The 56,212-nt window shown below is 72.3% G+C and carries 49 protein-coding genes (2 of these 49 running past the window's edge); 28 read left to right on the forward strand and 21 right to left on the reverse strand.

The genetic code is table 11. From position 1 onward, the window contains the following. A protein-coding gene (locus ACBI99_RS08215) for an effector binding domain-containing protein (protein ID WP_364181031.1) crosses the window boundary here: on the forward strand, window positions 1–172 show its final stretch. The gene continues 281 nt to the left of window position 1, outside the view; the window shows 172 of its 453 coding nt (coding positions 282–453); its start codon lies beyond the left edge, outside the window; it ends in the stop codon at window positions 170–172. Here the strand turns inward: ACBI99_RS08215 and ACBI99_RS08220 are convergent. Further along, window positions 169–696, reverse strand: coding sequence for a TetR/AcrR family transcriptional regulator (locus ACBI99_RS08220; RefSeq protein ID WP_375072010.1), 528 nt, complete (start codon window positions 694–696; stop codon window positions 169–171). The genes ACBI99_RS08215 and ACBI99_RS08220 overlap by 4 nt on opposite strands. A gap of 91 nt (window positions 697–787) precedes the next feature. Here ACBI99_RS08220 and ACBI99_RS08225 point away from each other — a divergent pair, with 91 nt between their 5' ends. Further along, window positions 788–2,014 carry an FAD-dependent monooxygenase gene (locus ACBI99_RS08225; RefSeq protein WP_357588591.1) on the forward strand — a complete coding sequence of 409 codons (1,227 nt, stop codon included), beginning with the start codon at window positions 788–790 and terminating at the stop codon, window positions 2,012–2,014. Between the two features lie 6 nt (window positions 2,015–2,020). On the opposite strand, the gene ACBI99_RS08230 is transcribed toward ACBI99_RS08225, so the two are convergent. Further along, window positions 2,021–3,142 carry a CaiB/BaiF CoA-transferase family protein gene (locus ACBI99_RS08230; protein ID WP_357588589.1) on the reverse strand — a complete coding sequence of 374 codons (1,122 nt, stop codon included), beginning with the start codon at window positions 3,140–3,142 and terminating at the stop codon, window positions 2,021–2,023. 123 nt (window positions 3,143–3,265) lie between these two features. On the opposite strand from ACBI99_RS08230, the gene ACBI99_RS08235 reads away from it, so the two are divergent. The 4 genes from ACBI99_RS08235 to ACBI99_RS08250 all read left to right on the forward strand — a co-directional run bounded on the left by ACBI99_RS08235 (window position 3,266) and on the right by ACBI99_RS08250 (window position 8,527). After that, window positions 3,266–4,798 carry a serine/threonine-protein kinase gene (locus ACBI99_RS08235; RefSeq protein WP_219508312.1) on the forward strand — a complete coding sequence of 511 codons (1,533 nt, stop codon included), beginning with the start codon at window positions 3,266–3,268 and terminating at the stop codon, window positions 4,796–4,798. Continuing rightward, a complete protein-coding gene (locus tag ACBI99_RS08240; RefSeq protein ID WP_357588585.1) occupies window positions 4,795–5,778 on the forward strand; it encodes an NAD(P)-dependent oxidoreductase in 984 nt (327 codons plus the stop codon). The genes ACBI99_RS08235 and ACBI99_RS08240 overlap by 4 nt, the downstream gene beginning before the upstream one ends. A gap of 124 nt (window positions 5,779–5,902) precedes the next feature. Then, window positions 5,903–7,261, forward strand: a complete 1,359-nt coding sequence (locus ACBI99_RS08245) for an FAD-binding oxidoreductase (RefSeq protein ID WP_219508314.1) — start codon at window positions 5,903–5,905, stop codon at window positions 7,259–7,261. Between the two features lie 6 nt (window positions 7,262–7,267). After that, window positions 7,268–8,527, forward strand: a complete 1,260-nt coding sequence (locus tag ACBI99_RS08250) for a cyclopropane-fatty-acyl-phospholipid synthase family protein (RefSeq protein ID WP_219508315.1) — start codon at window positions 7,268–7,270, stop codon at window positions 8,525–8,527. On the opposite strand, the gene ACBI99_RS08255 is transcribed toward ACBI99_RS08250, so the two are convergent. Then, on the reverse strand, window positions 8,528–9,337 hold the full coding sequence (locus ACBI99_RS08255) for an alpha/beta fold hydrolase (RefSeq protein WP_375072011.1): 810 nt from the start codon (window positions 9,335–9,337) through the stop codon (window positions 8,528–8,530). Window positions 9,338–9,494: 157 nt separating this feature from the next. Here ACBI99_RS08255 and ACBI99_RS08260 point away from each other — a divergent pair, with 157 nt between their 5' ends. After that, window positions 9,495–10,625, forward strand: a complete 1,131-nt coding sequence (locus ACBI99_RS08260) for an NAD(P)/FAD-dependent oxidoreductase (protein ID WP_219508317.1) — start codon at window positions 9,495–9,497, stop codon at window positions 10,623–10,625. A gap of 6 nt (window positions 10,626–10,631) precedes the next feature. Here the strand turns inward: ACBI99_RS08260 and ACBI99_RS08265 are convergent, their stop codons facing one another. Beyond that, on the reverse strand, window positions 10,632–11,495 hold the full coding sequence (locus ACBI99_RS08265) for an NAD(P)-dependent oxidoreductase (RefSeq protein ID WP_219508318.1): 864 nt from the start codon (window positions 11,493–11,495) through the stop codon (window positions 10,632–10,634). Between the two features lie 108 nt (window positions 11,496–11,603). Between ACBI99_RS08265 and ACBI99_RS08270 the strand changes: the two genes are divergently transcribed. Further along, window positions 11,604–11,930: a helix-turn-helix domain-containing protein gene (locus ACBI99_RS08270; RefSeq protein ID WP_219508319.1), complete on the forward strand. Its 327-nt coding sequence runs from the start codon at window positions 11,604–11,606 to the stop codon at window positions 11,928–11,930. On the opposite strand, the gene ACBI99_RS08275 is transcribed toward ACBI99_RS08270, so the two are convergent. Beyond that, complete coding sequence (locus ACBI99_RS08275; protein ID WP_357588583.1) at window positions 11,927–12,457, reverse strand: AAA family ATPase; 531 nt, start codon at window positions 12,455–12,457, stop codon at window positions 11,927–11,929. The two genes, ACBI99_RS08270 and ACBI99_RS08275, sit on opposite strands and share 4 nt — an antisense overlap. Before the next feature lie 26 nt (window positions 12,458–12,483). Beyond that, a complete protein-coding gene (locus ACBI99_RS08280) occupies window positions 12,484–13,785 on the reverse strand; it encodes a PHB depolymerase family esterase (protein ID WP_375072012.1) in 1,302 nt (433 codons plus the stop codon). On the opposite strand from ACBI99_RS08280, the gene ACBI99_RS08285 reads away from it, so the two are divergent. Continuing rightward, window positions 13,778–13,900, forward strand: coding sequence for a hypothetical protein (locus ACBI99_RS08285; protein ID WP_357588579.1), 123 nt, complete (start codon window positions 13,778–13,780; stop codon window positions 13,898–13,900). The genes ACBI99_RS08280 and ACBI99_RS08285 overlap by 8 nt on opposite strands. Window positions 13,901–13,911: 11 nt before the next feature. Here ACBI99_RS08285 and ACBI99_RS08290 read toward each other — a convergent pair whose 3' ends face one another. Continuing rightward, on the reverse strand, window positions 13,912–15,447 hold the full coding sequence (locus tag ACBI99_RS08290) for a long-chain fatty acid--CoA ligase (RefSeq protein WP_219508322.1): 1,536 nt from the start codon (window positions 15,445–15,447) through the stop codon (window positions 13,912–13,914). Window positions 15,448–15,587: 140 nt separating this feature from the next. Here ACBI99_RS08290 and ACBI99_RS08295 point away from each other — a divergent pair, with 140 nt between their 5' ends. After that, window positions 15,588–17,129, forward strand: coding sequence for a GMC family oxidoreductase (locus tag ACBI99_RS08295; RefSeq protein WP_375072013.1), 1,542 nt, complete (start codon window positions 15,588–15,590; stop codon window positions 17,127–17,129). 3 nt (window positions 17,130–17,132) lie between these two features. Then, the gene (locus ACBI99_RS08300; RefSeq protein ID WP_219508324.1) at window positions 17,133–17,975 is read left to right on the forward strand and encodes an alpha/beta fold hydrolase; all 843 of its coding nucleotides are present in this window, start codon (window positions 17,133–17,135) and stop codon (window positions 17,973–17,975) included. Here ACBI99_RS08300 and ACBI99_RS08305 read toward each other — a convergent pair. Continuing rightward, complete coding sequence (locus ACBI99_RS08305) at window positions 17,932–19,143, reverse strand: methyltransferase domain-containing protein (protein WP_375072014.1); 1,212 nt, start codon at window positions 19,141–19,143, stop codon at window positions 17,932–17,934. The genes ACBI99_RS08300 and ACBI99_RS08305 overlap by 44 nt on opposite strands. 229 nt (window positions 19,144–19,372) lie before the next feature. Between ACBI99_RS08305 and ACBI99_RS08310 the strand changes: the two genes are divergently transcribed. After that, on the forward strand, window positions 19,373–20,614 hold the full coding sequence (locus ACBI99_RS08310) for a cytochrome P450 (RefSeq protein ID WP_375072015.1): 1,242 nt from the start codon (window positions 19,373–19,375) through the stop codon (window positions 20,612–20,614). Window positions 20,615–20,623: 9 nt separating this feature from the next. On the opposite strand, the gene ACBI99_RS08315 is transcribed toward ACBI99_RS08310, so the two are convergent. After that, entirely contained in the window at window positions 20,624–22,198 is a 1,575-nt protein-coding gene (locus tag ACBI99_RS08315) for a hypothetical protein (RefSeq protein WP_375072016.1), read from the reverse strand. A 447-nt stretch (window positions 22,199–22,645) separates the two neighbouring features. Between ACBI99_RS08315 and leuS the strand changes: the two genes are divergently transcribed. Continuing rightward, a complete protein-coding gene (leuS, locus tag ACBI99_RS08320; RefSeq protein ID WP_219508328.1) occupies window positions 22,646–25,099 on the forward strand; it encodes a leucine--tRNA ligase in 2,454 nt (817 codons plus the stop codon). Between the two features lie 3 nt (window positions 25,100–25,102). Here the strand turns inward: leuS and ACBI99_RS08325 are convergent, their stop codons facing one another. Next, window positions 25,103–26,071 (reverse strand): TIGR03557 family F420-dependent LLM class oxidoreductase, encoded by a 969-nt coding sequence (locus tag ACBI99_RS08325; RefSeq protein WP_357588571.1) that lies wholly within the window; start codon window positions 26,069–26,071, stop codon window positions 25,103–25,105. Between the two features lie 50 nt (window positions 26,072–26,121). After that, on the reverse strand, window positions 26,122–26,544 hold the full coding sequence (locus ACBI99_RS08330; protein ID WP_357588569.1) for a hypothetical protein: 423 nt from the start codon (window positions 26,542–26,544) through the stop codon (window positions 26,122–26,124). Window positions 26,545–26,634: 90 nt separating this feature from the next. On the opposite strand from ACBI99_RS08330, the gene ACBI99_RS08335 reads away from it, so the two are divergent. Beyond that, entirely contained in the window at window positions 26,635–29,790 is a 3,156-nt protein-coding gene (locus ACBI99_RS08335; protein ID WP_375072017.1) for a PDZ domain-containing protein, read from the forward strand. A gap of 57 nt (window positions 29,791–29,847) precedes the next feature. Here the strand turns inward: ACBI99_RS08335 and ACBI99_RS08340 are convergent, their stop codons facing one another. From ACBI99_RS08340 to lexA, 4 genes are all read right to left on the reverse strand, one after another. Further along, window positions 29,848–30,525, reverse strand: coding sequence for an NPCBM/NEW2 domain-containing protein (locus ACBI99_RS08340; protein ID WP_219508332.1), 678 nt, complete (start codon window positions 30,523–30,525; stop codon window positions 29,848–29,850). A gap of 40 nt (window positions 30,526–30,565) precedes the next feature. Continuing rightward, the gene (locus ACBI99_RS08345) at window positions 30,566–31,678 is read right to left on the reverse strand and encodes a MalY/PatB family protein (RefSeq protein WP_375072018.1); all 1,113 of its coding nucleotides are present in this window, start codon (window positions 31,676–31,678) and stop codon (window positions 30,566–30,568) included. Window positions 31,679–31,931: 253 nt separating this feature from the next. After that, window positions 31,932–32,399 carry a DoxX family protein gene (locus ACBI99_RS08350; RefSeq protein ID WP_375072019.1) on the reverse strand — a complete coding sequence of 156 codons (468 nt, stop codon included), beginning with the start codon at window positions 32,397–32,399 and terminating at the stop codon, window positions 31,932–31,934. Between the two features lie 727 nt (window positions 32,400–33,126). Continuing rightward, window positions 33,127–33,834 (reverse strand): transcriptional repressor LexA, encoded by a 708-nt coding sequence (gene lexA / locus ACBI99_RS08355; RefSeq protein WP_357588561.1) that lies wholly within the window; start codon window positions 33,832–33,834, stop codon window positions 33,127–33,129. Between the two features lie 656 nt (window positions 33,835–34,490). Between lexA and ACBI99_RS08360 the strand changes: the two genes are divergently transcribed. The 4 genes from ACBI99_RS08360 to ACBI99_RS08375 all read left to right on the forward strand — a co-directional run bounded on the left by ACBI99_RS08360 (window position 34,491) and on the right by ACBI99_RS08375 (window position 38,950). Next, on the forward strand, window positions 34,491–34,733 hold the full coding sequence (locus ACBI99_RS08360) for a hypothetical protein (protein WP_375072020.1): 243 nt from the start codon (window positions 34,491–34,493) through the stop codon (window positions 34,731–34,733). Window positions 34,734–35,023: 290 nt separating this feature from the next. Then, on the forward strand, window positions 35,024–35,320 hold the full coding sequence (locus ACBI99_RS08365) for a LysM peptidoglycan-binding domain-containing protein (protein WP_246645630.1): 297 nt from the start codon (window positions 35,024–35,026) through the stop codon (window positions 35,318–35,320). A gap of 364 nt (window positions 35,321–35,684) precedes the next feature. Beyond that, a complete protein-coding gene (nrdR, locus tag ACBI99_RS08370) occupies window positions 35,685–36,140 on the forward strand; it encodes a transcriptional regulator NrdR (RefSeq protein WP_219508337.1) in 456 nt (151 codons plus the stop codon). Continuing rightward, entirely contained in the window at window positions 36,137–38,950 is a 2,814-nt protein-coding gene (locus tag ACBI99_RS08375) for a vitamin B12-dependent ribonucleotide reductase (protein ID WP_375072021.1), read from the forward strand. Before nrdR ends, ACBI99_RS08375 begins: the two co-directional genes overlap by 4 nt. A gap of 55 nt (window positions 38,951–39,005) precedes the next feature. Here ACBI99_RS08375 and ACBI99_RS08380 read toward each other — a convergent pair whose 3' ends face one another. The 3 genes from ACBI99_RS08380 to ACBI99_RS08390 form a co-directional block, all read right to left on the reverse strand. Then, complete coding sequence (locus ACBI99_RS08380) at window positions 39,006–39,788, reverse strand: maleylpyruvate isomerase family mycothiol-dependent enzyme (RefSeq protein ID WP_375072022.1); 783 nt, start codon at window positions 39,786–39,788, stop codon at window positions 39,006–39,008. A 69-nt stretch (window positions 39,789–39,857) separates the two neighbouring features. Beyond that, on the reverse strand, window positions 39,858–42,428 hold the full coding sequence (locus tag ACBI99_RS08385) for a glycosyl hydrolase family 18 protein (RefSeq protein WP_375072023.1): 2,571 nt from the start codon (window positions 42,426–42,428) through the stop codon (window positions 39,858–39,860). A gap of 77 nt (window positions 42,429–42,505) precedes the next feature. Further along, window positions 42,506–42,901: an ester cyclase gene (locus ACBI99_RS08390; RefSeq protein ID WP_219508341.1), complete on the reverse strand. Its 396-nt coding sequence runs from the start codon at window positions 42,899–42,901 to the stop codon at window positions 42,506–42,508. A 53-nt stretch (window positions 42,902–42,954) separates the two neighbouring features. On the opposite strand from ACBI99_RS08390, the gene ACBI99_RS08395 reads away from it, so the two are divergent. Beyond that, complete coding sequence (locus ACBI99_RS08395; protein ID WP_375072024.1) at window positions 42,955–44,052, forward strand: PrsW family intramembrane metalloprotease; 1,098 nt, start codon at window positions 42,955–42,957, stop codon at window positions 44,050–44,052. Between the two features lie 48 nt (window positions 44,053–44,100). Further along, on the forward strand, window positions 44,101–44,724 hold the full coding sequence (locus ACBI99_RS08400; RefSeq protein ID WP_375072025.1) for a pyridoxamine 5'-phosphate oxidase family protein: 624 nt from the start codon (window positions 44,101–44,103) through the stop codon (window positions 44,722–44,724). Here the strand turns inward: ACBI99_RS08400 and ACBI99_RS08405 are convergent. Next, the gene (locus ACBI99_RS08405; protein ID WP_219508351.1) at window positions 44,721–44,891 is read right to left on the reverse strand and encodes a hypothetical protein; all 171 of its coding nucleotides are present in this window, start codon (window positions 44,889–44,891) and stop codon (window positions 44,721–44,723) included. The two genes, ACBI99_RS08400 and ACBI99_RS08405, sit on opposite strands and share 4 nt — an antisense overlap. A 442-nt stretch (window positions 44,892–45,333) precedes the next feature. Between ACBI99_RS08405 and ACBI99_RS08410 the strand changes: the two genes are divergently transcribed. From ACBI99_RS08410 to ACBI99_RS08420, 3 genes are all read left to right on the forward strand, one after another. Then, the gene (locus tag ACBI99_RS08410) at window positions 45,334–46,446 is read left to right on the forward strand and encodes an MFS transporter (RefSeq protein WP_375072026.1); all 1,113 of its coding nucleotides are present in this window, start codon (window positions 45,334–45,336) and stop codon (window positions 46,444–46,446) included. Between the two features lie 72 nt (window positions 46,447–46,518). Next, a complete protein-coding gene (locus tag ACBI99_RS08415) occupies window positions 46,519–46,770 on the forward strand; it encodes a hypothetical protein (protein WP_219508345.1) in 252 nt (83 codons plus the stop codon). 100 nt (window positions 46,771–46,870) lie between these two features. Beyond that, window positions 46,871–47,794 (forward strand): DMT family transporter, encoded by a 924-nt coding sequence (locus ACBI99_RS08420; protein ID WP_375072027.1) that lies wholly within the window; start codon window positions 46,871–46,873, stop codon window positions 47,792–47,794. On the opposite strand, the gene ACBI99_RS08425 is transcribed toward ACBI99_RS08420, so the two are convergent. Then, a complete protein-coding gene (locus tag ACBI99_RS08425; protein ID WP_375072028.1) occupies window positions 47,791–48,567 on the reverse strand; it encodes a DoxX family membrane protein in 777 nt (258 codons plus the stop codon). The genes ACBI99_RS08420 and ACBI99_RS08425 overlap by 4 nt on opposite strands. A gap of 35 nt (window positions 48,568–48,602) precedes the next feature. Next, entirely contained in the window at window positions 48,603–50,132 is a 1,530-nt protein-coding gene (locus ACBI99_RS08430; protein ID WP_219510300.1) for an MFS transporter, read from the reverse strand. Window positions 50,133–50,295: 163 nt separating this feature from the next. On the opposite strand from ACBI99_RS08430, the gene ACBI99_RS08435 reads away from it, so the two are divergent. From ACBI99_RS08435 to ACBI99_RS08455, 5 genes are all read left to right on the forward strand, one after another. After that, window positions 50,296–51,192, forward strand: coding sequence for a haloalkane dehalogenase (locus ACBI99_RS08435; protein ID WP_375072029.1), 897 nt, complete (start codon window positions 50,296–50,298; stop codon window positions 51,190–51,192). Window positions 51,193–51,256: 64 nt separating this feature from the next. Next, complete coding sequence (locus tag ACBI99_RS08440) at window positions 51,257–53,596, forward strand: AAA family ATPase (protein ID WP_375072030.1); 2,340 nt, start codon at window positions 51,257–51,259, stop codon at window positions 53,594–53,596. 126 nt (window positions 53,597–53,722) lie between these two features. Then, window positions 53,723–54,709 carry an ABC transporter permease gene (locus ACBI99_RS08445; protein WP_219510296.1) on the forward strand — a complete coding sequence of 329 codons (987 nt, stop codon included), beginning with the start codon at window positions 53,723–53,725 and terminating at the stop codon, window positions 54,707–54,709. Then, the gene (locus ACBI99_RS08450; protein ID WP_219510295.1) at window positions 54,706–55,611 is read left to right on the forward strand and encodes an ABC transporter permease; all 906 of its coding nucleotides are present in this window, start codon (window positions 54,706–54,708) and stop codon (window positions 55,609–55,611) included. The genes ACBI99_RS08445 and ACBI99_RS08450 overlap by 4 nt, the downstream gene beginning before the upstream one ends. Beyond that, window positions 55,608–56,212, forward strand: the beginning of a protein-coding gene (locus tag ACBI99_RS08455) for an ABC transporter ATP-binding protein (RefSeq protein WP_219510294.1). 1,423 nt of this gene lie beyond the right edge of the window; the window shows 605 of its 2,028 coding nt (coding positions 1–605); it begins with the start codon at window positions 55,608–55,610; the stop codon falls past the right edge of the window. The genes ACBI99_RS08450 and ACBI99_RS08455 overlap by 4 nt, the downstream gene beginning before the upstream one ends.

Here is a 56,212-nt window from a genome sequence, read left to right on the forward strand (position 1 = left end):
GGCGGCGCAGTCGCTGCTGGTGGAGGCGCGCGGCCCGATGCCGCAGGCGATCGTGGAGGCGTGGCAGCGGGTGTGGAAGCACACCGAGTCGGGCGGCACGCCGGCCCGTTCGTTCGGCACGGACCTGGAGGTGCACCACCCCGGCGGCGCCGACCTCTACGTGGCCGTCTAGGGCAGCCCGAGCGCGGCGGCGGCGGCCTCGACGGCGACGGGCTTGACCTCGTCGAGGGCCAGGTGGGCGTACTCCACGGCGCAGTCGGACATCCCGCCGAGCCCGACGGTGGCGCGGACCTGCTGGGCCACGGTGAGCTCGTCGCCCAGCAGCAGGAAGACCAGCCGCCGCCGCCAGGCCATGAAGCGCTCGCCCACGTCGAGGTAGGAGAGCGTGTTGAGGTCGCGCAGCATCATGGAGATGACCTCGCGGTGCCGCCAGACGAGGTCGAAGTAGTCCTCCAGCAGCCGCCTGGGGTCGCCCCGCTCCCGGCCCGTGACGAACCGGTCGATGTCGTCGATCATCGGCTCGATGATGCTGCGGACCAGGTCGTCGCGTGAGGCGAAGTGGTAGTAGAGGGCCGGCTTGGTGATGCCGAGCCGGTCGGAGATCTGGCGCAGGCTCGTCTGCTGGATGCCCTGGAGCGCGAACAGTTCGCGCGCCACTGCCTGGATGCGGGTCTTGGTGTCGCTGGGCCTGGCCATGCTCCAAGCGTAATCCTTACCTCCCGTTAAGTAAGCCCTTGCGCCTTCGTCGCGCACGCACTTACCATCCGTTAAGTAAGGAGGTGCTGCCATGCGCGTACTCATCTCCGGCGCCAGCGTCGCCGGACCCGCACTGGCCTACTGGCTCACCCGATACGGATTCGAGGTCACGGTCGTCGAGCGCGCCCCCGCGCTGCGCAAGACGGGCGGCCACGCGGTCGACCTGTTCAGGCCCGCCCTGGACATCGCCGGGCGGATGGGCGTCCTGGACCGGATCCAGGAGATGAAGACCGGCACGGAGCGGCTGACCATGTACACCGAGGGCCACGAGCGCCCGGTGGTGGTCGAGCTGCGCAGGATGATGGCCGGGGTCTCCGACCGGCACGCCGAGATCATGCGCGACGACCTGAGCGAGATCTTCTTCGACGCCACCCGGGACGACGCCGAGTACGTCTTCGGCGACTCCATCACCGCGATCTCGGGCGACGGCGAGGTGACGTTCGAGCGCGGCCCGGCGCGGCGGTTCGACCTGGTGGTGGGCGCCGACGGGCTGCACTCCAACGTGCGCCGCCTGGTCTTCGGCCCCGAATCGGACTTCTCCACCTGGATCGGCGCCTACCTGGCCGTCGTCTCCGTCCCCAACTTCCTCGGCCTGGACGCCACGGTGGAGGGGCTGAGCGGCGTCGGCAGGATGGCGGCGCTGTACGGCGCGGCCCGCCTGCCCGACGCGCGGGCGCTGTTCATGTTCCGCCCCGCCGAGCCGATCGACTACCACTACCGCGACGTGGAGCGGCAGAAGGACCTGCTGCGCGAGCACTTCGCCGGTTTCGGCTGGCACGTGCCCCGGCTGCTGGCGGAGCTCGACACCACCCCGGCGTTCTACTTCGACTCGATCACCCAGCTCCGTCTGGACTCGTGGTCGCGCGGGCGCGTCACGCTGGTCGGCGACGCCGGCTACTGTCCGGGCCCGGCCGTCGGCGGCAGCACCAGCCTGGCCGTGGTGGGCGCGTACGTGCTGGCGGGCGAGCTCGCCGCGGCCGGCGGGGACCCCGCGCGGGCCCTCCCGGCCTACGAGGCCGAGATCGGCGAGTACGTGCGCCGCAGCCGCTCGTTCGCCGTGTCGGCGGCCAGGAAGCTGGTGCCGGGCAGCCCGGGGGGCCTGTGGGCGCTGCGCGCCGCCGCCGGGCTGATCGGCCTGATGCCCGCCGGGGTGACCCGGGCGGTGTCGAAGCTGGGCGCCCGGGGGGTCAGGCTGCACGACGAGATCGCGCTCAAGGACTACACCGCCCACGAGGTCCGTACGGCGGCGCGTCCCTGAGCGCGGTCAGGCCAGCACGCCCTGGGCGCGCAGCTTGGCCGCGGCCTCGGCGTTGATCCCCCACGCGGACAGGTCGGCGAGCCGCATCGCGGGCGACAGGTCGGGGGCGGGCGCGCCCACCAGGCGCGGCGCGGGCGCGGGCTGGCTGAGACCGCCGGACTCGACGAAGGCGCCCCTGGCCACGTTGTGCGGGTGATCGGGCGCCTCGGCCATCGACAGCACCGGCGAGACGCACGCGTCGGAGCCGTCGAACACGGCCTCCCACTCGGCCCTGGTCCGGGTCCGGAACTCGGCGGCCAGCCGCTCGCGCAGGGCAGGCCACTGGGCCCGGTCGTCGCGGTCGGGCAGGCCGGTCAGGCCCATCAGCCGCACCATCGTGTCCCAGAACTGCGGCTCCAGCGCCCCCACCGCCATGTACTGGCCGTCGGCGGTCTCGTACGTGTCGTACATGGGGGCGCCGGTGTCGAGCAAGTTGGTGCCGCGCGGCCCCCAGAAGCCGCCGCGCACGCCCTGGTAGAACATCGCGAACAGGATCGCGGCGCCGTCGACCATGGCGGCGTCGATGACCTTGCCCTGGCCGGTGCGCTCGCGTTCGAACAGGGCCAGCAGCACGCCGTAGGCGAGCATGAGTCCGCCGCCGGCGAAGTCGCCCAGGATGTTGATCGGCGGGGTGGGCTTGTCGCCCTCGCGGCCCAGCATGGACAGCACGCCGGAGATCGCGATGTAGTCGATGTCGTGCCCGGCGGTGGGCGCCAGCGGGCCGTCCTGGCCCCAGCCGGTCATCCGGCCGTAGATCAGGCGCTCGTTGACCGCGTGGAGGTCGTCCGGGCCGATGCCGAGCCGTTCGGCCACGCCGGGCCGGAACACCTCGATGACCACGTCGGCGGCGCGGGCCAGGTCCTTGAACGCGGCCACGCCGTCGGGCGACTTGAGGTCGAGCCCGATCGTGCGCTTGCCGCGGTCCATCACGTCGGTCCTGGGCCGGTCGGAGACCGCGCCGACCCGGTCGACGCGCAGCACCTCGGCGCCGTGGTCGGCGAGCATCATCCCGGCGAACGGCCCCGGCGCGAGCCCGGCCAGCTCCAGCACCCGGACTCCGGCCAGCGGGCCCTGGCGTCCCTCGGTCATCGGCATCCCCCTAGTAGAACAACATTCGGTGAGTCGTGGCAAGACGCTCGCCGGACAGGCCATCAGAGACGTGTGAGGTATGGGAAACTTGCCCACTATTCGGGTGGTCTACAGGGGTAGGACATGGATTCGGAGAGCAGCGAGCTGATCGCCAAGCGCTACCGGTTACTGCGCGAGCTCGGCCGCGGGGGCATGGGCGTGGTCTGGGAAGGCCGGGACACGCTGCTCAACCGGCCCTGCGCGATCAAGGAGGTCGTGCTGCCCGACGGCCTGCCCAAGGCCGAGCGGGACCGCATGCTGGTGCGCACCGCGCGGGAGGCGCGCACGGCGGCCAAGCTCAACCATCCGTCCGTCGTGGCGATCTACGACGTGGTGGAGGAGGACGGCCGGCCCTGGATCATCATGGAGCTGGTGCCCGCCCCCTCGGTCGAGCAGGTCGTGGCCGCCTCCGGCGCGCTGCCCGTGCGCGAGGCCGCCGACGTGGGACGGCAGGTGCTGTCCGCGCTGCGCGCCGCGCACGAGCTGGGCGTCCTGCACCGCGACGTCAAGCCCGCCAACATCCTGCTGACCGGCGAGGGCCGGGCGGTGCTCACCGACTTCGGCATCGCCACCGCCGAGGGCGACTCCTCGCTGACCAGCACCGGCATGGTGACCGGCTCGCCCAGCTTCCTGGCCCCGGAACGGGTCCGCGCCGCCGAGGCCGGCCCCGCCTCCGACCTGTGGTCGCTGGGCGCCACCCTGTACGCCACGATGCTCGGCCGCTCGCCGTTCGAGCGGGGCGAGCCCATGGCCACGCTCAACGCGCTGCTCAACGAGGAGCCGGACTACCGCAGGATCCCGCCCGCCATGCACCCCGTGCTCAAGGGGCTGCTGCGCAAGGAGCCGGAGGAGCGGCTGACCGCCGAGCAGGCCGACGAACTGCTGGCCGCCATCGGCGCGACCCGGCCCGCCCACGCCGACCAGCACGTCCCGGACAAGAAGCCGGGCCGGTCCGGCCGTACGCTCATCGCGGCCGTCACGGCGGCGGTCGTGGTCGTGGCGGCGGGCACGATCACCTACCTGCGCGCCTCCGCGCCGCCCGAGGTCGCGCGCAAGCAGGTGGCGCACGCGGCCGCGACGAGCCCGATGCCGAGCCCGCCGGCCACCACGCAGGCGCCCACGCCCACCGTCACCGCCACCCCGACGCCCACGCCCACCCGGACGCGGCCGCCGGTGCGCGCCTACGTCTCGCGCGACGGCTGGACGATCAGGCGGCCCATCGGCTGGCGGGGCGCGCTCAACGAGTCGTTCACCGAGTGGACCCGCCGCGACCGGGCCGGCCACCTAGGCGTCGAGGCCGTCTACGCCAAGCTCGACCCGCACCAGCTCCTGCGCGACGCCGAGGAGGTCTTCCGGCAGAACGGCGCCGAGGTACGGAACCTGGGCCGCCGGACCGTCATGCACCACGGGACCAAGGCCGTGGAGTGGGAGTTCACCTGGACCGCGGGGGAGGGCGCGCCGTGGGCGGCGCCGGGCACCCGCTACAGGGAGGTGCGCCGCGCGCTGGCCGTGGGCGACACCGCCTACATCCTGTCGTGGACGTTCGACGAGACCCAGTGGCGGCGCAACACCCGCCTGATGCGCCAGGTGATCGGGAGCTTTACCGTAGGCGCATGACGCCGTGGAACCTGCTGGCACTCCCGCCCCTGCCCGAGGAACTCCTGCGCAAGATGCTCGCCCCGCTGGGCGAGCGGGTGTCGGTGCGCGCGCCCGCCGCCCGCGACCGTGACGCGCTGCTGACCGCGCTCGAAGGCGCGGAGATCGTGCTCGGCGACTGGACGGGCGAGCTGACGCTCGACGCGCGGGCGGTGGCGGCGGCGCCCCGGCTGGCGTTCCTGCAGCAGCCGTCCGTGGGCGTGGACGGCCACGACCTCGCCGCGCTGGCGGCGGCCGGCGTGCCGGTGGCCAACACGGCGGGCGTCAGCGCGACCGCCGTGGCCGAGTGGTGCCTGGCCGCCGCCCTCGCGCTGTCGCGCAAGCTGGCCGAGGCCGACGCCGCCGTCCGCGCCGGCGAGTGGCCGCAGCAGGCGCTGCGCCCGGCCGAGCTGCGCGGGCGCGAGGTCGGCGTCGTCGGCTACGGCCCGATCGGCGTGGCCTGCGCCGGGCTGTTCCGGGCGCTCGGCTGCGAGGTGTCCTACTGGACGCGCACGCCCCGCGACGAGCCCGGCTACCGCGACCTGGACGCGCTGCTCGGCTCCAGCGACGTGGTGGTCGTGGTGATCGCGCTGTCGGAGGAGACGCGCGGCCTGGTCGACCCCCGGCGGCTGCGGCCGGGCGCGCTGCTGGTCAACGCGGCCAGGGGCGGGGTGGTCGACCAGGAAGGACTCGTCGCCGCGCTGCGCGAGGGCCGGCTCGGCGGCGCGGCGCTCGACGTCTTCGACACCGAGCCGCTGCCCGCGGGCGACCCGCTGCGCGAGCTGCCGGGCGTGCTGCTGTCGCCGCACGTCGCCGGGGTCACCTCCGAGGCCACCGGAAGGCTGCTCACGGCCACCCTGGACAACCTCGCCGCGGCGCTCGACGGGCGGCCGGTGGCCCACGTGGTGAACGGCGTTTCTCCGATCATCCGGAGGAAATTCGCGGATTCGCCTGTCTTGTAGGGTTTCGAGCTGACACGATGAAGAGTTTTCGTGCGTTTAACGACCCCGGTCTGTTCCGGGGATGTGCCGGAGAGATACGGTCTTGTCGACGATCTCTGCCGGGCTCAAGGGGGGTGCTTGCGTGATGACGACGATGTCCACACACCGGCGGGCAGTAGAGGACATCCGGCGGTCCTATGCCGAGATTCCGGGCGACGCCGCGCCGCGCCTGGCCAAGGCCACGTCCAACCTGTTCAGGTTCCGCGACGCGGGCAAGACGGCCAAGCTGTCGGCACGCGACCTCGACGAGGTCATCAGCGTCGACCCTGAGACGATGACCGCCGAGGTCCAGGGCATGACCACCTACGAGCACCTGGTCGACGCCACGCTCCCGCACGGCCTGATGCCGTACGTGGTGCCGCAGCTGAAGACCATCACGCTCGGCGGCGCCGTGACCGGGCTCGGCATCGAGTCCACCAGTTTCCGCGACGGCCTGCCGCACGAGTCGGTCGAGGAGCTGGAGATCCTCACCGGCGACGGCCGGGTGATCGTCGCGCGTGACGACAACGAGCACCGCGACCTGTTCCGCGCGTTCCCCAACTCCTACGGCACGCTGGGCTACGCGCTGCGCATCCGGATCAAGCTCCGCAAGGTCGAGCCGTACGTGCACCTGACGCACATCAGGTTCACCGACGCCGCCAAGTGCATGCTCGCCATGCAGGAGATCAGCGAGAGCATGGTCCACGACGGCGAGCGGGTCGACTTCGTCGACGGCGTCTTCTTCGACCCGCAGGAGCTGTACATCACGGTCGGCCGCTTCGCCGACCGCGCCCCGTACGTCTCCGACTACACCGGCATGCGGATCTACTACCAGTCGATCCGCAAGCGCAACCGCGACTGGCTGACCGTGCGCGACTACCTGTGGCGCTGGGACACCGACTGGTTCTGGTGCTCGCGCGCGTTCGGCGTGCAGCAGCCCGTGGTGCGCTCGCTGATGCCGCGCCGGTGGATGCGCTCCGACGTCTACCGCAAGCTCGTCGCCCTCGACCGCCAGTACGGGGTGACGGCCAGGATCGACCGGTGGCGCGGGCAGCCGGTGCACGAGCCGGTCATCCAGGACGTGGAGGTCCCGGTCGAGCGCGGCGCGGCGTTCCTGGAGTTCTTCCACGACAAGGTCGGCATGACGCCGGTGTGGATGTGCCCGCTGCGCGCCGGTTCACGCTGGCCCCTCTATCCGCTGGAGCCGGGCAAGCTCTACGTGAACTTCGGCTTCTGGGGCATGGTCCCGCTGCCCAGGGGACAGTTCGACGGCTACTACAACCGGTTGATCGAGAACGCGGTGCACGAGCTCGACGGGCACAAGTCGCTCTACTCGACGTCCTTCTACGCCCGTGATCAGTTCTGGGAGCTGTACAACGGTGACGGTTACTGGCCGGTCAAGCGGGAATACGACCCGGGCGGTCGCCTGCTCGACCTGTACGACAAGTGTGTACGGGGAAGGTGATGGCAGATGGCTCTCGCGTCCATCTTCGAGAAAATCGTAGGCTCGGACGCCAACATCGCGTTCATGGCGTATGACGGCACCAAGGCGGGGCCTGACGGCGCCGACATCGCGATAGAGGTCAAGTCCCCGATCGCGGTCGCCTATCTGGCCCAGGCTCCGGGTGAGCTGGGTCTGGCCAGGGCGTATGTCTCCGGTCACATCGACGTGCACGGCGACCTCTACACCCTGCTCGACCGCATGTGGAACATCACGACCAACGACCTGACGACCGCGGAGAAGCTCGCCGCGGTGCGGTCGCTGGGCGTCAAGCCGCTGCTCATGCGGGTGCCGCCGCCTCCGCAGGAGATGCGGCAGAGCACGCTGGCCCGGCTCGGCTCGCGGCACGCCAAGCAGCGTGACGCCGAGGCGATCCACCACCACTACGACGTGTCCAACCGCTTCTACCGGTGGGTGCTCGGCCCGAGCATGGCCTACACGTGCGCGGCCTTCCCCGAGGAGGACTCCACGCTGGAGGAGGCGCAGTTCGCCAAGTTCGACCTGGTGGCCAGGAAGCTCGGGCTCAAGCCCGGGATGCGGCTGCTCGACGTCGGGTGCGGCTGGGGCGGCATGGTCATGCACGCGGCCGAGCACTACGGGGTCAAGGCGCTCGGCGTGACGCTGAGCAAGCAGCAGGCCGAGTGGGCCCAGAAGGCGATCGCCGACGCCGGGTTGCAGGACCTGGCGGAGGTCCGCTACATGGACTACCGCGACGTCACCGAGTCGGGATTCGACGCGGTGAGCTCGATCGGCCTGACGGAGCACATCGGCGCGGCCAACCTGCGCTCCTACTTCACGTTCCTCAACGGCAAGCTCAAGCCGGGCGGCCGGATGCTCAACCACTGCATCACGCGGCCGACGGGGACCGAGAAGACGTTCAACAAGGGCGGCTTCATCAACCGCTACGTCTTCCCGGACGGGGAGCTGGAGTCGGTGGGCACGCTGATCCGCCACATGGAGGACCTCGGCTTCGAGATCCGCCACGAGGAGAACCTGCGCGAGCACTATGCCAAGACCCTGCGGGTCTGGTGCGACAACCTCGACGCCAACTGGGCCGACGCGGTCGAGGAGGTCGGCATGGGCACCGCCCGCGTGTGGGCGCTGTACATGGCCGGCTGCATCGTCGGCTTCGAGCGCAACAAGGTGCAGCTCCACCAGGTGCTGGGCGTCAAGCTGGACGAGGACGGCCGCTCCGGCATGCCGCTGCGCCCGGCCCGCGACTGGCCCTGATCAGCGGTCCAGCACTTCGTGCAGCGTCTTGGCGAACTCGGCCGGGTGCGTGAGGAAGCCCACGTGCCCGCCGGGAAACTCGGCGATGTCGATGCCGAGCCGCTCGGCCAGGATCTCGGCGGTGCGGCGGCCGGGCGTGTGATGCGTCTCGGCGCCGCTCCCCAGCGTGAACGGGCCCTGGCGCAGGGCCTCCTCGTCCGGCAGGTAGCCGGTGAACGAGCACAGCTCGTAGCGCAGGCAGAACTCCAGGTTGGCCGCCACCCGGGCGAGCATCTCGGCGACCGGCGCGGGCTGCGCCGGGTCCGGGTCGGGCGGGGCCGGCACGCCCAGCGCCTCCGACAGCCGCCGCACCGCGGGCCCGGCGCCGTCGCGGTCGAGGGTGTCGCGCACCTCCGCGAAGAGCGCCCGCCAGCGCGCGGCGTCGGGTAGCAGTTCGGTCAGCAGCGGCTCGTGCGCCACCAGTGCCCGCACCTGCTCGGGCCGCTGGGCGAGCAGGTGCATGCCGACCATGCCGCCGTAGCTGGTGCCGAAAACGTAGGCGGGCTCGGCGGTGAGGGCGCGCACGAGCAGGTGGGCGTCGCGGGCGTGCTCGGGCAGCCGCTGCTCGCCCGCCGGCCCGGTCAGGCGGCTGCGGGAGTTGCCGCGAGGGTCGTAGGTGATCACCGTGTAGAGGTCGGCGAGCTGCTGGGCGAGCGGCGCGTACAGGCCGGCGTCGCCGTCGCCTCCGTTGATCAGCAGCAGGACCGGTCCGGCTCCCCGCACCTCGTAGTACAGCTCCGCCCCGGGCACCGCGAGCCTGCCGCTGTCCATCGTCGTCTCCCCGTGATTGACCTGTTTCCCGTTCTGATCGTCCGTGGGAGCCGGGACGTTTCTCCGTGATGCCAACAACTGTAGGCCAACAACTGTTGACTTCCTTGGCCGCGCTGTCTAGCGTGATGCCTACAAGCGTTGGCAATTGGAGGAACCCATGGACGTCCTCATCGTCGGAGCCGGTCCCGTCGGCCTCACCGCCGCCCTCGTGCTCACCCAGCGCGGACACGCGGTGACCATCCTCGACGCCCAGGCCGAAGGCGCCAACACCTCGCGCGCCGCCGTCGTCCACGCCCGCACCCTGGAACTGCTGGAGCCGTACGGAGTGGCCGCCGCCCTGGCCGGGCGCGGCGTCCACACGCCCCGCTTCACCATCCGCGACCGCGACCGGCTGCTCGTGCCCGTCCCGTTCGGCGACCTGCCCACCCGCTACCCGTACACGCTGATGATCTCCCAGGCCGACACGGAGGCGTTCCTGCTGGCCCGCCTGGAGGAGCTCGGCGGAAAGGTCCTGCGCCCGGTCACGCTGACCGCCCTGGAGCAGGACGCGGGCGGCGTCACCGCCACGCTCGACGACGGCCGGCGGCTGCGCGCCACCTACCTGATCGGCGCCGACGGCATGCACAGCACGGTACGGGAGGCCACCGGCATCCCCTTCGACGGAGGCACGTACGCCGAGTCGTTCACCCTCGCCGACGTGCGGCTGAGCGGCGGCGTGCCGCACGACGAGGTCATCCTCTACTTCTCACCCGCCGGGCTCGTCGTGGTCGCGCCGCTCCCCGGCGGCCTGCACCGCGTCGTCGCCACCGTCGCCGAGGCCCCGCGCGAGCCGGACACCGCGTTCGTCCAGGCGCTGCTCGACGCCCGGGGCCCGCAGGCGTCGCCCGCCGTCGTGCACGAGGTCGTGTGGGGCTCGCGCTTCCGCGTCCACCACCGCGTCGCCGGCACCTTCCGCCGAGGCCGCGTCCTGCTCGCCGGGGACGCCGCGCACGTGCACTCCCCGGCCGGCGGCCAGGGCATGAACCTCGGCATCGAGGACGCCGTCACCCTCGCCGAGCTGCTCGCCCGCGTCCTCGACGGCGAGCCCGACACCCTGCTCGACACCCACACGGCCACCCGGCGGCCCGTCGCCGGGAAGGTCGTCGCGCTGGCGGGCCGCCTCACCCGCCTGGCCACCGCCCGCGCGGCCTGGCGTCCGCTGCGCAACCTCGTCCTGACGGCCGCTGGCCGCCTCCCGGCCGTGCGCCGCCGCCTGGCCTGGCAGCTGTCCGGCCTCGACCGCCGCTGACCGGGCTCACGCCGCCCTGAGCAGCTCGATCAGCGCCGAGATGCTCTGGTCGCCGCGCCCCTGCGCCACGGCCCGCTCGATCAGGTCGTGCATCGGCGCCTGCCAGGAGACGTCCACCCGCGCCTCGTCGCCGAGCGAGCGCTCCTCGTCCAGGCCCGCGTGGAAGAGCCCGATGGCGGAGGCGGGCTCGCCGTAGTCTCCGGAGTCGATCTCCCTGGCCAGCTCCGGCAGCACGGACCCGATCATCTCCAGCCATTTGACGGAGTACGGCACCAGCGTGCGCGCCTCCAGGCCCCGGGCCGTCACCAGCGCCGCGCCCTGAAGGAATCCCAGCAGCGCCGGCAGCAGGATGCCGCCGACCGCGCTCTCGTACAGCGCCGCCAGGTCCGGCTCCTCGCCCAGGTGCACGGTGTCGCCGCCGAGGACGCGCAGCGTCTTCTCGTGCTCGTCGAACACCGCCCGGTCGCCGCTGTAGTAGAGCAGCGTGTCCGGCGCGCCCACGGCGGAGGGCACGTTCTTCACCGCGCCGTCGAGGAAGCGGGCGCCGTGCCCGGCGGCCCAGGCGGCCAGGTCGCGGGCCGCGGCGGGCGTCCCGCTGTTCAGGGTGACCAGGGTGCGCCCGGCCAGCGCTCCGGCGGCCGGCTCCAGCGCCTCCCGGGTGGCGGCGTAGGTGGTCAGGCAGGCGACGACGAGCGGGCTCGCCGCGACCGCGCCGGCGACGTCCGCCGCCCGCTCGGCTCCCCGGGAGACCAGGGGCGCGGCCTTCTCCGGGGTGCGGTTCCACACGGTCGTCCGGAGCCCGGCGTCGACGAAGGCCCCGGCCAGCGCCGCGCCCATCGAGCCCAGGCCGAGAACGGTCACGTCGGTCATAGGTGTTCTCCCATCGGTTGATCAGGTCACATGCTGGCCCCTCCGCTGACATTTGCTCAAGTACCTACTAGTTTGTCGGGTACTGACATCGAGGTAAGTGAGGCGCTGATGACACGGACCTTCACCTGCGGGCTCGACGCCGCCATCGCCGTCATGGGCGGCAAGTGGAAGGGCCTGATCCTGTTCGCGCTGGGCGAGGGCCCGGTGCGGTTCGGCGAGCTGCGGCGCGCGGTGCCCGGCATCAGCGAGCGCGTGCTGATCCAGCAACTGCGCGAGATGGAGGCGAACGGCCTGGTGCATCGCGAGGTCTACCACCAGGTGCCGCCGAAGGTCGAGTACTCGCTGACGGAGTTCGGCCAGTCGCTCAACACCGCCCTCGCCCCGCTCGGCACCTGGGGAGAAGAGCACCTCGACCGCATCGAAGCCCTCTTCTAGCCGCCCGTCCCGAGCTCGCGCGCCACGAACCCGGCCCGCTCCTCGACGCTCGCCCGGGGCAGCACGACCAGCTCGTAGCCGTACTCCTGGTACGCCGCCACGCAGGCCTCGTAGGTGCGCTCGGCCTCGGCGAGATCCTGCTTGCGCTCGGCGTCCCGCTCGTAGATCTCCGGCCACGGCGGCGCCGCGAACACCCGCCCGTAGCGCACGGCCCGGGCGGCGGCGCGCACGTGCGGCGGGACCGGCAGGCCCGACAGCGTGAGGTAGGCGGCCACGTCCACCACCCCCCGGTCGAACAGCACCGTGCCGTCCTCCGGGGCCTCCCGGTAGGAGCGCAGGTCGAAGGAGAGCATCAGCTCGGCGAACAGCCCGGGATCGGCCCACGGCAGCGCGGTGCCGCCGATGGCCGCCTGCTCCCGGATGATCGCCCGGCCCGCCTCCGGCATGGCGGCGAGCCCGCGTCCGCGCAGAGCCTCGACGAGCGTGCTCTTGCCGGACCCGGGCCCGCCGGTGAAGACGACGTACATGGGACAACCATCCCACCGCCCGGTGGTCAGGCCGTCGCGCAGGGGGAGCCGTTGAGGGTGAAGGCGGCCGGCTCGGCGGTGTCGCCCGAGTGGGTGGCCTGGAAGCCGAACGACGCCGACGCGCCCGGCGCGATCGCCCCGTTGTAGGCGACGTTCCTGGCCGTCACCTGGCCGCTCGACGGCGACAGCGTGGCGTTCCACGCGCCCGTGACGCTCTGCCCCTGCGGCAGCGTGAAGGCCAGCGACCAGGCCGACACCGGGGTGGAGCCGGTGTTCGTGATGGTGACCGCGGTCGTGAACCCGGTGTTCCAGGTGCTCATCGTGTACGTGACGCGGCACCCGCCCGGCGGCGGCGTCGCCGTGGTCGTGGCCGTGGGCGTGATGCTCGGGGAGGTCGTCGGGCCGGGCTCCGACAGGCCGAGGAAGTCGATCGTGGCCCCGGCCATCCCGCCGACCGGCAGGCTGTGGCCCACGCCCTGGAGGCTGACGGCCTCGACGGCCACGTTCGTGCCGGTGCCGCCGTAGCGGGTCCTGGTCCAGGACGGCTGCGGCTGGTCGGTGCGGGCGGGCGTCTGGCTCAGGCCGTGGACGTTCGTCCACTGCTTGATCTGCTCCTGGAAGTTCGGGTAGCGCAGCGTGCTGTCCTCGGTGCCGTGCCAGATCTGCATGCGCGGCCGGGCGCCGCCGTAGCCCGGGTAGGCGGCGCGGACCAGGTCGCCCCACTGCTGCGGCGTCCGGCTGATCTGGCCGTTGGCGCACGCGCTGTTCCAGCTCGACCCGTCGGTGGTGGCGAAGCAGCCGAACGGCACGCCCATGTACGACGCGCCCGCCTCGAACACGTCAGGGTAGGCGCCGAGAAGCACGTTCGTCATCATGCCGCCGGACGAGGCGCCCACCGCGTAGGTGCGGCCGGGGTCGGCGCCGTAGCGCTGCTCGACCCAGCGGACCATGGACACGATGCCGACCGGGTCGCTGCCGCCGTCGTGCCGCAGCGCCTGCGGCGAGGAGACGTCGTAGCAGGAGCCGCTTCTGGTGGCCGACGGGTAGATGACGATGAACTTGTGCCGGTCGGCCAGCGAGGCGAACTCCGTGCCGGAGTAGAACGCCGGTCCCGACCCGGTGCAGTAGTGCACGGCCACCAGCACCGCCGGGCGCGCGCCGACGCCGTCGGGCACGTACAGGTGCATGCGCAGGCCGGTGGGGTTCGTGCCGAAGCCGGTGACCTCCGTCAGCTGGGCCGAGGCGGCAGGCGGCGCCAGGGCCAGCGCCGCCGCGGCGATCGTCACGGCCGCCGCCACGGCTCCCGCGATCCGGGATCTGATGCTCATCGAGTTCCTCTCCCTCGAACTGAAACATTTCGAGTGTGGACAGAAAATTTCGATCGAGCAATGCCCTGACGACGACGCCCTCCCGGCACGCAGCTGGGAGGGCGTCGGCGGCTGAAAGTTTCGGCGTCAGCGCAGCTCGCGCTTGAGGATCTTGCCCGTCGCCGTCATCGGGAGCGCGTCGCGGAACTCGACCACCCGCGGGTACTTGTAGGCCGCCATGGCCTCGCGGCTCCAGGCGATCAGGTCGTCCTCGGTCAGCGACGATCCCGGGGTGCGGATCACGTACGCCTTGATCTCCTCGCCGTGGGAGTCGTGCGGGACGCCGACGACGGCGGCCAGCGAGACCTCCTCGTGGCCCATGAGGACCTCCTCCACCTCGCGCGGGTAGACGTTGAACCCGCCGCGGATGATCATGTCCTTGGCCCGGTCGATGATGGAGTAGTAGCCGTCGGCGTCCCGGGTGGCGATGTCGCCGGTGCGGAACCAGCCGTCGCGCATCACCTCGGCGGTGGCCTCGGGGCGGCCGTAGTAGCCCTTCATGACGTTGTGGCCGCGCACCGCGATCTCGCCCGGGCCCTCGCCCTCGACGGTCTTCCAGTCGGGGTCGACCAGCCGCATCTCCACGCCCCAGATCGGGGTGCCGATCGTGCCCGGCTTGGTGGGCCGGCCGAGCTGGTTGAAGCTCGCCACCGGCGAGGTCTCCGACAGGCCGTAGCCCTCCAGGATCGGGATGCCGAACGTCTTCTCGAAGTCCTTGAGCACCTCGACCGGCGAGGCCGAGCCGCCCGCCACCGCGATCCGCAGCGTGGACGGGGCCTCCTCGCCGTCGGCGTGGATCTTGGTGAGCAGGGCCCAGTACATGGTCGGCACGCCCGCGAAGAACGTGACCCCCTCGGCGCGCATGATGGCCAGCGCCTCACCCGGCTCGAAGCGCGGCATCAGCACCAGCGTCGCGCCGCGCATGAAACCGGTGTTGAGGATGACCGTCTGCCCGAAGGAGTGGAACAGCGGCAGCACCGCCAGATAGGTGTCGCCGCCCTCGGTGCGCGGGAACATCTTGTCGTTGACCATGACGTTCATGACCATGTTCTGGTGGCTGAGCTCGGCGCCCTTGGGGCGGCCCGTGGTGCCCGAGGTGTAGAGGATGACCGCGGTGTCGTCGGGCGCGGTCTGCACGGTCTCGAACTCGCCCGACATCCCGCCCAGCGCCGCCCAGATCGACTCGCCGTACTCCGACTCCGTGGCCAGCGCCGTGGCGGGCAGCACGAAGAAGTGCTCGCACCCCTCGGCCGCCTCGAACCCCGCCTTGCCGCGCTCGCCCAGCGGCAGCTCCGGCGTGCCCTCGAAGCAGAACAGCGCCTTGGCGTCGCTGTCGTCGAGGTGGTAGGCGATCTCCCGCGACTGCAGCAGCACGTTGAGCGGCACCACCGTCGCCCCGGCCTTGAGGATGCCGAAGTAGACGAACGGGAAGTAGGGCAGGTTGGGACAGGCGATCGCCACCTTGTCGCCCTTGCCGATGCCGCGCGACACGAGCAGGTTCGCGACCTGGCAGGCCACCGTGTCGATCATGGAGTAGGGCAGTCGCATGTCCCCGAAGACGATCGCGGTGGCATCCGGGGTGTTGCGCGCGCTGTCCTCCAGGACGCTCGACAGGTTGAGCATGCCTTTCCTCCCTCATCCAGGTGCTTGGGCACATCCTGTCAGCCTGACCATACCGACTGGTAGGTAACAGAGGTCACAAGTATGTATGGACGCGCCCCGTCGCCTGGAGTAAGCAAGTAGCACATCACTGAGGAGTGGCCATGGAGTACGACTACGTGATCGTCGGAGCCGGTTCGGCAGGGTGCGTGCTGGCCAACAGGCTGTCGGCGGACCCGGCGGTGACCGTCGCCCTCATCGAGGCCGGAGGCCGCGACGACAAGCTGGAGATCCGCATGCCCGCGGGCTTCGCCAAGCTGTTCAAGACCGGCTACGACTGGGACTACACCACGGCCAAGCAGAGTGAGATGGCCGGGCGTGAGCTCTACTGGCCGCGCGGCCGGGTCCTCGGCGGCTCCTCGTCGATCAACGCCCAGATGTGGGTGCGCGGCTGCGCGCTCGACTACGACCAGTGGGGCGTGCCCGGCTGGACGTACGAGGACGTGCTGCCCTACTTCAAACGCGCCGAGCGCCGGGTCGGCAGCAACCACGGCGGCGTCTACGGCACCGACGGGCCGCTGTTCATCTCCGAGCTGCGCAGCCCCAACGTCACCACCGCCGCCTTCCTCAAGGCGTGCGACGAGCTCGGCCTGCGGCGCGCCGACGAGATCAACGGCCACGTCAACGACGGCTACGGCCCCACCCCCGTCAACCAGGACCGCGGCCGCCGCTGGAGCGCCGCCGACGGCTACCTGCGCCCCGCGCTCAAACGCCCCAACCTCACCCTGATCACCGAGGCGGACGTGAACCGCGTCGTCTTCGACGGCAGGCGCGCCGTCGGCATCGAGCACAGCGGCGGCGCCCAGGTCAGGGCCCGGCGGGAGGTCATCCTGTCGGCGGGCGCCATCGGCTCCCCCTACCTGCTCATGCGCTCCGGCGTCGGCGCCGCCGACGAACTGCGCGACGCCGGGATCGCCGTCGTCCACGAACTGCCCGAAGTGGGCAAGAACCTCCAGGACCACCTGTCGTCCGGCGTGTTCGTCGCCTGCAAGCAGCCGGTCACGCTGACCAAGGCCGAGTCGCTGGGCAACCTGCTCCGCTACATCGTGCTGCGCTCCGGCATGCTCACCACGAACGTCGGCGAGGCCGTCGCGTTCATCCGCACCACGCCCGCCGAGCCCGCCCCCGACATCGAGCTGATCTTCGCGCCCGGCCCGTTCATCGACCACGGCCTCACCCCGCCCACCGGCCACGGCCTGACCGTCGGCGTCACCCTGCTCCAGCCCGAGAGCCGGGGCCGCATCGGGCTCAACGGCCGCGAAGTCCTCGTCGACCCCGGCTACCTGACCAAGGAAGCCGACGTGAAACGGCTCGTCGCCGGGCTCAAGGTGGCCAAGCAGGTGTTCGCCAGCGCCGCCATGAAGCCGTACGCCGGCGGCCCGATGCCCCCCTACACCGCGCCCGAGACCGACGACGAGCTGGCCCAATGGGTGCGCGAGCGCGGCGAGACCCTCTACCACCCGGTCGGCAGCTGCCGGATGGGCGCCGACGAGGACGCCGTCGTGGACCCGCAACTGCGCGTGCGCGGCCTCGACGGGCTCCGGGTCGCCGACGTGTCGATCATGCCGACGCTCAACCGCGGACACACCCACGCCCCCGCCATCATGATCGGCGAGAAGGCGGCCGACCTCATCGCGGCAGGCTGACCCGTGGAGATCCGGACGATCCACGCCAACGGGGTGGAGTTCGCGTACCTCACCGCCGGGGACGGGCCGCTCGCGCTCTGCCTGCACGGCTTCCCCGACACCGCACACACCTGGCGTCACCTCGTGCCCGCGCTCGCCGCCCGCGGCTACCGCGCCGTCGCGCCGTTCATGCGCGGCTACGCGCCCACGGAGATCCCCGCCGACGCCGCCTACGACGGCGACGCGCTCGCCGCCGACGCCCTCGCCCTGCACGAGCGGCTCGGCGGCGACGACTCGGCCGTCATCGTCGGCCACGACTGGGGCGCCGTCCCCGTGTACGCCACCGCCGACCGCTTCCGCGCCGCCGTCACCCTCGCCGTCCCGCCGCCCGCCGTCCTCCGCGCCGCCTTCCTGCACTACGAGCAGCTCAAACGGTCGTTCTACGTGTTCCTCTTCCAGACCGGACTGGCCGAGACCGCCGCGTCGGCGCCCGGGTTCCTCGAAGGGCTCTGGGCCGACTGGTCACCCGGCTACGACGCCACCCACGACCTGGAGCTCGTCCGCCGCAGCATCGGCGACCCCGCCCACCTGTCGGCCGCCATCGGCTACTACCGGGCCATGCTCGGCGCCGCCCCGCCCTCCGGCCGCCACCCCGCCGCCGGAGCCGCCGCCGCCACGCCGATCCTCTACCTCCACGGCGAACGCGACGGCTGCATCGGCGCCGACCTGGTCAAGGACGCCGCCGCCGCGCTGCCGCCCGGCTCCCGCGCCGAACCCGTCGCCGGCGCCGGGCACTTCCTCCACCTGGAGCGCCCGGCGGCCGTCAACGACCTCGTCCTGTCCTGGCTCGGGCCTGCCCGGGGCTGAGCACGACCAGCTCCGGGTGCCGGCCCGACAAACTCACCCGCACCCTCTCCCGTACGGTGAAGCCGTCCGGGACCCCGTCGTGCACCAGCGCCACCACCAGCCCGTCCGCCGCCAGCACCCGCCGCACCTCCCGCCACAGCCTCCCGGGATCCCCGGCCAGCAGCCCGCCCGCCGCGACCTGACGCCCCCACGGCGGATTCACCAGCACCCGATCCACCACCCCGTCCCCCAGCGGAACCCGCCCCCCGTCCGCCACCCCCCACCAGAACCGGCCGGAAGCGACCGCCACGGGCCCGTCTGCCCTGGAGACGGCCCCGGCAGCGGCGCGCTCCTCCGCGGGGGCGCGGGTGACGGCGGGCGTTGGGTGGGTGCTCGCCTCAGGGGTGCCCGCACTGTACGCGGGGGCGAGGGGGAGCGTTGGGGCGGTGTGCAGGTGGGTGGCGTTGGTGGTGGCGGCCGTGATGGCGGCGGGGTTGTGGTCCAGGCCGAGGAAGCGGGCGTGGGGGGCGACGGCGGCGGCCTCGAGGAGGGTGGTGCCGGCGCCGCAGCAGGGGTCGAGCACGGTGCGGGCGCCGTCGAGGCGGGCGAGGGCCGCCATGGCGGCGGCGAGCGGCGGGTGCAGGCTGCCCGGCACGGACCCGAGCTTGTACGGCCGGCGGTGCAGGGGCCGGACCGCCAGGCGCAGGCCGATGACGGCGCGCTCGCCCTGGATCGTCACCCGGAACGCCAGGCATCCGGCGGGCGGCACGGCGCCGCCGGCGCGCGAGTGGTAGGGCAGCCGCAGCCGGCGGCCCAGCTCGGCCCCGACCGCGTCCTCGATGTCGTGGCGCGTGTAGGCGCGCCGCCCGACGAACGTGGCCGACACCTCGACCCCGGCCGCGTCCCGGTGCGGGAGCGGGCGGGGCGGCAGGGCGCGGAGGGCGCGGGCGGCGGCCGCCAGGCGGCGCAGGGCGAGGCGGCCGTGGCCGACCCCGTCCACCACGGCCGCCACCAGCAGCACGTCGTCGGCCGTCCGCAGCCCCAGCAGCCCGGGGCCGGGGTCGGCCGTGTCGAACCAGACCTCGCGATGGCGCAACCCGCGGACGGAGCCGAGCCGGGAACGGCGGATCTCAGCTGCGACCAGGGGTTCGATGCCATGCACCGCCCTGGCCACGGCAAGGGTGTGCACGTGTCCTTCTCCCATGAAGCGACCCGGGACGGCGGCCGGCCGTCCCGCATCGCCGGCGGTGGGTCATCCGCGACCCGCCGGCGGATCGCTAGCCGAGGAGGAAGAAGAACGTCATGCCGGTCACCGTAGCCACCGTCCGGCCCGGCTCGCCACACATTTTCCGGCCACGTACGTACGGTGTACGTCGAAAGCATTGACGTACCGGTATCGAGGCTCGAATGATGGCCCCATGAGCGTCGTTGACTTCGACCTGTCCGACCGCGATTTCTGGGCCAGGCCCATGGGCGAGCGCCGGGAGGCGTTCGACCGGCTGCGCCGCCTGGACAGCCCGGCCTTCTTCGAGGAGCCGGAGATCTCGTTCGCCCCGAAGGGCCCCGGCTACTACGCCCTGGTCCGGCACGCGGACATCCTCGAGGCCAGCCGCACCCCGGAGGTGTTCTCGTCGGGGGAGGGCGGCGCGACGAACATCCCGGACATGCCGGCCGAGTTCGCCGAGTACTTCGGGTCGATGATCAACATGGACGATCCCCGGCACGCCCGCCTGCGCCGGATCGTCTCGCGCGCGTTCACGCCGAAGATGATCAAGCAGTTCGAGACCGACGTGGAGTCGGCGGCCGTCAAGATCGTCGACGACCTGCTGGCCAAGGGTCCCGGCTGCGACTTCGTCACCGAGGTCGCCGCCCGGCTGCCCCTGAAGATCATCTGCGACATGATGGGCATCCCGGAGCGCGACTACGGGTTCGTCTTCGACCGGTCGAACATCATCCTCGGCGGCTTCGACCCCGAATACACCGGCCCCGACCTCGGCCAGCTCGCCGAGAAGCTGCTCACCGCAGGCATGGAGCTGCAGCAGCTCGTCCAGGACCTGGCCGCGCACCGCGCCGAACACCCGACGAACGACCTGACCTCGTCCCTGGTCAACGCCAACATCGACGGCGAGCAGCTCACCCTTCAGGAGCTCGGCTCGTTCTTCATCCTGCTCGTCGTGGCCGGCAACGAGACCACCCGCAACGCGATCTCGCACGGCCTGCGCCTGCTCACCACGAACCCCGACCAGCGCGCGCTGTGGCTGAGCGACCCGGAGGCCCGCACCGCCACGGCCGTCGAGGAGATCGTCCGCCTCGCCTCGCCGGTCAACTTCATGCGCCGCAAGGTCACCCGCGACCACACGATGAACGGCCACCTCTACCGCAAGGGCGAGAAGGCCGTCCTCTACTACTGGGCGGCCAACCGCGACCCGGCGGTGTTCGAGGACCCGGAGCGGTTCGACATCACCCGCCACCCGAACCCGCACGTCGGCTTCGGCGGCCCGGGCCCGCACTTCTGCCTGGGCGCCCACCTGGCCCGCCGCGAGATCACGGTGATGTTCCGCGAGCTGCTGCGCCGCGTCCCCGGCATCGAGGGCGGCACGCCGGACCGGCTGCACTCCAGCTTCATCAACGGGATCAAGCACATGGAGTGCGCCTTCTAGCGTCCGGGCCTACCCCTGGGCGGTCACCTTCAGCCGGTTGATCACGGTGTTGAGGTCGGGGCGCAGGTTCTCGCCCTCCTCCGGGACCGACATGTAGACGACGGCCGGCAGCTCGGCGCCCGTGTCGAGCGCGGCCGTGACGATCGTGGCCTTCTCGCTCGCGGACGTGAGCGCGTACGCGATGAGCATGCCCTTGGCGTCGCCCACGGTCAGCTCCTGCTGGGCGATCTTCTTGACCCGGTTGGGCATCTCGAACAGGCGCTTGCGCGCGTCGACCACGACCGCCTTGATCGCCGGCTCCAGCTCGCCCGGCTTGGCGTAGGACGAGGCCAGCCGCTCCGGGAGCGGCCCGGTGAGCACCTGCGCGGCCAGGTTGGTGCCGACCATCGCGTACTGGCGGGTCTCGAAGCCGTACGTGCCCTTCACCGTGGGCCGCTCGTCCAGCCGCCAGGTGCCGCCGAGGCGCGGGACGGAGATGCCGGCGGCGGCGTCGGGCAGCGTGCCCGTCACGCCCGACGCCTTGCCCGGGAACTTCGGCAGGCGGGGGATCGTCGAGGTGGTCTTCTGCGGTCCGGGCGGCGGCGTCTTCGTGGTCTCCTGCGCGACGGGCGGCGTCTCCTTCGCCCCGGCGAGCGGACCGGCGAGGAACGCCCAGAGCAGGCCCGCGACCAGCGCGATCGCGACCGAGCCGGCCAGCGCGTAGATCCAGATGGGCTTGCCCTCCTCCAGGGTCTCGGGCTCGCCCATCTCGTTGTAGTCATCGCCGAAGACGGTGTCCCAGAGCTGCTGCTGGCGCTCGGGGGGAGGGGTGCGCGAGCCGCTGATCTGGCCGGCCGTGACGAACGGGCGGTCCGGGTCGGACGGGTCGCGGCTCAGGTTCGCGCCCGGCCTGCCGTGCTGCGCCTGGTGCTCGCCCGGCTGCTGGTGCGGGTCGTGCGCCTGGTCGAGGGGCTGGATCGGCTGCTGCTGCTGCTGCGGCTCGGCGACGGGCGCGGCGTGCGGCTGCCCGTGCCCCGGCGGCTGTGCGTGGCCCTGCGCCTGGACCTGGGAGTACGTCATCGTGCGCTCGTCGGCGGCCTGCGAGGTCGGCACCACCGGCTGGTCGGGCGGGGGCGCGCTGTACGGGGTGTCCAGCGGCGAGGGGGAGTGGTGGCGGGGCGCGGCGGAGTCCTGCGGTGGCCAGGGGGCCGGGGAGCTGAGGTTCGCCCAGGCGCCGGGCTGCGCGGCGGGCGGCTCCGACCACGCGGGCGCCGGGTCCGCGGGCTGCCCAGCGGTGTGCTGCCCAGCGGTGTGCTGCCCGGAGGAGGGCTGTCCGGTGGTGGGCCAGGACGTCGGCACCGGCTCGGCGTCGCGCCGGGCGGGCTGGGCCTCGGGCCGGGTGGCGTCGGCCCAGGAGAACTGCTCGGGCTGCGACGACCGGCCGGGCGGCTCGGGCCAGGCGGCGGCGGGGGGAGCCTCGGGCCAGGCGGTGGGCGGCTGCTGGGCCGCCGGAGGCGTTTCGGGCCAGGAGGTCGGGACATCCTCGCGCGGGGCCTCGGGCCAGGACGGTGGCAGGTGAGGTGCTCCGGAATGCTCCGTTGCCATTGCTGCCGGCCCTCCTGTGGTTATGTCCGGATTCGACGTGCTGTGCATGATCTCATGGGATTTTCCAGGAGACCCAGCCGGCTCCGCAGGGAAACGGGCGAAGCCGTGCGGATCGGTCGGCGGATCCTGCTGGGGCAGGTCGGCCTCCGGTCGTTCCGGCTCAGCTGAATGCACCACGGCGACGAGAGTATTCTAATGGGACATATGAGGTCACAACGGATCTATCACCATCAGGTCTCACCGGCCTGAAGGCTCCATTGTGCCCGCCCGCGCCGCTTGAGCGCCTGCATTCGGTTGAAGAGGTGCGCTAGGCTTGACCTATGCGTTCCGCGACCCTGCTTCTTAGCGGGCCGCGACGGCCCTGAAGATCTCGCCGTCGCGGCTGCCCCTCGTCCTGCATACGAGGGGTTTTTCTATGGGTCCGAGTCAATCAGAAGGACAACCGCCGTGAGTGAGTACGACCCGCAGGCGCTGCAGGCCAAATGGCAGCAGCGATGGGAGGAGCTGGACCCGTTCCGGGCGAGCGAGGACGCCGCCGACCCGCGCGAGCGGCGCTACATGCTCGACATGTTCCCCTACCCCTCCGGCGACCTTCACATGGGCCACGGCGAGGTGTTCGCGATCGCCGACGTGGTCGCGCGCTACTGGTTCCAGCGCGGCTACAACGTCCTGCACCCCATCGGCTGGGACTCCTTCGGCCTGCCCGCCGAGAACGCCGCGATCAAGCGCAACGCCCACCCCGCGGAGTGGACCTACGCCAACATCGAGACGCAGGCCAACTCGTTCAAGCGCTACGGCATCTCCTTCGACTGGTCGCGCCGCCTGCACACCAGCGACGCCGACTACTTCCACTGGAACCAGTGGCTGTTCAACCGCTTCTTCGAGCGCGGCCTGGCCTACCGCAAGGGCGGCCTGGTCAACTGGTGCCCCAACGACCAGACCGTGCTGGCCAACGAGCAGGTCGTGGCCGGCAAGTGCGAGCGGTGCGGCGCGGACGTCGTCAGGCGCGAGCTGACGCAGTGGTACTTCAAGATCACTGACTACGCGCAGCGCCTGCTGGACGACATGGACCAGCTCGAAGGCGGCTGGCCCGAGCGCGTCATGACCATGCAGCGCAACTGGATCGGCCGCTCCGAGGGCGCCGACGTGCTGTTCCAGATCGAGGGCCGCGACGAGCCCGTGCACGTCTACACCACGCGCCCCGACACGCTGTTCGGCGCCACGTTCTTCGTGGTCGCGGTCGACGCCGCGCTGGCCGACGAGATCGTCACCGACGAGCAGCGCCCCGCGTTCGAGGCCTACCGCGCCGAGGTCGCCAAGCTGAGCGACATCGAGCGGCTGTCCACCGACAAGGAGAAGACCGGCGTCTTCCTGGGCCGCCACGCGATCAACCCGGTCAACGGCGAGCGCATCCCCGTCTGGGCCGCCGACTACGTGCTGTCCGACTACGGCCACGGCGCCATCATGGCCGTGCCCGCCCACGACCAGCGCGACCTCGACTTCGCCCGCAAGTTCGGGCTGCCGGTCAAGGTCGTCGTGCACACCGGGCTGGCCGACCCCGGCGAGACCGGCGAGGCCACGCCCGGCGAGGGCCGGCTGGTCAACTCCGGCCCGCTCGACGGCCTGACCAAGGCCGAGGCCATCGCCAAGATCATCGAGATTCTGGAGGTCGACGGCAAGGGCGCAGGCGCGGTCAACTTCCGGCTGCGCGACTGGCTGCTGTCGCGGCAGCGGTTCTGGGGCACGCCGATCCCGATCATCCACTGCGGCGACTGCGGCGAGGTGCCCGTTCCCGACGACCAGCTGCCGGTCACGCTGCCCGACCTGCGCGGCGAGGCGCTGTCGCCCAAGGGCGTCTCCCCGCTGGCCAGCGCCACCGACTGGGTCAACGTCGAGTGCCCCAAGTGCGGCGGCCCGGCCAAGCGCGACACCGACACCATGGACACCTTCGTCGACTCGTCCTGGTACTTCCTGCGCTACTGCTCGCCCGGCTACACCGAGGGCCCGTTCGACGTCGAGCAGGTCCGCAAGTGGGGCCCCATCGACCAGTACGTGGGCGGTGTCGAGCACGCGGTGCTGCACCTGCTCTACTCGCGCTTCTTCACCAAGGTCCTGCACGACATGGGCATGGTGAGCTTCACCGAGCCGTTCCTGCGGCTGCTCAACCAGGGCCAGGTGATCAACGGCGGCAAGGCGATGTCGAAGTCCCTGGGCAACGGCGTCGACCTGGGCCAGCAGATCGACGACTACGGCGTCGACGCGGTCCGCCTGACGATGGTGTTCGCCGGCCCGCCGGAGGACGACATCGACTGGGCCGACGTGTCGCCGGCGGCGTCGCAGAAGTTCCTGGCCCGCGCCTTCCGGGTGATGGACGAGACGGCCAGCGAGCCGGGCGTCTCCTTCGAGGGCGGCGACCTGGAGCTGCGCAAGATCACTCACCGGACCATCGACGAGGTCACCAAGCTGGTCGAGTCCTACCGCTTCAACGTCGCGGTGGCGCGCATGATGGAGCTGACCACGGCCGCCCGCCGGGCGATCGACTCCGGCCCCGGCGCCGCCGACCCGGCGGTGCGCGAGGCCGCCGAGGCGCTGGCCGTCATGCTGTCGCTGGTCGCCCCCTACACCGCCGAGGAGGGCTGGGAGCGGCTGGGCCACACCGGCGGCACCGTCGCCAAGGCAGGCTGGCCGGTCGCCGACCCGGCGCTGCTCGTCCAGGAGTCGGTCACCTGCGTCGTGCAGGTCGCGGGCAAGGTGCGCGAGCGGCTGGAGGTCCCGCCCGGCATCTCCGAGGACGAGCTGCGCGAGCTGGCCCTGGCCTCCGAGAAGGTCCAGGGCTACCTCCAGGGCACCCCGCGCAAGGTGATCGTCCGGGCGCCCAAGCTGGTCAACATCGTCCCCTGACGCTCACAGTCGGCGCAGGGCCGGCAGGAGGTCCTTCTCCGCCCAGGCGAAGAAGGGCTCCTGCTGGTCGGCGCCGATCTGCACGAGCGCGACGTGGGTGTAGCCGCCGTCGAGATAGGCGCGCACCGCCTCCACGACCGCGTCCACGTCGTTGCCGCACGGCACGCTCTGCGCGACGTCGTCGGGGCGTACGGTCGAGGCGGCGGCCGCGAAGTTGACCGGGCCGGGCAGCTCGGCCATGACCTTCCAGCCGCCGACGCCCGACCAGCGCCACAGCCGGTGCGCGCGTTCCTTGGCCGCCTCGGCGTCGGTGTCGTAGGAGAGCGCGAGCTGCCCGTACACCGGCTTGCCCGAGCCTCCGGCGTCGGCGAACGCGCTGACCACCTCGGGCATCGGGTCGTTGATGACCAGGATGTCCCCGTACTCGGCGGCGAGCCGCGCCGAGCTGGAGCCCGAGGCGGCGATCGCGATCGGCACCGGCTCCTCGGGCAGGTCGTACAGCTTGGCCGAGTCGACGTCGTAGAACTCGCCCTGGTAGGTGACGTAGCCGCCGCCGAACAGCTCGCGGATGATCTGCACGGCCTCACGCAGCATGCGGTGGCGCACGTCGGCGGACGGCCAGCCCTCGCCGATGACGTGCTCGTTGAGGTTCTCGCCCGCGCCGAGGCCGAGCGTGAACCGGCCGCCGCTCAGCACGCCCATCGTGGCCGCCTTCTGCGCCACCACCGCCGGGTGGTAACGCATGATCGGGCAGGTCACGTACGTCATGAGCGGCAGCCGGGCGGTGGCCTGGGCCGCGGCGCCGAGCACCGACCAGGCGTACGGTGAATGGCCCATCTCCTCGACCCACGGGAAGTAGTGGTCGGAGATGACCGCGTAGTCGAAGCCCGCCTGCTCGGCCCGGGCGGCGAAGTCGACGAGCTGCCGGGCGGGCGTCTGCTCGCACATCAGGGTGTAGCCGAATTCTGCCATGATGTCCGGACTACCCGGCTTCGTACAGGCTAGTTACCGGCCGGTGGAGATCAATGATGGTCCGCCAGCTCCTCCACCACCAGGCCGAGCCCGATGCCCAGCAGCCAGATGTCCTTGACGATGCCGATGCCCTCCTGCGACGGGCGCAGGCTGCCCTCCTGGCGCAGGCCCGGCGTCTTCAGGTAGAGCCCGATCAGCCCGCCCGCGAACCCGGTCAGCGCCACCCCGGCCAGCAGCGACGGCACCACGGGCAGCAGCAGGGCGGCGCCGAGCGCGATCTCGGCCTTCGACAGCAGCTTGACGAACCGCTGCGGCTCCAGCTTGCCCAGGAACGGATACGGGACGGTCGCCATCCCGTGCACCCCGGCGGCGGTCTGTTCGTCGGCGTGCGCCTTGGACAGGCCGGAGTTCAGGATGATCGCCCCGGCGGCGATCCTGGGCGGCATCTGGTGAGCGCGTGCGCAGAGTCTCATGCCGTGCTCCTGCCCCTGACGTGCGCGGCTGTCCGCTGAGCGCGGAAATTATCCTCTACGGTTCGATGGGCTGCGCATTAGTGTTCAGCTGTGACAACTGGCGCTTACCTGAGATTCCCGCACCTAAACGGTGACCTCGTCACCTTCGTCGCCGACGACGATGTCTGGCTCGCCCCCGTGACCGGCGGCCGGGCCTGGCGGTTCACCGCCGACCGGACCCCCGTCTCGGCCCCGCGTTTCTCCCCCGACGGCAGCCGCATCGCCTGGACCAGCACCCGCGAAGGCGCCCCCGAGGTGTTCGCGGCCGAGCTCGACGGCGGCGAGGGCGAGCGGCTCACCCACTGGGGCTCCGCCTCCACGCAGGCGCGCGGCTGGAGCGACGACGGCAGGCCCCGCGCGATCAGCGCCACCGGCCAGGGCGGGCGCAACAGGACGTGGGCGTACGAGATCCCGCTCGACGGCGGCCCCGCCACCCGCCTGCCGTACGGCTGGGTGAGCGACCTGTCCACCAGCGGCGATCGCGTGGTCACCGTGTCGCCGATGTGGCGCGAGCCGTCCGCCTGGAAGCGCTACCGGGGCGGCACCGCGGGCAAGATCTGGATCGACGCCGACGGCACCGGCGAGTTCACCCGGCTGTTCGCCGACAGCGCCGCCCAGCACTGGGCCGCCATGTGGATCGGCGACCGCATCGCCTTCCTCGCCGACACCGACGGCACCGGCAACCTCTACTCCGCCCTGCCCGACGGCTCCGACCTGCGCCGCCACAGCTCACACGACGCGTTCTACGCCCGCCACGCCGCCACCGACGGCGAGCGCGTCGTCTACTCCCACGCCGGAGACCTCTGGCTGCTGGAAAGCCTGGACGCCGAGCCGTACCCGCTCGACATCCGCCTCGGCGGCCCCCGGCCGGCCCGCGCCCGGCGGCCCGCCCCCGCCCGCGTCGGCGGCTTCTCACCCGACACGTCCGGGCGTGCGAGCGCCGTCGAGATCCGCGGCACCGCCCACTGGCTCACCCACCGCGACGGCCCCGCCGGCGCGCTGCGCGTCGAGCCCGGCGTCCGCGTCCGCCTGCCGCGCGCCCTCGGCTCCGACGGCCGCGCGATCTGGGTGTCCGACGCCACCGGCGAGGACGGCCTCGAGATCGGCACGCCCGGCGGCGAGATCCGCACCCTGGCCGCCGGCGAGCTCGGCCGCGTCCTCGAACTGGAGGCCGCCCCCGACGGCAAGCACGCCGCCGTCGCCACCCACGACGGCCGGCTCCTCGTCGCCGACCTGGAGACCGGCGACCTGCGCGAGCTCGACCGCACCGGCTACGGCGACATCAGCGGGCTGACGTTCTCGCCCGACTCCGCCTGGCTCGCCTGGGTGCACCCGCACCACAACCCGCTCTCGCAGATCAAGATGGGCCGCCTCGACGGCACCTCCGTCATCGAGGTCACGCCGCTCCGCTTCGCCGACTACGACCCCGTCTTCACCAAGGACGGCAAGCACCTGGCGTTCCTGTCGGTACGCACCTTCGACCCGGTCTACGACGCGCACGTCTTCGACCTGTCGTTCCCCGCCGGCTGCCGGCCGTACCTGGTGCCGCTGCGCGCTGGCACGCCCTCCCCGTTCGACCCGAGCCTCCAGGGGCGCGGCTTCAACGGCGAGGACGACCACCCCACGCCGGAGGAGAAGAAGAAGGACAAGGACGACACACCGCCGCGCACCGAGGTCGACCCCGAAGGGCTCGCCTCCCGCGTCGTGCCCGTCCCGGTGCCCGCCGCCCGCTACAGCAACCTGCGCACCGCCAAGGACGCGCTGCTCTGGCTGCGCCACCCGCTGTCCGGCCAGCTCGGCGACGGCACCGAGCAGACCGGCGAGGTCGTCCTGGAGCGCTACGACCTGGCCAAGCGCGCCAAGTCCGAGCTCGGCAAGGAGATCCGCGCCTTCGAGGTGAGCGGCGACGGTACCCGCCTCGTCCTCAACGGCAAGAACGGCCTCCAGACCCGCCCGGCCGGAGACGGCGACGACGTCGTCACCATCGACCTCGACCGGATCTCCGTCCAGCTCGACCCCGTCGCCGAATGGCGGCAGGGCTACCGCGAGGCCGGGCGGCTCATGCGCGACCACTTCTGGCGCGCCGACATGAACGGCGTCGACTGGCAGGCCGTGCTCGACCGCTACGAGCCGCTGGTCGAGCGGATCGGCTCCCACTCCGAGCTGGTCGACCTGCTGTGGGAGGTGCAGGGCGAGCTCGGCACCTCCCACGCCTACGCCATCGCCAACGGCGCCCCCGTCGACCCGCGCCGCCGCCAGGGCCTGCTCGGCGCCGACCTGTCCCGCGACGACGACGGCACCTGGCGTGTCGCCCGCATCCTGCCGGGCGAGACCTCCGACCACGACGCCCGCTCGCCGCTGCTCGCGCCCGGCGTCGCCGTCCGCGCCGGTGACGCGATCGTCGCCGTCAACGGCCGGCCCGTCGACCCGGCGCGCGGCCCGCTGCCCCTGCTCGCGGGCACGGCGGGCCACCCCGTCGAGCTCACCGTACGGGCCGGCACCGGCGGCGAGCCGCGCAAGGTCGTGGTGACGCCCATCGCCGACGAGCTCCGGCTGCGCTACCACGACTGGGTGGAGAACCGGCGCGCCTACGTCCGCGAGGCGTCCGGCGGCCGGCTCGGCTACCTGCACGTGCCCGACATGGTCGCCGCCGGGTGGGCGCAGTTCCACCGCGACCTGCGTACGGAGATGGCCCGCGAGGGTTTGGTCGTGGACGTGCGCGAGAACGGCGGCGGGCACGTCTCCGAGCTCGTGCTGGAGAAGCTGTCACGCCGGGTCACCGGCTGGATCCAGGTGCGCGGCAACCAGCCGATGCGCTACCCCGAGGACTCGCCGCGCGGCCCCGTCGTCGCCGTCACCGACGAGTACGCCGGATCCGACGGCGACATCGTCAGCGCCGGGATCAAGAACCGCGCCATCGGCCCGCTCGTCGGCGTCCGCACCTGGGGCGGCGTGATCGGCATCGACTCCCGCTACTCGCTGGTCGACGGCACCGCCGTCACGCAGCCGCGCTACTCGTTCTGGCTCGAAGGGCCCGGGTGGGGGGTGGAGAACCACGGCGTCGACCCCGACGTCGAGGTCGTCATCACCCCGCAGGACCGCGTCGCCGGGCGCGACCCGCAACTGGAGAAGGCCGTCGAGCTCGCGCTCGCCGCGCTGGAGGAGACCCCGGCGGCCACCGCCCCGGACCTGCCGCCTCTGCCCTGACCCGAGGCATGCGGGGCGCCCCTCCCGACAACGCGGGGGCGTCCTGCCCGGCGGCCCTCACGACACCCGAGGGTCGCCCCACACGGCGGTCGAGGTGAAGCAGGTCTCGGCCTCCGTCCGCAGGATCACGACGCTCGCCCCGTCGAGGGTCACGTCCATCGTCGCCGGCCGCTTGAGCTGGGCGGCGACCGAGCCGACCTCCTCGTCGGAGTCGGGCTGGCCGTCCTCGTCCCGGTCGGCGAAGACCGTGAACGTCACCGCCTGCTCACTGTCCTCGGCCTCGGCGAGCCCCACCGTGGCCTCGAACCGCTGGTAGCCCTTGCCGAGCGGGAAGACCGTCGTCGCCATGTTCGTCCCGCAGTCGGTCGCGAAGCCGAGGCTGTGCCGGTAGGTGTGCCCGCCGATCCGCTGCGTGCCCTTGATCGGCGCGGACTCGGTCGGGGTCAGGCTCGACAAGAGGAGGGCGCCCTCCGTGAGCGCCGACCGGCCCGGCTCCGGCGACGTGCCCGCCGGCTCCGTGATGGTCGCCGTCGCGGTGATCGTCACCGTGGCCGCCGGCGACGGCGTCACCTGCGCCGCCTGGCTGGCCCCCTCGTCCTTACCGGCCAGGTAGGTCATGTAGGCCACGACCACGCCCGCCAACGCGGTGATCACCGCGGCCAGGATCTGCCCGTTGCGCCCCTCGCGCGCGGCTTTGACCGCGGGGTCGTCGTCGTCGCGTGGCTCTGTCGTCATTCATCCTCGGCTGGGGGTTACGCGGAGTGAGGAATGACGATCATACCGTCACCGAGCCGATCCTACGCAGGATCTCCTCCAGAACGGGCCGGCCGGTCGCGAAGTTCAGCCGGACGAACGTCTCCCCGCCCGGCCCGAACGCCGCCCCGTCACTCAGCAGCACCCGGGCCTCCCGCTCCAGCACCTCCGCCATCCCCGGCCGGCCGTAACCCAGCCACGCCAGATAGGTGGCCTCCGGCACCCGGTACGTGACGCCCTCCGGCAGGCCGGACGCGATCAGGTGCCGGTTGTGGTCCAGCAGCGCCCGCGTCTCCTCCAGCCACGCGTCGCCGTGCCGCCACGCCGCGACCGTCGCCTCCACGCCGAACACGCTCGGCGACCCGAACACGAACTCCGGCTGCGCGTCCAGCGCCTTACGCGCCGCCGGCGCGCCCACGTGCGCCACCGAGCAGCGGATCCCGCCCAGGTTGAACGCCTTCGTGGCCGACGTCAGCGTCACCGTACGGTTCGGCAGGATCGTCGCGAACGGGATGTGCCGGTGCGGCTCGTACACCAGGTCGGCGTGGATCTCGTCCGAGATCACCAGCAGGTCGTGCCGCTCCGCGTGCTCCGCCAGCTCCTCCAGCTCCGCCCGGGTGAACACCCTGCCGGTCGGATTGTGCGGATTGACCAGCAGCAGCACCCGGCATCCCGCCAGATCCGGCACCTCGAACCGCCACGAATCCCCGTCCGCCACCATCGGCACCGGCCGCAGCGGCCGGCCCATCGACTCCAGCGTGCCCAGGAACGGGTGATAGGCCGGAGTGTGCAGCGCCACCGCGTCACCCCGCTCGGTGCAGACGTGCAGGAGCACCTGCAGGGCCTGGTTCAGGTCGGAGTACGTGCGCACCGACCCCGCGTCCGCCGCCCAGCCGAACCGCGCGGCCATCCGCTCCGCGAACGCCTCCGCCAGCGGCTCGCACTGCGGGCTGTCCAGCCACACCGGGTAGCCCAGGTCCCCGTCCGCCCGCCGCCGCAGCGCCTCACGCACCGCCGGGGCCGTGCGGAAGTCCATGTCGGCCACCCAGGCGGGAATCACCCCCGGGGCGGCCTTCGCCCACTTCAGTCCGTCATTGGATGCCTTGAAGTCCTTGCCCACGAATGCGTCGCTCACCCGATCAGTGTAGAAACATCCGGATTCGTCCGCCGGGCTGGTCCGTCCGCCGAGCCGGTCCGTCCACTGAGCCGGTCCGTCCACTGAGCCGGTCCGTCCATCGAGCCGGTCCGTCCACTGAGCCGGTCCGTCCACTGAGCCGGTCCGTCCCCTCAGGCCGACCGGCCTTCTCGCGCCTCACGTCGCCAAGGGCGGCCGCCTCGGCCTTCCCCTCGCCCAGAGGCCTCCACCTCGCCCAGCGGCGGACCAGGGGCTACTTCACCCAGCGTCCTTCACCACCCCCAGCAGTCTTCACCGCGCCCAGCAGCCTTGAAAGCACCCCCAGCGGCCTTGACCGTGCCCAGCGGCCTCTACGGCGCAGCAGCCGCGCCGTACTCCGCCGCCGCCCCCACGCGATCACACCGCTCACCACGAGGAGCGCCAACGGCAGCACCACACTGCCCCCGGACACGAACGCCTCCGTCACGACGGCCCCCGCCATCAGCCCCACGAACGCCAGCCCCGCGAGCCCCGCCAGCGCCGGCACCAGCAGCGCCACGGCCCCCGCCACCTCCAGCACCCCGACCAGCTGCCGGAACCAGTCCCCCCAGCCGATCGCCTCGAACGTCGACGCCGCAGGCTCCGCCCCGGCGAACTTCGCCAACGCCCCCATCACGAACCAGCCCGCCGCGACCACCTGCAGCACCCACAGAGCGAACCCGCCCACCTTGCTCTTGTCCATGCAACCGACGCTACGAAGCCCCTGTGGGACGCGGAATCGCCCTGCCTACCGGACCAGGGTGCACCTAGATGCACCACCCCCGAGCACACGCCCGCCGGTCCGAACGAGAGAAGCCGCACAGGGATGGGCACAGGCAGCCGCGAGGTGCCCCCTAGTACGAGGACCACGCTCATCTCCCGCCGGACTTCAGGCTGGAGCACAGGCCGGGGAATCGGAGGAGAGAGGGCACGAGGAGAGAGCGCGTGAGGGGGAGGGCATGAGGGTCGGCAGGGGCACCGTGCGGCGGCGGCAGCGTGCGGCATGGGGTGCGTGCGGCAGTGGCACGTGCGGCGGCCGGACTGGGCCTGCGGCGGCGGCTGGGGCTGGGGCTGGGCCTGCGGCGGGGACCCCGGGGCGGCGACTGAGGCCGGGGCCGCGCCTTGGGCCGGGGCCCGCGCCTTGGGCCGGGGCCGCGTCTGGCGTGGGCGGCGCCTGAGGCCGGGACCGAGGGATGGGGCGGCGACTGGGACGGGGGCCGCGGGCGAAGGGCAGGGGCGGGCCTGGGCCGCACCTGGGGCCGGGCTGGCTCCGTCGTCGGTAGGTGGGGGCCAGGGGTGAGCCGGGGCGTACAGAGGCAGCGGAAAGCGTGCGTGCCGCGGATGCAGGAGGGGGCATCCGCGGGCACGCCGGGAGGGGGCTCGTGGCGACCGGCTCGGGCAAGAGGGTAGGCCCGGGCCGGCGTCGAAGGTCAGAGGCGGCGCAGGACCGCTACGACCTTGCCCAGGACGCTGGCCTCGTCGCCCGGGATGGGCTCGTAGTTGGGGTTGTGCGGCACCAGCCAGACGTGGCCGTCCTTGCGCTTGAACGTCTTGACCGTGGCCTCGCCCTCGATCATGGCGGCCACGATGTCGCCGCTCTCGGCGACCGGCTGCTGGCGGACCACGACCCAGTCGCCGTCGGCGATGGCGGCGTCGATCATCGAGTCACCGGCGACCTGGAGGAGGAACAGCGTGCCCTCGCCGACAAGCTGCTTGGGCAGCGCGAAGACGTCCTCGACGCTCTCCTCGGCGAGGATTGGGCCACCGGCGGCGATGCGGCCCACGAGCGGGACGTAGGCGGCGGTGGGCCGGCTGACGGGCGACTCGTCGTTGGAGGCGTCGGGGTCGACCCAGAGCACCGGCTCGCCCGGCAGGCGGACCTCAAGCGCGCGCGGGCGGTGTGGGTCACGCCGCAGATAGCCCTTGCGCTGCAGGGCGGTCAACTGGTGCGACACGCTGGACGTGCTCGTCAACTGCACGGCTTCGCCGATCTCGCGCATGGACGGCGGATAGCCGCGCTGCTGCACCGAGTCGCGGATCACCTCAAGGATCTTGCGCTGCCTCGGGGTCAGCCCCAGGGAGTCACGTCGGCGCACCGCGAGGTCGGTGACCCCGTTTGCCTCGTCCCGCTCGCTCATGCTCTGCCTCCTCGCCCGGCGGGCCGCCTTACCGGCGCCCCTCCCGGTCCGTGGTCTTGATGTCGCACACAGCGACCGTATCGCTCTTGAAGATCATCTTCAAACAATTGTTCGAGTCTTCCTCGAAATCGGTCGCGGCGTGGTGTACAACATCGTACGGGAGTTCGATCGACATCGTGTTCGATATGCCGATCTTTATGTGGCCCGTTTCGCGGGCCGCGACGGCGGGAGGTCAATCGTGCGAACGACCACAATCACAGACGCGACCAGCGACGACGTCAATCATCTCACCCTCATCGCCGACGCCACCCAGGACAGACGCCCCGCCCGGGCGCACGGGGAATCCAGGGGCGGCGACGCGGAGGCAGGGGGCGGGGAGGCCGGGGGACGGGCGAGGGGGAAGGTGAGCGGGCGTTCGAGAACTCGCGGGGGAGGCGCTGGGCGGTCATACGGGGACGGGGAGGGCATTCGGCGCGCCGGCCGTTCGGCGGGAGGTTCGGGGAGCCGTGGCGTGACCGGCTCCGCGGGTGGTGGCGCTGGGGAGCGCGGATCGGCAGGGAGTCGTGGCATGGGGGAGCGTGGGCAAGCGCGGGGGCGTGGCGTAGGCGACCCCGGCGCGGCGGGACGGGGCGCGGGCGGGCCAGACGTGGCGGGTCGTGGCGCGAATGGGCCTGGTGTGGCGAGACAGGGCACGGGCGGACCGGCCGGCGCGGGTGAGCCTGGCGCGGGTGGGCGTGCGGGCGGGGGTGCTGGGGAGCGGCCTCGGCTGTGGTTGGTGCCGCCGCCCCGGGCCGAGGTGGGGGCCGAGGGGACGGACCGTACGGGCCGAGAGGGGCGGCGGGTTCGAGGAGGCGTACGGGCGGCGCGGCGGCGCGGCGGTGCACCGGTGCGCCTCGTGAAGTCGGAGGGCGCGGCGTCCCCGGGGCGGCCGGGCATGGTGCTCGTGCAGAGCTCGGGCAAGGGCGCCGCGCGACGCTGGGCGGAGGGGGCGGCGTGGCGCTCCGGGGAGAAGGGCGTGCCGGGGCGGCAAGGGGACACGGCTCCGGGGCGGCGAGGGCGGAGGGTGCAGGTGAGGCGAGGGGGCAAAGCTTCGGCGCGGCGGGGAAGCGAGGCGCCGGCGCGCCGGCGAGGCAAGGCGGCGCGGCCGGGAGGCATGGCGGTTCGGCAAGGGCAGAGGGTGCCGGTGCGGTTGACGCGGCGGGGGAGGGCGGTGCTGGTGATGGGGGTGGCGCTGCTGTCGCTGGCCGGGTTCTGGCTGGGGACGCGGGCGGCGAGCATGGCGGAGGCCGAGCCCGCGACCCCGGCCCAGGTCGGCGCGCCGTGGATCGAGGTGCAGCGTGGCGACACGATCTGGACGATCGCCGATGCCATGGCCGGGGAGGGCGAGGACCCGATGGCGATCGTGGCGGAGATCCGGCGGCTCAACGGGTTGCCCGATTCGCTCATCCGGACGGGCACCAAGTTGTACGTGCCGGCGTCGCCGTGAACTGAGGGGCGAGAGCGTCACACGGGGGAAGCGGTGTGACGCTGGTTCACGCGCGAGCGGGGGCGCAAACGGCGTGACAGGGGACCGCTGCGGTGACGGATGTGACACCGCCGGGGCGACACGCCCGGGGAGGGCGGCAGTGCCGCGCCTGATCAGCGACTTCCGCGGCGGGGGGTCGCTCAACTTGCGTTCATGGTCGCGCGCTTCTACGGTTGGACCACAACATCTAGTAGTTACACCGATGTAGTTCACCACACCTTGTGTTTACGCGACCGCTCCACGGACAGCCGTGGAGTGTGCGCGAGCGTACCGGGGCGCGGGTTCGGCGCATGTGGTGACCCGGGGTCCGAGGAGGCGTACGCGCGTGCATTGTCCGTTCTGTCGCCACCCCGACACGAGGGTCATCGACAGCCGCTCCACGGAGGACGGCGCGGCGATCAGACGCCGTCGCACGTGCCCCGACTGCGGGCGACGCTTCACCACCCAGGAGACCGTACTCCTCATGGTGAGCAAACGCAGCGGGGTGACCGAGCCCTTCTCCAGGGACAAGGTCGTCGCGGGCGTGCGGCGGGCCTGCCAGGGCAGGCCGGTGAGCGAGGACTCGCTGGCCCAGCTCGGCCAGAGCGTGGAGGAGGCCATCCGCGCCAAGGGTGCGGCGGAGATCCCCTCCAACGAGGTGGGGCTGGCGATCCTCGGGCCGCTGCGCGCGCTCGACGAGGTGGCCTATTTGCGTTTCGCATCGGTATATCGCGGTTTCGAAAGCCTGGCGGACTTCGAAGCCGAGATCTCTCAGTTGAAGGCGGAGAAGGGGGAGTCATGACGGAGACGGCCAGCGGTTCAGTCACGCGCGGAGGAAACGGTGGAAAGCGCCCGCGCAAGGGCCTGAAGATGAAGCGGATCTTCACCAAGCCCGGCGTGCATCCGTACGACGACGTGACGTGGGAGCGCCGTGACGTCGTCATGACCAACTGGCGCGACGGCTCGGTCAACTTCGAGCAGCGGGGAGTCGAGTTCCCCGAGTTCTGGTCGGTCAACGCCGCCAACATCGTGACGACCAAGTACTTCCGCGGCGCCGTCGGCACCCCGCAGCGCGAGTTCAGCCTGCGCCAGCTCGTGGACCGCGTCGTGGGCGTCTACACGCGCACGGGCGTCGAGCACGGCTACTTCGCCACCGACGAGGACGCCGAGATCTTCGACCACGAGCTGAAGCACGCCCTGATCCACCAGGTGTTCGCCTTCAACTCGCCGGTCTGGTTCAACGTGGGCACCCAGTCGCCGCAGCAGGTGTCGGCGTGCTTCATCCTCTCCGTGGACGACCAGATGGAGTCGATCCTGGAGTGGTACAAGGAAGAGGGCGTGATCTTCAAGGGCGGTTCCGGATCGGGCGTCAACCTGTCGCGCATCCGCTCGTCCAAGGAGCTGCTCTCCAGCGGCGGCACCGCCAGCGGCCCCGTGTCGTTCATGCGCGGCGCCGACGCGAGCGCCGGCACGATCAAGTCCGGCGGCGCCACCCGCCGGGCCGCCAAGATGGTCGTGCTCGACGTGGACCACCCCGACATCGAGGAGTTCATCGAGACCAAGGCGCGCGAGGAGGACAAGGTCCGCGCGCTGCGCGACGCCGGGTTCGACATGGACCTGGGCGGCAAGGACATCGTCTCCGTCCAGTACCAGAACGCCAACAACTCGGTGCGCGTCTCCGACGAGTTCATGCGCGCGGTGGAGAAGGGCGGCGAGTTCGGGCTGCGCGCCCGCCTCAGCGGCGAGGTGATCGAGACCGTCGACGCCCGCGACCTGTTCCGCAAGATGGCCAAGGCCGCGTGGGAGTGCGCCGACCCGGGCGTGCAGTACGACGACACGATCAACGACTGGCACACCACCCCCGAGACCGGTCGCATCACCGCCTCCAACCCGTGCAGCGAGTACGTCCACCTGGACAACTCCTCCTGCAACCTGGCCAGCATCAACCTGCTGAAGTTCCTGAAGGACGACGACTCCTTCGACGTCGCGAACTTCGTCAAGCTGACCGAGCTGATCATCACCGCGATGGACATCTCGATCTGCTTCGCCGACTTCCCGACGGAGAAGATCGGCGAGACCACCCGCGCCTACCGCCAGCTCGGCATCGGCTACGCCAACCTGGGCGCGCTGCTGATGGCGACCGGCCACGCGTACGACTCCGACGGCGGCCGGGCGGTGGCCGGGGCGATCACGTCGCTGATGACCGGCGTGTCCTACCGCCGCAGCGCCGAGCTGGCCGGGGTCGTGGGCGCGTACGACGGCTACGCCCGCAACGCCGAGCCGCACAAGCGCGTGATGCGCAAGCACGCCTCCGCCAACGACGGGCTGCGCACGATCGGCTCGATGGACGCCAAGATCCACGCCGAGGCGACCCGCCAGTGGTCGGAGTGCCTCAAGGTCGGCGAGAAGAACGGCTACCGCAACGCCCAGGCCAGCCTGCTGGCCCCGACGGGCACCATCGGCCTGATGATGGACTGCGACACCACCGGCATCGAGCCGGACCTGGCGCTGGTCAAGTTCAAGAAGCTGGTCGGCGGCGGCTCCATGCAGATCGTCAACCAGACGATCCCGCGTGCGCTGCGGCAGCTCGGCTACCAGCAGGAGCAGATCGAGGCCATCGTCGAGTACATCGCCGAGCACGGCCACGTCGTCGACGCCCCCGGCCTGCGGCACGAGCACTACGAGGTGTTCGACTGCGCGATGGGCGAGCGGGCGATCGCGCCCATGGGCCACGTGCGGATGATGGCCGCCACGCAGCCGTTCCTGTCGGGCGCCATCTCCAAGACCGTCAACCTGCCCGAGTCGGCCTCGATCGACGACATCGAGCAGGTCTACATGGAGGGCTGGCGGCTCGGTCTCAAGGCCCTGGCCGTCTACCGCGACAACTGCAAGGTCGGCCAGCCGCTGTCGGCCGGCGGCACCAAGAAGGACGAGGCCAAGCCGGACGCCGAGCCCGAGGTCAAGGTCATCGAGGTCAACCGGCCGACCCGGCGCCGGATGCCCAACCAGCGGCCGAGCACCACGACCCGCTTCACGGTCGGCGGCGCCAAGGGCTACATGACCGCTTCGTCCTACCCGGACGACGGGCTGGGCGAGGTCTTCCTCAAGATGTCCAAGCAGGGCTCCACGCTGGCGGGCGTCATGGACGCCTTCTCGGTGGCGATCTCCATCGGTCTCCAGTACGGGGTGCCGCTGGAGACGTACATGAGCAAGTTCGTCAACATGCGGTTCGAGCCGGCGGGCATGACGGACGACCCGGACATCCGGATGGCCACGTCGGTGATGGACTACATCTTCCGCCGCCTGGCGCTCGACCACCTGCCCTACGAGGAGCGGGCGGCGCTGGGCATCTTCTCGGCGGCCGAGCGGGCGGCGCAGCAGCGCGGCGAGGACCCGGCGGCGCTGCAGGAGACGGTCGACCGCGAGGCGCTGGCCCAGTCGGCGCCCATCGAGGAGAAGCCGAAGCCGGAGCCGTCCAAGGAGCTGACGCTGGAGAGCCACCAGCGCTTCACGGCCGACGCCCCGCTCTGCATGACGTGCGGCACCAAGATGCGCCCGGCGGGCAGCTGCTACGTCTGCGAGGGCTGCGGCTCCACCAGCGGCTGCAGCTGACGACATCCGGGGATCCGGGCGCGCCCGGGTCCCCGGCCCATGCGGGCGCGGGCGCTCAGAGCGGCGGGACGAGGGTGAAGTAGCGATCGAGCAGGGCCCGGTCGCCGCGCACCGCGAGCCGGTCGGCGCTGACGCGCTGCCACAGCCAGAGCATCAGGTCCGAGGCCGTGCCGCTGAGCTCCACGTCGGCGGGCCCCTCGGTGAGGCGCACGTCGTCGCCGTCGAAGCGGACCGTCCACGTGCCGGGCCCGTCGCCGCGGCGGAAGGCGTACGTCTCGCCCGTGCCCGGCGGAGCCTGCGCCATCGCCCGGCGCAGCGGGGCCATGACCTCGAAGGTCTGTCCGATCGCGTCGGCCGCCAGCGAGCCGTCCACGGGCCGGGCGGTGGCGGGGGCGGCGGCGTCCTCGGCGTCCCAGCGGTGGACGGCGGCCTCGATGGCCTGCATGCGGAGCCAGAAGCCGACGCTCTGGTCCTGCGACCACGTCCACACCCGGGTGCCGGGCCCGGCGCTCGCGAACTGCCCGGCCAGGGCGGCGGCGCCCTCGGCGAACCAGGTGACCAGGCTGTCCGGCAGCGGGCCGGTCGTGGGGGTGTGGCCGGGCCTGGGCCAGCCGGTGGTGTCGGCGGGCAGGGCGAGGACGGCCGGGCCGGGCGAGGCCGGCGGCTCGGTGAGCCGGTTCGCGATCAGGTGGGCGACGTGGCGGTGCACGCCGCCCAAGTGCCGGACGAGGTCGGCCACCGCCCAGCCGGGGCAGGTCCGCACCAGGGCGGCACCGGCTGAGCGGGCGGCGGCGGCGAAGGCGGTGGTCTCCTTGCGGAAGTGCGCGAGGTGGTCCATGCCTCCGACTCTCGCACGAGCGGACGGCCGGTGGCGGGTGCCCGGAATTCACCCGCCACCGGCACGCTTCTACTGGCGCAGGCCGGCGTCCAGCGCGTTGGTGAGGGTGCCGGAGGCGGTGTCGCCCGACATCTCCCACACCATCGCGCCCAGCAGGCCCTTGCTCTTGAGCCAGGCGGTCTTCTTCTGGATCGACCAGACGTCGTCGAAGCTCCACCACTGCCCGTTGTTGCCGGTGTAGCAGTAGGTGGCGACCGCGGCCTCGTCGTGCCTGACCGTGCAGCCGGGCACCGAGGCGAGCAGGTTGCTGTAGCCGCGGGTGCCGGCCTCCTCCTGGAACTGGCCGGGAGCGGCCCCGACGGCCGACTGCCACTCGCCGAACTTGCCGCCGTCGGCGACCTGCTGCCAGCCGCGGCCGTAGTAGGCGAGCCCGATGGTGATCTTCCTCGGGTTGACCCCCGCGTCCAGGTAGACGTCGACGGCCTTCTCCACGCTGAAGTCCGGGTTGTACGGGCTGTCGGCGTCGAGGTAGAGGTTGCCCTGGTGGCCGGTTCGGTTCGGCTCCCAGGAGTTGTCGCTGCCGGCCCCGTGGAAGTCGTAGCCCTGGACGTTGAAGATGTCCAGATATTTCGCGACTTCGGGGAGGTCCCAGCCGGCCTCGATCTTGACCGGGTCCGCCGGGGTGAAGGCCGTCAGGTCATAACGCTTGCCCGTGGTCTGGGTGAGCGCGTCGAGCTGCCGCCTGAACTCGGCGATCAGCAGCGTGTTGTTCTCCTTGTCCTGCGGGCTGATGTGGTTGCCCGGGTGCCCCTCGGCGCCCGGCCACTCCCAGTCGAGGTCGATGCCGTCGAAGATGCCGGCCCCGGTCCCCGGACCGCCCGCCGCGTTGTACACGGGCAGGTTGCCCTTGATGTAGATGTCGATGCAGGACGAGACGAACTTCTTGCGCGCCGCGTCCGTGGCCGCGACGTCGGAGAAGTACTTCGAGTACGTCCACCCGCCCAGCGAGATGAGCACCTTCAGGTGCGGGTGCTTGGCCTTGAGCTTCTTGAGCTGGTTGAAGTTGCCGCGCAGCTTCTCCCAGCCGGTGTCGGCCACCCCGTCCACCGACTGCGCCGAGCTGAACGGCCTGCCGTAGTCGGCCTCGGCGTCACCGGCGCCGTCACCCTGGTTGGGGTCCTGCGGGTTCTGCGTGGTGCCCTTGGTGACGCCCTGCAGACAGGTCAGGTTGACCGGGTCGATGTTGGCGAAGGCGTAGTTGATGTGGGTGAGCTTGGCCGCGGCCCCGCTCGTGTCGAGGTTGCGCACGAAGTACTGGCGGCCGTAGATGCCCCACTGGACGAAGTAGCCGACGCGGGCGTGCCCGTTCTCGACGATGTCCGCGGTGGTCACCTCGACGGCGGCGCTGGCCGGCGACATGTTGTCGTACAGGTCCCTGGCCTTGACCGTGAACGTGTACTTGGTGGACGGCGACAGCCCGGAGACCGTCGCGGTGGTCCCGGTGACGGTGGTCGCCAGGGTGGTGCCGGTGTAGACCTCGTAGCTGGCCACGCCGGAGTTGTCCGTGGCGGCGTTCCAGGCGAGCGTGACGCTGGAGGAGGTCTTGCCGGTGCTGCGGAGGTTGCCCGGGGCGGTGGGCGCCTGGGTGTCGTCCGCCGGGTTGTTGGTCCGCACGGTCACCGGCGAGGAGGCCGGCGAGAGCGTGCCCTTGCGGTCCTTGGCCTTGACGGTGAACGTGTAGGAGGTGTTGGGGGTCAGGCCGGTGACGGTCGCGGTGGTGCCGGTGACCGTGGTGGCCCGCTCCGTGCCGTTGTAGACCTCGTACCCGGTGATCGGCAGGCTGCCGGGGGTGGCGGCGTCCCAGGCCAGGGAGACGGTCTTGGTCGTCTTGACCGGGGAGCGCAGGTTGCCGGGCGCGCCGGGCGGCGCGTCGGGGGTGCCGTCGCAGTTCACGTCGTTGATGCGGCAGCTCGTCGGCTCGGCGCCTGACCTGCTGACGGTGAAGGCCGGGCTGTAGGGCTCGGTGGTGCCGCCCGCCGCGACGTTGGTGTTGTAGTGGGCGGGGGTGAGGGTCACCGTGCGGCCGGTCTGGCTGAGCGAGCCGTTCTGCGCGTTGCTCGCGGTGACGCCCTCGGGCAGGTCGAAGACGATGGACCAGCCGTTCAGCGCGGCGGTGCCGTTGTTGGCGACGACGAACTTGGCCGAGCTGCCGGTGACCTCGTATGTGGCGCTGACCGGCGGCGGGGCGGGCGGTTCCTCACCGGTGCCGTCGCAGTTGGCCCGGTTGATCGTGCAGTTGGCGGGCTGGGCGGCCGCGCTCAGCGAGAACTTGGGGCTGAACGGCTCGGTGTTGCGGCCCGGCTGGATGGTGTTGATGTAGTAGGCGGGGGTGAGCGTCACCTTCGTGCCGGTCTGGCGGAGGGTGGCGTTCTGGGGGCTGCTCGCGGTGACCCCGGCGGGCAGGTCGAAGACGATCGACCAGCCGGTGACGGAGGTCGTGCCGGGGTTGCTGACGACGAACGTCCCGGTGGTGCCGGAGAGGGAGAAGACGGCGACGAGGCGGCTCGCTGCCTGCGCGGGAAGAGCGCACAGGGCGACGATCACGAGCACGGCGATCAGGGGGGCGGCTAATCGGCGCACGTACGGAACCCTTCTTTAAGGAAAGTTTCCTAACAATTACGCGGATCGTAAGCCTCTCTGACCCGTCTGGCAAGGGGTCAGCCCATGCCGAGCAGCCTGGCGAAAGTCTGGACGTCGGAGATGATCCAGTATTCGGCGAACCGGCCGCCCTCGGCCCGCAGGAGATCGTGGCCGCTGAAGGCGATCCGGGTGCCCGGCGCCGCCGACGCGCCCGGCATGCCGCCCCGGTAGGAGCCGGCGAACGTCCACCTGGCCGCCACCAGGTCGCCGTCCACCACCGGCCCCACGTCGAGCGTGACGGACACGTCGCCGAACGGCTCGTGCCCCTGTCGCAGCACCTCCACCAGCTCCGCCGGGCCGCGCACCTCCCGGCCCGGCCAGTGCCCGGCGAAGTCCGGGGTGACCAGCTCGTGGGCGAGCTCGAAATCGCCGTTCCACATCTCCAGCAGCCAACGCTCGTACAACATCCTCATGACCACTCACTACCCCGCAAGTGAACGGCAACCGGGCCCGCCATAGTGGGTGCATGACCGTTCCGACACGCTCCGTCATGCTCGCCCAGCGTCCCAGCAAAGCTTTGATCATCGCCCTGGTGATCTCCAGCCTGCTGGCGCTCGGCGTGCTCGTGGTGCTGCTGGTGGCCGGCGGTCCCGCCGGGTTCGGGCTGTCGGCCGTGCTGGCCGTGGCGCCGCTGCCCGTGCTGCTGGCGGCCGTGCTCTCCCTCGACCGGCTGGAGCCAGAGCCCAAGCTCCACCTCGCCTTCGCCTTCGCCTGGGGCGCCGGCGTGGCCGTGGTGATCGCGATCGCGCTCACCGTGGCCGGGCAGGCGCTGTTCGCCCGCGCCGGCTACGGCACGCAGACCGTCGACGCGATGGGCGCCGTCTTCCTCGCGCCGGTGATCGAGGAGGCGCTCAAGGGCGCGGCGCTGGTGCTGCTCCTGCGCCGCCGCCGGGAGATCGACGGGCTGACCGACGGCATCGTGTACGCGTCCATGGCCGGACTCGGGTTCGCCGCCGTGGAGAACGTCGGCTACTACCTGACGGCGTTCGGCGAGGAGGGCGTCGGCGCGGCCCTGCAGCTCTTCGTGATCCGCGGGCTGATCGACCCCCTCGGGCACCCCATCTACACCTCGCTCATCGGGGTCGGGGTGGCGTACGCGCTGACCCGGCGCAACGCCGCCCGCTACGCCGCGATCCCGCTCGGCTACCTCGGCGCGGTCTTCCTGCACGGGCTCTGGAACGGCGCGGCCGTCACGGGCTCACTCGCCTGGCTCGGCGGCGCGTACCTGGTGATCATGGTGGCGCTCGTCGCGCTGATCGGGATCACCGCGCGCGAGCGCCGCCACCTGGTCGCCCGGATGGGCGCCTACCTGCCCGGTTACGAGCGGACCGGGCTGGTCACCGACGCCGACATCCGCATGCTGACCAGCATCCCGGCCCGCCGGACCGCCCGCCGCCAGGCCAGGGCCGCCGGGCTCGGCCGCGCGATGAGCGACTACCAGCAGGCGGCCACCGAGCTCGTCATGCTCCACCTGCGCGCCGAACGGGAGCACCTGCCGCCCGACCGGTTCGCCGCCGAGCGCGACCCGCTGCTCAACGCGATGGCGGCGGCCCGCCGCTGGTGATGTGAGGGGCCCTGCGACAATGGTCGCCGGCCCCCGAAGGGAGAACAGATGAGCTGGGCGGAGATCCGGTCTGAGGACGAGCTGCGCGAGCTGCTGGGCGAGGTGATGCCGCGAGCGGCCACCAAGGAGCGCACCCGCCTGCACGAACGTGACCGCCAGTGGCTGGCGGCCTCACCGTTCTGCCTGATCGCCACCTCCGACGCCGACGGCAACTGCGACGTCTCGCCCAAGGGCGACCCCGCCGGCTTCACGTACGTGATCGACGACGGCACGATCGCCATCCCCGATCGCCCCGGCAACCGCAGGGCCGACGGGTTCCGCAACATCCTGTCCAACCCGCACGCCGGGCTGATCTTCTTCCTGCCGGGCCGCAACGAGACGCTGCGCGTCAACGGCCGGGCCCGGCTGATCCGCGAGGCGCCGTTCTTCGACGAGATGATCGTCAAGGGACACCGGCCGAAGCTGGCGCTCGTCGTGGAGATCGAGCAGATCTTCTTCCACTGCGCCAAGGCGCTCATGCGCAGCGCCCTGTGGAAGCCCGAGCAGTGGGGCCCCGACCCGCTGCCCTCCCACGCCGCCCTCGTCAAGGAGGTGCAGGTGACGCAGGAGTCGCTGGCCGAGCTGGAGTCCTACTACGCGGAGGCCTCCTACACCAAGAAGCTCTACGGCTAGGCGGCCGGAGCCGGGCCGCCGGGGAAGCGGATCACGTTGCGGCCCGTGTAGGCGCGCAGGTCGACGACCTTGGGATCGCGTCCCTGGACATGGCGGCGGCCTGCCGAGCCGATGTCGCGGATCTTGTGCCTGGCGACGCGCGGCGGCACTGCCACTAGCCTCTTCAACGTGAGCCCCCCGTGATGTTCTTGTTACCTATGTTATCTACAGATACCTCTGTAAGACGGGTGTAAGCGGTGTGTCAGTAGGGAAGTCGGCGGCCTGACGGAGTCCGCAGGTCGGCGTCCGTGTTCTGGTCCGCGTTCTGATCCGTGTTCTGGTCCGGGCGCCGGCTGCTCGCCGGCTTGCTGATCCGCACTCGTCGCATCGTCGGCCCCTTCCCCGGTGGTCACAGCGCGAGTGTGCGCCGTGCCGCTTGACGGGTGGTTGCCGACAACCTAGCGCCCGCTTGCGGGGCCGCTCAAGGCATTTGCGGGTCCGCGCCCCTTTCTAGGGGCTGCCGGGCGGCGCGCAGGCGGAGAGGGCCGCTGGGTCAGCGCACACCTCCGGAATCGGGCGGGCTCGTGCACGATGACGGTTCCGGGGCGGCCGGATGTGACAATCCAGGGGATGAGAAATCCGCTCCCGCCGCTCGTCGCCGTGTGCGCGGCCTGGGGCGTCTTCTGGGGGTCCTGGTCGGCGCTGCTGCCCGCGGTCAAGGAGCACCTCGGCACGTCCACGGCCGGTCTCGGGCTGGCGCTGGCGGCCACGCCGGTGGGCGCGATCCCGGCGATGGCGCTGGCCGGGCGGCTGGCCCGGGGGCGCGAGCGGGGCGCGCTGGCGCTGTGCTCGGCCCTGTTCGCGCTGAGCGTGCTGGCCGTCGGCCGGGTCGACACGCCCGCCCAGCTCGCGGCGGCGCTGCTCGCGGTCGGCGCGACGAGCGGCGCGCTGGACATCGCGCTCAACCTGGCCACCGGCCGGGCCGAGCGCGAGAGCGGGCGCGGGCTCTTCCAGCCGGTGCACGCCGCCTTCCCCGTCGCGGTCATCGTCGCCGCGCCCGCCACCGGCCTGGCCCGCGACCTCGGCGCCGGGACGACGGCGGTGCTGGTGACCGCCGCCGCGATCATGCTGGCCGCGGCGGCGACGGCGCTCGCCCTGCCGCCCGGCCGCGGCCCGGCCCCCTCCGGCGGCGACGGGCACCGGCGGCGCTGGACGGCGGCGGTCGTGCTCGGCGTGCTCGCGGCCGGGGTGCTCGCCGTCGAGAACGCCGTCGAGCAGTGGTCGGCGCTGCTGCTGGAGACCCACCAGGGCGCCTCGCCGCTGCTGGCCGGCGCCGCACCCGCCGCCTACATGGCCGCGCTCACCGCCGGCCGGCTCGTCGTGCACGCCCTCCCGCGCCTGCCGGAGCGCGTCCTCTACCTGGTGGCGGGCCTCGGAGGAGGCGGCGGCATCGCGCTGGCGGGCCTGGCCGGGACGCCCGCCCTGTCGCTGGCGGGGTTCGCGCTGACCGGGCTGGCGCTGGGCCCGGTGGTGCCCGCCATGCTCAGCCGCGCCGCCGCCGGCGACCCCACCGGCACGCAGGTCTCCGCCCTGTCGGCCATCTCCTACACCGGCTTCGTGGTCAGCCCGCTGCTCATGGCCGCGCTCGCCGCCTGGCTCGGCCTGCCCGCCGCGCTCGCGGCCATCGGGCTGCTGGCGCTGCCGCTGGTCGTCCTGGCCGTCGCTTCCCGGGGTCCTGAATAGGGCGCCGCATCGGGGAGAGGAAACCCTTGAGCGCGGAATGCCACCGGCGCTCCGAGATCAAGGGGGATCACCATGGCCGTCTGCGAGAACTGCGGCAACGACTACGACATGTCCTTCGAGGTGCACGCCCAGGGCGCGGTGCACACGTTCGACTCCTTCCAGTGCGCGATCCAGGCCATGGCGCCGATCTGCGAGCACTGCGGCACCAAGGTCATCGGCCACGGCGTCCAGTCCGGCGAGCACTGGTACTGCTGCGCCCACTGCGCCCGGCAGGAAGGCACCCGCGGCATCGTCGACCGCGTCATGGCCGGCGCCAGTGCCTGAGGGCGCTGTGGCGCGACCATAAATAGGGAAATATCCCTATCGTTTTGGATCTGTGTGGGTCGTTACGCTCCTCCTGGTTCTGATGACAGGGAGGGCGCGGGTGCGCGGCAACGGAGCAGGGAGGTGGCTGCCGGCGTTCCTGGTGCTGGCGGCCGTCTGGGGGAACAGCTTCTTCTTCATCAAGGTCGCCGTCACCGAGCTGCATCCGCTGCAGGTGTCGTTCGGGCGGATGGCCGTCGGCGCCGCCGTGCTGCTCGCCGCGCTGGCCGTCAGCCGCCGCGCGCTGCCGCGCGACCCCCGGCTGTGGGGCCACTTCCAGGTCGCGTCCGTGGTGCTGACCACGCTCCCGTTCACGCTGTTCGCCTACGGGGAGCAGTACGTGTCCTCCGTCGTCGCGTCGATCTGGAACGCGACCACGCCGCTGTGCACCCTGGCCTTCACGCTGCTGCTGCGGGCCGAGAAGCCGACCGCCGGGCGGATGGCCGGGCTCGGCGCCGGGTTCGCGGGCGTGATGGTGGTGCTGGGCGTGTGGCAGCCGATCAGCGGCGGGCAGCTCGGCGGCAGCCTCGCCTGCTTCGGCGCGGCCCTGTGCTACGGGATCGGGGGCGCGTACCTGGGGCGGTTCGTCACCGGGCGGCGCAGCGAGCCGCCGGTCGTGCTGGCCACCGGGCAGCTCCTCAGCGGGACCGCGCAGCTCGGGGTGATCACGCTGCTGGCCGGGGTGCCGCTGGTCGACACCGACGTGACCGCGGACGTCTGGTGGAGCCTGCTGGCGCTCGGCGGGCTCGGCACCGGGGTGGCGTACCTGCTGCTCTACTGGGTGCAGAAGCAGGCCGGGGTGACCACGACCTCGACCGTCACGTACCTGCTGCCGGTGTTCGCGGCGCTGTCGGGCGTGCTCGTGCTGGACGAGGGCCTGACGTGGAACCAGCCGGTCGGGGCGCTGATCATCCTGGCGGCCATCGCGCTCACCCAGGGCGTGATCAAACCGCTCAAGAAGCGCGCCCCGGCGCCGGCCGCCTAGTCGGCCGAGGTCGTCCGGCGGCCCCGCGCGGGCGGCTTCTTCCGCCCGGCCACCAGCGTGTCGCCGGGGGAGGAGCCGGGCTCACCGGCGGGCTCGGGGTCCGTGCGGCCGGGTCGCGGGTGCGGGGCCGTGTCGTCCGGCGCGGGCTCGGCCGAGGACTTGCCCCTGGCCGCCGTCGCGCCCTTGGCTGCGGGCGGTGTCCTGGGCGGCGTCCTGGGCGGCGGTGCGGGGTCGTCGGCCTGCTCCGGCGGGGAGGCCGGGCGCGATGGGGTGGTCGGGTGCGCGGGGGTGGACGGGCGCGGCGGGGCGTCAGGGTCGCGCAGGCTGGCGATGACCGCGTCGGCCTCCTGGTCGGCCGCGAACTCGCCGGCCGCCTCCGACTCCCTGCGCCGGATCACCACCATGTGGTCCACCGAGAGCCGCCCCGCGCCCACCACGGCGAGCAACAGCGAGGTCGCCCCCAGCAGGATGAGCTCGTTGACCGTGATCGGGTTGAGCGGCATCGCGACCGTCAGCACGGCCACGGCCTCGGCGAACAGGATCAGCCCCATCACCGACACCATCAGCCCGGCGATCAGCAGCGCGCCGCCGATCAGCTCGGTCATCATGGTGATCGTGGCCCAGGCCCGCGGTGCGGGGGCGCCCTGCGACTGGAACTGGACCCCGGTCTGGGCCAGGCCGATCTCCAGCTTGCGCCAGCCGTTGGCGAAGAAGATGCCGCCCACGCCCACACGGGCGACGAGCGCGGCGAGATCACGGAGGGCCTGTCTCACGGTTGTTGTCTGCCCTAATCGGGACATCACACACCTCAATCACGGCGCAGCAGCATGGCCACGGCGACGGCGGTCAGGCTGAGCAGGACGACGCTCACGACCACGGTCGTGTGCAGGGCGTTGACGAAGGCCCAGCGGGCCGCGTCGAGCAGCGCGTGGCCGGCGCTGCCGCCGACCCGGTCGGCCACGTGGGCGGCGCCGGCGAGCGACTGCCTGGCCTGGTCCATGTCCGCGCCGGGGACGCCGGGCACGGCCGGCAGCGCGGGGGCGTACACGATGGTGGTGATCGTGCCGAGCACGGCGACGCCGAGACCGGCGCCCAGCTCGTAGGCGGTCTCCTCGATCGCGGCGGCGCCGCCCGCCTGGGACTCGGGGGCCGCCGACATGATCGTGTCGGACGCGGCCAGCAGCGCGACCTGGACGCCGAACCCGATGCCCACGAAGCAGCAGGCCAGCATGACCGGATGGCTCTCGACGCCCCAGGTCAGCGTCGGGGTCAGGGAGAGCGCGACGAGGCCGAGGCCGCCGCTCATCGTGGCGCGCATGCCGAGGCGGGGCAGGAGGTGCGCCGCCGCCAGCCCGCCGGCGACGGCCGAGACGACCAGCGGCAGCATCCGCAGCGCCGCCCGGATCTCGCTGTCGCCCAGCACGAGCTGCAGGTACTGCGCCAGCATGAGCTGCAGCCCCACCAGCGCGAACACGCCCAGCAGCACCCCGGCGACCCCGGTGGTGAAGGCCCGCCGCCGGAACAGGCCGACCTCCAGCAGCGGCGCGGCCAGCCGGGTCTGCCGCCTGACGAACCACACCAGCAGCGCCACCCCGGTCAGGAACACCGCCACGGCCGCGCCGAACGGCATCAGGCTGCCCGAGCCCGCCTCCTTCAGCCCGAACGCCAACGCCAGGATGCCCAGCACCGACAGCGCGGCGCTGGGCGCGTCCCACGGGTGACCGGCGCGCCCGCGCGACTCCGGCAGCAGGCGCACGGCGGCGGGCAGCAGCACGAGCAGGATCGGCACGTTGACCAGGAAGACCGCGCCCCACCACCAGCCGACGAGCAGGCCGCCGACCAGCGGGCCCACGGCCGCCCCCGCGGCGGCCACGGCGCTCCACACGCCGAGCGCGATCGTCCGCTCGCGCCGGTCGGTGAACACCTGGCGGATCAGCGACAGCGTGGCCGGCATGATCATCGCGCCGCCGACGCCGAGCGCCGCCCTGGACAGGATGAGCGCCAGCGGCGTGGTCGACAGGGCCGCCGCCGCCGAGGCCAGGCCGAACAGCACGAACCCCGCCAGCACCAGCCGCTTGCGCCCGTAGCGGTCGCCGAGCGAGCCGAACATGATCAGCAGCGGGGCCACGACCAGCGAGTAGACGTCCACGATCCACAGCAGTTGCACCGCCGACGGCTCCAGGGCGGCGGTGAGCGCGGGGACCGCGATGTGCAGGACGGTGGCGTCGACCGTGATCAGCAGCAGGCTCAGGCAGAGCAGGACCAGGACGGCCCAGCGGTTGTCCCGGGGTTCGTGGTCGGCGCGGCGGGCGAGGGGCGCGGCCTGGGTGACGGTCATGGACCTCCTTGCAGGCCGATCCGTGCGCAAGCGGGCCCGCATGAACTTGCGTGGCAGCTTAGGCCATGTCACCCGATGGGTGTAGCGGTATCGGTTGATCCGGAATACCGTTCGCGGCCCGATCCCTGGGCGGCGCCGGGGCCGCTGCATAGAATCTTGTTCTATGCGAATCCTCCGCACCCCCCACGATCGGTTCGCCGATCTGCCCGGATTCCCGTACGAGGCCCGCTACGCCGACGTGGGCGACGGGCTGCGGATGGCCTACGCCGAGGCGGGGCCCGCCGACGGGGAGCCGGTGGTGCTCCTGCACGGCGAGCCGTCCTGGTCGTACCTCTACCGTGACGTGATGCGCGAGCTGGCCGCCGCCGGGCTGCGCGCGATCGCGCCGGACCTCATCGGCTTCGGCCGCTCCGACAAACCGGCCGAACAGGGCGACCACAGCTACGCCCGGCACGTCGAGTGGACGCGCGCCCTGCTGTACGACGCGCTCGGCCTGACCGGCGTCACCCTCGTCGGCCAGGACTGGGGCGGGCTGATCGGCCTGCGCCTGGCCGCCGAGCACCCCGGACGCGTGGCCAGGATCGTCGCCGCCAACACGGGGTTGCCGACGGGTGACAATCCCATGCCGGAGGTGTGGCACCGGTTCAAGGACGCGGTGGCGTCCGCGCCGGAGCTGGACATCGCCAGGTTCGTCCAATCGGGCTGCGCCACGAAACTGCCGCCGGAGGTACGCGCCGCCTACGACGCCCCCTTCCCGGACGAGTCGTACAAAGCGGGCCCACGGGCGATGCCCGGCCTCGTGCCGTACGCGCCGGACAACCCCGCCTCGGCCGCCAACCGCGCCGCCTGGCAGGTCCTCACCACGCTTGACCGGCCCTTTCTCGTCGCCTTCTCCGACGGCGACCCGATCACCGCCGGGATGGCGCCCGTCCTGCGCCGGTCCATGCCGGGGGCGGCCGGCCGCGCCCATCCGGTCATCACGGGCGCCGGCCACTTCCTCCAGGAGGACGCGGGCGCCGAACTCGGCCGGCACATCGCCGCTTTCGTCAGCTCCACCTAGCGTGTCAGGTCCGCCCAATCGACGGCCCGGTGCGGTATAACCAGGGGCGGACCGGGGAGGCGTGATGCAGGAGTCCAGCAGGACCCGGGCGGCGGGGCGGGCCGCGGTGCGGGATCTGTTCGAACAGGTGCGCGTGCGCTATTTCCGGCTTCCGCCGGCCGCCCGCCGGGTGATGTACGTGGTCGTCCTGGTGGGCTCCGTCGGCGTGTCCGCGGCGCTGGGCGGCCAGCTGTTCCAGACCTTCCTGCTCACGATGGCGGCGCTCTCCTTCATCGCGCTGGCGCTGCACTTCCCGCGCGCCGCCGCGACGCTGCTGGTGGTGGCCGCATGGGCGTGCCTGGTGCCCGTGTTCGAGGTGCTGTTTCAGGCACCGTTCACCTCGACGCTGCTCCTGCTGCTGGCGCTGCCGGTGGCCGCGGGGGCGCACCTGATCCGGTGGGTGGCGCCCTGGGTGACGGCGCTGCTGGCGCTGGTGCCCGCCGGGGCGCTGGCCGCCGCCGTCTCCCTGGTCTCCGAGAGCCTGGCCGTCTGGGTCGCCTATGGCGCCGCCGCCGCCGTGCTCGGCTACCGCTTCCTGCTGGCCCGCCGCGCCAGGTCCGAGCTGACCGCCGAGGAGCAGGTCCGCGTACGGGCGCGCGAGGGCAGGCCGGAGCCGGTGGCCGACAAGGCGCCCGCGCTGCCGCAGATCTCCGTCGAGGAGGCGCTGGCCGAGCTCGACGGCATGATCGGGCTGGCCCCGGTCAAGGAGCAGGTCCGCTCGATCGCCGCCTCCATCGAGGCGTCCCGGCTGCGCGCCGAGGCGGGCTACACGGCCGGGCGTCCCACCCGCCACTTCGTCTTCCTGGGCCCGCCCGGCACCGGCAAGACCAGCGTGGCCCGTACCCTCGCGAAGATCTTCTACGCGTTCGGCCTGCTGGAGACCCCGTACGTGGTCGAGGGGCAGCGGGCCGACCTGGTCGGCGAGTTCCTGGGCGCGACGGCGATCAAGACGAACGAGCTGGTCGACCGGGCGCTCGGCGGCGTGCTGTTCATCGACGAGGCGTACGGCCTGATCAACTCCTCCGACGGCCAGCCCGACCGGTTCGGCGCGGAAGCCGTGCAGACGCTGCTCAAGCGGGCCGAGGACGACCGCGACCGGCTGATCATCATCCTGGCCGGCTACGAGCAGGAGATGACCGCGTTCCTGTCCAGCAACCCCGGCCTGGCCAGCCGCTTCGCCACGCGCGTGCGCTTCCCCACCTACTCCGCCGGGGAGCTGGCCGAGATCACCGAGCTGCTCCAGCGGCAGCGCGGCGACACCATGCGCCCGGAGGCCAGGGCGGCGCTGCTCGGCATGTTCGAGGACGTGCAGCGGCGCGGCCTGGTCGACGAGCTGGGCAACGCCCGGTTCGCGCGCAGCCTGGTCGAGGCCGCCGCCCAGGCCCGTGACGTGCGCGTGGTCGGCGCGGGCGGCACTCCGACCACCGAGGACCTGGTGACGACCACGACCGCCGACGTGACCAAGGCGTTCGACGAGCTGACGGCCCGCTTCCGCGGCTACGTGGCCACGCCCACGCTGGAGGAGGCGCTGGCCGACCTCGACAGGATGGCCGGGCTGGCCCCGGTCAAGCGGCAGGTGCACGCGATCGCCGCCCAGCTCCAGGTGGCCCGGATGCGCCAGGAGCGCGGGCTGCCGACGCCGCCGCAGACGCGCCACTTCGTGTTCGTCGGCCCGCCCGGCACCGGCAAGACGACCGTCGCCCGCGTCGTGGGCCGGGTGTTCGCCGCGCTCGGCCTGCTGGCCCGGCCCGACGTGGTCGAGGCGCACCGCGCCGACCTGGTCGGCCAGCACCTGGGCGCGACGGCGATCAAGACGAACGAGCTGGTCGACCGGGCGCTCGGCGGCGTGCTGTTCATCGACGAGGCCTACAGCCTGGTCAATCCCGGTTACTCGGGCGGCGACGCGTTCGGCGCCGAGGCCGTGCAGACGCTGCTCAAGCGGGCCGAGGACGACCGCGACCGGCTCGTCATCGTGCTGGCCGGCTACCAGCGCGAGATGGACGTCTTCCTGGCCTCCAACCCGGGCCTGGCCAGCCGGTTCAACCAGCGGGTGACCTTCCCCAGCTACGCGCCGCGCGAGCTGTCGGAGATCGCCGTGCTGCTGGCCGAGCAGGCGGGCGACCGGTTCGACGAGGAGGCGCTGGGCGACCTCGACGAGGTGTTCACCTGGGTGTGCGGCGAGCGGCTGATCGACGGGCTCGGCAACGGCCGCTTCGCCAGGTCGCTGTTCGAGCGCGCGGCCATGCGCCGCGACGTGCGGCTGGCCGCGCTGGCCTCGCGCGGCGAGTCGGCCAGCTCCGCCGACCTCACCACGATCACCAGCGACGACGTCCGCACCGCGGTCGACGAGCTCTCCGGCCGCTGACCGCCCCGCCGAGGGGTCTGACCAGGGCTTTCCGGACGTTAACCAGACGCCCCCTTGACATGTGCCTGCGCCCGGATGGTCGCGGAATGTAGCACGATGGCCACACGCCGTTCGTAAGGGGGGACGATGGCGGGGTTCCTGGCCCGCAGGCTGCTCGGCTCGGTCGTGCTGGCCGCCGTCGCCGCCAGCCTCGCCTACCTGCTGGCCGCCGCCGCCCTCGACCCGCGCGCCAACTACGCCGGGCGCACCCCGCAGCCGCCGCCCGCCGCCGTCGACGCCCAGCTCGCCGCGCTCAACCTGAACGACCGCACGCCGCTGTTCGAGCGCTACCTGACCTGGGCGGGCGGGGTGCTGCGCGGCGACTTCGGCAGGAGCGTGACGGGCTCGCCGGTCGGCGACGACCTGCGGCGGCGGGCCGGTGTCACGCTGCGGCTGGTCCTGCTCGGGCTGGTGTGCGGCAGCGTGCTCGGCGTCGCCGCCGGGGCCGCCGCGGCGGCCAGGCAGTACGGCTGGTTCGACCGGCTGTCGGCGGGCCTGGCCTACCTGCTGCTGGCGATCCCCGTCGTGGTGCTGGCGAACGTGGCGATCCTGGGCGGCACCTGGGCCAACGACCACCTGTTCGGCCGCCGGGTCCTCCTGGTGGGCGGTGAGCGGTCCGCCGGGCTCGACGCCGGGCTCTGGGCGGGGCTGCTCGACCGGCTCCAGCACCTGATCCTGCCGACCGTGACGCTGTCGCTCGGCCTGATCGCGGTCTTCAGCCGCTACCAGCGCAACCTGATGCTCGACGTGCTCGGCGCCGACTACCTGCGCACCGCCAGGGCGAAGGGGCTGAGCAGGCGGCGGGCGCTGGTCCGCCACGGGCTGCGCACCGCGCTCATCCCGGTCGCGACGTACTTCGCCTTCGTGTTCGGCACGCTGCTCACCGGCGCCGCCTTCACCGAGAAGATCTTCGGCTGGCACGGGCTGGGGGAGCGGCTGATCAGCGCCGTCTTCACCAACGACGTCAACACCGTCGCGGCGATCTCGTGCCTGGCCGCGCTGGCCGTGCTGTGCGCGTCGCTGGCCGCCGACCTGCTGCACGCCGCGCTCGATCCCCGGGTGAGGGCGGGATGACGCTCTCGGAGGAGGAGGTCGCCGGCGAACTCGGCCCGGCAATGGCCGCGCCGCCGTCCCGCGGGCGCGTGCTGGCGCGGCGCTTCCTCGCCTCCCGGCAGGGGCGGGCCGGTGCCGCGGTGCTGGCGCTGATGTTCGCGCTCGCGTTCGCCGGGCCGTTGTTCAGCCCGTGGTCCCCCGCGGACAAGGACTTCACCGCGTTCCTGGCGCCGCCGTCGCCCCGGCACTGGTTCGGCACCCTGCAGACCGGCGCCGACGTGTACGCGGTCACGCTGTGCGGGCTGCGGCGGTCGCTGATCGTCGGCCTGCTCGCCGCCTTGGTGTCGACCGCGCTGGCCGCGCTCGCGGGGGCGTTCGCCGGCTACTTCGGCGGCTGGACCGACCGGGTGCTCGGCTGGGCCGCCGACCTGCTGCTCGCGCTGCCCGCCTTCCTCGTCCTGGCGATCATGTCGCCGTTGTTCGGGGCGGGGCAGTGGCCGCTGTTCGTGATCGTGCTGGCGCTGTTCCTGTGGATGGTCACCGCGAAGATCGTCCGGGGGATGACGATCTCGCTCAGGCAGCGCGAGTTCGTCCGGGCCGCCCGTTATCTCGGCGTCCCGCCCGTGAAGATCATCTTCTCGCACGTGCTGCCCAACCTGTCGTCCCTGCTCATCGTGGACGCCACCGTCAACGTCAGCGCCGCCATCCTCGCCGAGACGTCCCTGTCGTACTTCGGCCTCGGCATCCAGCCGCCCGACGTGTCGCTCGGCACGGTCATCGCCGACGGCTCCCGGACCGCGATCTACGCGCCGTGGACGTTCTGGTTCGCCGCCGGGCTGCTCGTCGTCACCGTGCTCGCGGTCAACCTGGCCGGCGACGCGCTGCGCGACGCCTTCGACCCCGCCGCGAAGGGGCCGCGATGAGCCCGGTCCTGGAGGTCGACGGCCTGGAGGTCGCCTTCGGCGACGTGCCCGTCGTGCGCGGCCTCAGCTACGAGGTGCGTGCCGGCGAGGTGCTCGGCATCGTCGGCGAGTCCGGCGCGGGCAAGTCCGTGGCTGCCGCCGCCGTGCTCGGCCTGCTGCCGCCCGAGGCCAAGGTCGCCGGCTCGGTGCGGCTGCACGGCCGCGAGCTCGTCGGCGCCTCCGAGCGCGAGCTGGCCCGCGTACGGGGCCGGTCCGTGTCGATGGTGTTCCAGGACCCGCTGTCGGCGCTCACGCCCGTCTACCGGGTCGGCGACCAGATCGCCGAGGCGGTGCGCGCCCACCACCGGGTCACCCGCGAGCAGGCCGCCGTCAAGGCCGTCGACCTGCTCGACCTCGTCGGCATCCCCGACCCGGCCCGCCGCGCGCTCGCCTTCCCGCACGAGTTCTCCGGCGGGATGCGCCAGCGCGCGCTCATCGCCATGGCCGTCGCCAACGACCCCGACGTGATCATCTGCGACGAGCCCACGACTGCGCTCGACGTCACCGTCCAGGCCCAGGTGCTGGAGGTGCTCAAGAAGGCGCAGCGCCGGACCGGCGCCGC

Origin of the sequence: Nonomuraea sp. ATR24, from assembly GCF_041950485.1 — a bacterium.
GTDB lineage: Bacteria > Actinomycetota > Actinomycetes > Streptosporangiales > Streptosporangiaceae > Nonomuraea > Nonomuraea ceibae.

Bases quoted from the DNA above. Each gene is read 5' to 3' on its own strand.
- ACBI99_RS08380 (WP_375072022.1), bottom strand. From the start codon at position 39,788: ATGGACCACCTCGCGCACTTCCGCAAGGAGACCACCGCCTTCGCCGCC.
- ACBI99_RS08285 (WP_357588579.1), top strand. From the start codon at position 13,778: ATGCTCATCGAGTTCCTCTCCCTCGAACTGAAACATTTCGAGTGTGGA.
- ACBI99_RS08275 (WP_357588583.1), bottom strand. From the start codon at position 12,457: ATGTACGTCGTCTTCACCGGCGGGCCCGGGTCCGGCAAGAGCACGCTC.
- ACBI99_RS08445 (WP_219510296.1), top strand. From the start codon at position 53,723: ATGGCGGGGTTCCTGGCCCGCAGGCTGCTCGGCTCGGTCGTGCTGGCC.
- ACBI99_RS08375 (WP_375072021.1), top strand. From the start codon at position 36,137: ATGACGGAGACGGCCAGCGGTTCAGTCACGCGCGGAGGAAACGGTGGA.
- ACBI99_RS08220 (WP_375072010.1), bottom strand. From the start codon at position 696: ATGGCCAGGCCCAGCGACACCAAGACCCGCATCCAGGCAGTGGCGCGC.
- ACBI99_RS08310 (WP_375072015.1), top strand. From the start codon at position 19,373: ATGAGCGTCGTTGACTTCGACCTGTCCGACCGCGATTTCTGGGCCAGG.
- ACBI99_RS08440 (WP_375072030.1), top strand. From the start codon at position 51,257: ATGCAGGAGTCCAGCAGGACCCGGGCGGCGGGGCGGGCCGCGGTGCGG.
- ACBI99_RS08315 (WP_375072016.1), bottom strand. From the start codon at position 22,198: ATGGCAACGGAGCATTCCGGAGCACCTCACCTGCCACCGTCCTGGCCC.
- ACBI99_RS08235 (WP_219508312.1), top strand. From the start codon at position 3,266: ATGGATTCGGAGAGCAGCGAGCTGATCGCCAAGCGCTACCGGTTACTG.
- ACBI99_RS08395 (WP_375072024.1), top strand. From the start codon at position 42,955: ATGACCGTTCCGACACGCTCCGTCATGCTCGCCCAGCGTCCCAGCAAA.
- ACBI99_RS08400 (WP_375072025.1), top strand. From the start codon at position 44,101: ATGAGCTGGGCGGAGATCCGGTCTGAGGACGAGCTGCGCGAGCTGCTG.
- lexA (WP_357588561.1), bottom strand. From the start codon at position 33,834: ATGAGCGAGCGGGACGAGGCAAACGGGGTCACCGACCTCGCGGTGCGC.
- ACBI99_RS08265 (WP_219508318.1), bottom strand. From the start codon at position 11,495: ATGACCGACGTGACCGTTCTCGGCCTGGGCTCGATGGGCGCGGCGCTG.
- ACBI99_RS08255 (WP_375072011.1), bottom strand. From the start codon at position 9,337: ATGGACAGCGGCAGGCTCGCGGTGCCCGGGGCGGAGCTGTACTACGAG.
- ACBI99_RS08435 (WP_375072029.1), top strand. From the start codon at position 50,296: ATGCGAATCCTCCGCACCCCCCACGATCGGTTCGCCGATCTGCCCGGA.
- ACBI99_RS08450 (WP_219510295.1), top strand. From the start codon at position 54,706: ATGACGCTCTCGGAGGAGGAGGTCGCCGGCGAACTCGGCCCGGCAATG.
- ACBI99_RS08430 (WP_219510300.1), bottom strand. From the start codon at position 50,132: ATGACCGTCACCCAGGCCGCGCCCCTCGCCCGCCGCGCCGACCACGAA.
- ACBI99_RS08240 (WP_357588585.1), top strand. From the start codon at position 4,795: ATGACGCCGTGGAACCTGCTGGCACTCCCGCCCCTGCCCGAGGAACTC.
- ACBI99_RS08260 (WP_219508317.1), top strand. From the start codon at position 9,495: ATGGACGTCCTCATCGTCGGAGCCGGTCCCGTCGGCCTCACCGCCGCC.
- ACBI99_RS08350 (WP_375072019.1), bottom strand. From the start codon at position 32,399: ATGGACAAGAGCAAGGTGGGCGGGTTCGCTCTGTGGGTGCTGCAGGTG.
- ACBI99_RS08410 (WP_375072026.1), top strand. From the start codon at position 45,334: ATGAGAAATCCGCTCCCGCCGCTCGTCGCCGTGTGCGCGGCCTGGGGC.
- ACBI99_RS08340 (WP_219508332.1), bottom strand. From the start codon at position 30,525: ATGACGACAGAGCCACGCGACGACGACGACCCCGCGGTCAAAGCCGCG.
- ACBI99_RS08415 (WP_219508345.1), top strand. From the start codon at position 46,519: ATGGCCGTCTGCGAGAACTGCGGCAACGACTACGACATGTCCTTCGAG.
- ACBI99_RS08245 (WP_219508314.1), top strand. From the start codon at position 5,903: ATGACGACGATGTCCACACACCGGCGGGCAGTAGAGGACATCCGGCGG.
- ACBI99_RS08290 (WP_219508322.1), bottom strand. From the start codon at position 15,447: ATGCTCAACCTGTCGAGCGTCCTGGAGGACAGCGCGCGCAACACCCCG.
- ACBI99_RS08250 (WP_219508315.1), top strand. From the start codon at position 7,268: ATGGCTCTCGCGTCCATCTTCGAGAAAATCGTAGGCTCGGACGCCAAC.
- ACBI99_RS08225 (WP_357588591.1), top strand. From the start codon at position 788: ATGCGCGTACTCATCTCCGGCGCCAGCGTCGCCGGACCCGCACTGGCC.
- ACBI99_RS08295 (WP_375072013.1), top strand. From the start codon at position 15,588: ATGGAGTACGACTACGTGATCGTCGGAGCCGGTTCGGCAGGGTGCGTG.
- ACBI99_RS08230 (WP_357588589.1), bottom strand. From the start codon at position 3,142: ATGACCGAGGGACGCCAGGGCCCGCTGGCCGGAGTCCGGGTGCTGGAG.
- ACBI99_RS08330 (WP_357588569.1), bottom strand. From the start codon at position 26,544: ATGAGACTCTGCGCACGCGCTCACCAGATGCCGCCCAGGATCGCCGCC.
- ACBI99_RS08325 (WP_357588571.1), bottom strand. From the start codon at position 26,071: ATGGCAGAATTCGGCTACACCCTGATGTGCGAGCAGACGCCCGCCCGG.
- ACBI99_RS08280 (WP_375072012.1), bottom strand. From the start codon at position 13,785: ATGAGCATCAGATCCCGGATCGCGGGAGCCGTGGCGGCGGCCGTGACG.
- ACBI99_RS08270 (WP_219508319.1), top strand. From the start codon at position 11,604: ATGACACGGACCTTCACCTGCGGGCTCGACGCCGCCATCGCCGTCATG.
- ACBI99_RS08390 (WP_219508341.1), bottom strand. From the start codon at position 42,901: ATGAGGATGTTGTACGAGCGTTGGCTGCTGGAGATGTGGAACGGCGAT.